Origin of the sequence: Synechococcus sp. CS-205, assembly GCF_025128255.1 — a bacterium.
Classification (GTDB): Bacteria; Cyanobacteriota; Cyanobacteriia; order PCC-6307; family Cyanobiaceae; genus Regnicoccus_A.
Map to the genome: position 1 here is coordinate 1 of NZ_JAHLZB010000016.1, position 41026 is coordinate 41026.

Below are 41026 nucleotides of genomic sequence, written 5' to 3' on the forward strand. Positions count from 1 at the left end.
CCTCAACCTGTTGCGGCTGGCTGGATTTCAGTCGATCAGGGCCGGCATGCAGGCGGTGATGCACGACATCACGGCGTTGCTGGAGATGGCAATGCGCCAACCCGACCCGAATCCGTGCTGAAACTTTGAATCAGCCCTGGGTAGGAGGGGCTCATTCAGGTCGTCGTGAAATCTGGCCAAGGCGAGCGGCGGTAGAACACCTGCCCCACCCGCTGGATATGGTCGATCAACTCGGGGGATTGCAGCGAAGCCTGCAGCGAAAGATCGAAGCGCCAGGGCAGCAGCAGATCGTCGAGGGCGTCACCCGCAAGGGTGAGGTCGATGTCGGAGCCGGGGCGATGGCGGCCGAGGGCGCGGGATCCGTAGAGGGTGGCCTGGATCTGCTGCACGGCGGCGGCAGGAAGTCCATGGGTGGCAGCAGCCGCAGAGCGTGTCATGGCTGGGCCTGTCATGGGGTCAGAGCAGGGAGGCAGTCCCCTGCCTGGCCTGTCTGGATTCGGCAGCAAGCTTGTCGATGACCCCCAGCGGCTATGAGCTGCGAATCGAGCGCGTTGGCGGCAATCCTCAGCAGGGATCGAGATCAAACTGTTCTGTCGCAGCTTGGTCGCCAGTGGGCCATGAGAATCCACCGAACAAATCAGACCTCACTGACCCATCCAGGATGATCCAATCCGCTGCGAGTTGGAATCGAGTTCAATCGTCGTCGTAACGGTAACGGCCGCGCCCACGTCGGTAGTTTTTTTCTGTTGCTGATAGCGCTGCCCGTAGGTGTCGTTGTACCAGCTGTCCCGTACGAAATAAACGGGCCTGTTGCAGGATCCGTAGCGCTGGCAATATTTTCCCCAGTTCTTGGCGTGGCCGGGCGGCACCCGCAGGTAGATCGGCTGAACAGTTCGACCCGAATCCCAGGCCCTGTAGCCGGGTTGAATGATCCGCGGCTGCGGGTAGAGCAGCTGGTTGAGACCGATGCCGTAGGGCTGAACGGGTCCGTAGTACCCGGGCTGGCCCAGCTGGATGGTGATTCCCACCTGGGCATCAGCGGGGACGGCACTCAGGCCTGCTGCCAGCCCTGCAGCACACAGAAGAGCTGGTCTGAGGCTGCGGCGCAGGCCTTTCATGGTTCCTGGGTGACTACGTCTTCAGATCCATGGTGGCAAGAAACCACGGCTGCATGAAGGGCAGGAGGCTTACCGGGTCCAAGGAGATGTGACCAGGTCTGACCGCCGTTGGAAACAGTGGACAACGCAGGCCCGCTGAGTCGAAGGTCCACCCTCTGAAGCTGAAATGGGGGTCGCGAGGATCGAACTCGCCTCAGGCGGATTATGAGCCCGCTGCATTCACCAGATTGCTAGACCCCCGGGCCAAATCCTGGCTTCACCAGAGACCGCGCACTGGCGCAGTCTGCACAGGGAAGGACGTGGGGAAGTCGTTCACCCCAGGCTGGGCGACCTGGACCGGCACCGTGGTGGGGGCCACCTGCAGGCTGGAGGAGAAGATCGAGGGCAGGTCGGCGTCGCGAAACGGCATCGGTGCGCTCTGCTCTTCCAGCAGGGCGGCCGTGGTGTTGCCGATGGCCGAGGAATCCCAGACGATGGCCTGCTCGGGGAAGCCGAACCCCATCACGCGGTTGCCCTGGGGACCGCCCATCGCGATGCCCAGGATGTCGGTGATCTGGTTGGTGAGGCTGACCCCGCGGGCAAAGGTGGAGCGCCAGGTGTAGGCACGCTGCTCAAACAGTTCGGCCGTGGTCTGAACCTCACCGCAGCGGGTGACCTCCACCGGGGCACTGGGCGGCCGGGTGCTGTTGCCGGTGCCGGCCAGGGGAGCCTCGAGGGTGGTGGTGCAGACCACAGGGCCGGCCTGCGCCGGCCTGGCGGGGAGCAGCCCCAGCAGCACCCCGGAGGCGAGGGCACCAGCCGCCAGGGCGGCCGGGTGAGCAATCGGGGAGGCGGCGGGAGTCATGGCTCGGGGCTGTTCACGGAGCAGTGGGCCGGCTGTATCCGGAAGGCAGACAGGGCCTGGAGGGCCGATGGCGCCCGGATGCTTGGCACATCCTGATCATCCCGCAAACTAGGTGGTTGGGTCGTGTTTTGCCAGGGACTTCGGCCGAGGCGCACCCGCCACCCCTGCTTCCTCCTCCGCTGCGATGCCACCGACCCCCAGCACCAGTCCCAGCACCGCGGGAGCGCGCGTAGCGGCCCTTCCCACCACGGCCGGGGAGAACCGGCAGCTGCTGCTCGAACTGCTGGCCACCAGGGCCTACCGCCACGGGGAGTTCACCCTGGCGTCCGGACGACGCAGCAACCACTACGTCAACTGCAAACCCGTGAGCCTGAGCGGCTTCGGGCTGGCCCTGCTGGCCACTGCTCTGCTGCAACACGTGGACGAGGGCGCCGCGGCCGTGGCCGGCCTCACCCTCGGCGCCGATCCCCTGGTCAGTGGCGTGGCGATGGCTGCGGCCCAGGCCGGCCTGCCCCTTGATGCCCTGATCGTGCGCAAGCAGGCCAAGGGGCACGGCACCGGCGCCTGGCTGGAGGGGCCCCTGCCCGCCACCGGATCCCGGATCACCGTGCTGGAAGACGTGGTGACCACAGGGGGCTCCTCCCTCAAGGCCGTGGAGCAGCTGCGCCAGGCCGGTTACCGGGTGGATCGGGTGGTCACGATCGTCGATCGCCAGGAAGGAGGGCACGAGGCGATGACGGCAGCCGGACTGGAGCTGCGCAGCCTGTACCTGCTCGAGGAGATCGCCGCCACGGCAGGGAATTTGCAAGGGTGAGCGCACCGCTTCCCCTGCCATGCCCCTGACCGCCACCCCCGTCTCAGCCCCCTGGGACTGGCAGCCGGCCACCCCCTGCCGCTGGGAGCAACCCGTCAGCCTGATCCGCCTCAAAGGCCCCGACACCCTGCGCTTCCTGCATGGCCAGAGCAGCCAGGACCTGGAGCGGGCACGGCCTGGTGAGTGCCTGGCCACCTGCTGCCTCACCCCCACCGGCCGGGTGCGTGGACTGGCTGACGTGCTCGTGGATGCCGGCGGAGCCTGGCTGGTGATCAGCGCCGGCGAAGGGGCCGCGATCCATCAGGCTCTCGACCGGGTGCTCTTTCCGGCCGATCAGGTGAGCCTGGGACCGGTGCAGACCGGAAGGCTGATCACTCTGGAGGGAGCAGAGCCCGCGGCAGAGTCCGCCGCGGGCTGGTGGCTGCCCGGAGGCCGACTGCTGCTCCCCGATGGGACTGCACTCCCGGCCGAGCTCGAGGCCGTCCCGGCCCTGGGAGCGATCGAGAGCGAGCGCTGGCGCCTGAGCCAGGGCCGGCCGGTGGCCCCCAATGAAGTCAGCGACGAGGTGAATCCGTTCGAGCTCGGACTGGCGGATCGGGTGAGCCTGAACAAGGGCTGCTACGTGGGCCAGGAAACCCTCGCCAAGCTGGCCACCTACGACGGCGTCAAGCAGCAGCTTCGGCGGTGGTTCACGGTGGGCCCGGCCGCGGGCCTGGCCGTGGGAACGGCGCTGCTCACCACCAGCGGTGAGCGGGCCGGCCGGATCACCTCCAGCCTGCGGCTGGGCGGGGAGGCCGAGGGCTCGAGCCTCTGGCTGGGACTGGCCCTGGTGCGGCGTCAGGCCCTGGCGGACCCCCAGCTGGTGACCGGCGAGGGGATCACCCTGGAGGTCTCGGTGCCCACCGGGGTGGTGGCGCCGCCGGTGGGGGCGGGAAGCGCGGCGTCCTGAGCGAGCAGCCAGCTGGCCACCGCCCAGGTGGCCCGTCCGTCGTCGTGGTTGTAGCGGAAGATCCGGCGCAGCCCATGCAGGCTGCCGCGGCCGGCCGGAGTGCCATCCCCGCGCCACTGGCGCCACCAGAGCAGGCAGCGGGCCCCATCCACCCCCTTCTGGCTCCAGGCGAAGCCCAACCAGCCGGCCACGGCCTTGAGGCCGTAGCTGTTCACCGGCAGCAGCCAGTGGCGCCGCAGCCGCTGGTGCAGATCCACCAGGCGTCGGCGCAGAGCCGCCAGCTCACGCTCGCTGGCCCCCTGGCGCTGGGCCAGGCGCACCAGGGCGATCGACTCGGTTTCGCCGTAGTGGAGCACGGGCCAGTCGGCCGGTGTGGCGGCCAGCAGCCGGCGCAGGCGCCGCCAGAGCCTGGCCTCGCCGTGCTCGTGCAGGGCCAGCAACGGGCGGTAGCTGCCGATGTCAGCCGTCTGCCAGTCGGGCCAGCGGCCGTCGGCACCCCGCTCGATGCGCAGGAAGCCGTGCAGGAAGTCGTCGCGGGCATCGGGGTCGGATTCGATGTCGTACACGAGCACCCCAGCGGCCGTGCGCAGCTCGGGCAGGGCCATGGCCGCCTGAGCGGGCTCCACGGGCAGCCGCAGAGGTTCCCCCCGCTGCTGCACGCGGGCCTGGGCCACCAGCCGCGCCGCCACCTCGCGGTGCTGCTCCCCATGCACCTCGAGCGCATCGGCCAGGGCCTCGGGATCGGCGCCGGCCAGGGCGCTGAGCTGGGGCAGGCCGAGCTCGATCAGCAACTCACGGCGCTTGGCGCCGATGCCGCTCACCTCGCTGAGGTGCCCCTGCAGGGCCGCTTCGCGGTCGCAGAAGCCGCGCCAGGAGCAGAGCACGCACTTCTTGCGGTCACTCACCAGCGGTGGTGGCTGGGGGCGCTCCAGATCCGCCGCCAGCTTGGGCAGCGCCTCCTGCAGCTGGCGCTGCAATCCCTCCCCCAGGGCCAGCCGCTCCCGCTCCAGGCGCCCGGAGCCTGCCGCCACCACCAGGCCATGGCTGACCGGTCCCTGCTGCCAACCCGCGAGCAGCTGACCCCACAGCCCCATCACCAGCCGGTGTTCGCGGGTGAGGCGACGGCCCTGACGGGCCATCACGGGCTGGTAGGCGTAGGCCCCCCAGCGGCTCTCCCCACTGGTGCGCCGCAACAGCGGTGGATGGCCCTCCAGCGCCAGGCCTGCGGGGCCGCTGCCCCGCAGGCGCACCCCCACCACCGCCGGTGCCCCGGCGGCGCAGGCGGCTGCACCGGCCTGGGGGCGCCGTTCCAGCAGGCTCACGAAACAGCGCTGCTGGTCGTCGAGCTGGAGGGCCCGGTGAGCATTCCAGAGCCTCTGGCCGGGATCTCCATAGCGGTCGAGCCAGGCCCGTCGCCGGCATCGCAACCAGCTGCGCAGCAACCGGTCGGTCAACAGCCGGTTGGAGGGTTCAGCGGGCATGGCGGCAGGCTACGGCGGGCGGTGGTCTGCCGCCAGGCCGGCACCTGCTCGAACCCAGGCAGGCCGTCCGGCTGCTACGAGCTACTCAATGCCGCTGCCCCCATGGCTTCTGCCCCCCTGCCCCTGGAGCCCAGTCCCATCCGTTTCGGCACCGATGGCTGGCGCGGCATCCTCGGCGTCGATGTGACCCTTGAACGGCTGCTGGTGGTGGCCGCGGCAGCGGCCCGTGAGCTGGAGCGTGCGGCCCCGGCACAGCTGAACAGCCGGGAGGTGGTGATCGGCTACGACCGCCGCTTCTTGGCACCGGAGCTGGCTGAGGCCATCGCCAGCGCCGTGCGCGGGGCCGATCTCGAGCCTGTGCTCACCGAGTCGGCCGTGCCCACGCCCGCCTGCAGCTGGGCCGTGGTGGAGCGGAGCGCTCTGGGGGCCCTGGTGATCACCGCCAGCCACAACCCGCCGGAGTGGATCGGCCTGAAGATCAAAGGGCACTTCGGCGGCTCTGTGGAGAAGGCCTTCACCGCCGCGGTGGAGAGGCGGCTGGAGGCGGGGGGCATCACCGTGCCGATCCCCGGCGACACGCCCCGATTCGATGGCTGGGGCGGTTACCTGGACGGTCTGCGTCAGCTGGTGGACACCAGCGCCCTGAGCCGGGGCCTGGAGGCGATGGGGCTGCGGGTGATCGTCGATCCCATGCACGGCTCCGCGGCCGGCGGGCTGCCGGCGCTGCTGGCAGCCGGTTCAGGCCCCAGCGCCCGGGATGGCTGCATCGAGGAGATCCGCTCCTGGCGCGATCCGCTCTTCGGCGGCCACCCGCCCGAACCCCTGGCGCCCTACCTGCAGGAGCTGATCGCAGCCGTCCGCGCCAGCGGCGAGGCCGGCCGGCCGGCGGTGGGCATCGTCTTCGACGGCGACGGCGACCGCATCGCCGCCATCGATGAACGCGGCCGCTACTGCAGCACCCAGCTGCTGATGCCCCTGCTGATCGATCACCTCGCCCGGGCGCGGGCCCTGCCGGGCGCCGTGATCAAGACCGTGAGCGGCTCCGACCTGATGCAGCTGGTGGCCGAGGGTCTGGGACGGTCGGTGATCGAGAAGCCCGTGGGCTTCAAGTACATCGCCAGCGAAATGATCGCCGGTGGGGTGCTGGTGGGTGGCGAGGAATCGGGCGGGGTGGGATTCGGCCTGCACCTGCCCGAGCGGGATGCCCTGTTCGCCGCCCTGCTGGTGCTGGAGGCCCTGGTGGAGGGCGGCCTGCCCCTGGGGGAGCGCCTCGATCGGCTGCAGGCCGCCCATGGCGGGGCCAGCGCCTACGACCGGCTCGACCTGCGCCTGAAGGACATGGCCAGTCGGGAGCGGCTGGAGCACCAGCTGGCGCAGGATCCCCCCGGCAGCGTGGCCGGCTGGCCGGTGCAGGAGGTGGTGAGCACCGACGGGGTGAAGCTGCGCCTCGGCGCCAGCCACTGGCTGATGCTGCGCTTCTCGGGCACCGAACCGCTGCTTCGTCTCTACAGCGAGGCTCCGAGCCGCGAGCGGGTGAGCGAGATCCTGGCGTGGGCTCGGCAGTTCGCTGAAGCGGCATGAGCATGCCCGGCCCACACCCCACGGCGAGGGTGCTGGTGATTGCCAGCGGCAACGCCGGCAAGCTGCGGGAATTCAAGGCCGCGCTGGCCTCGGCGGGCCCGGGACTGGAACTGGAGGTCCTGCCGCAGCCAAGGGGGCTTGAGGTGGACGAAACCGGCGACAGCTTCGCGGCCAACGCCCGCCTCAAGGCCGAAGCCGTGGCCAGGATCACCGGGCACTGGGCCCTGGCCGACGATTCCGGCCTCAGCGTGGACGCCCTCGGCGGGGCGCCCGGCATCCACTCCGCCCGCTACGCCCCCAGCGACCCTGAGCGAATTGCCCGCTTGCTGGAGGAGCTGGCAGGCGAAAGCAACCGGCGGGCCCGGTTCACAGCCGCCCTGGCTGTTGCCGACCCCGCAGGCCACACCGTGCTGGAGGTGGAGGGGGTCTGCGCGGGAGAGATCCTGAACGCCCCCCGCGGAGATGGTGGCTTCGGTTACGACCCGGTGTTCCTGGTGCCGGAAGCGGGCCTGAGCTTCGCCCAGATGCCCTCCGAACTCAAGGGGCGCCTGGGGCATCGCGGCCGGGCCCTGGAGGCCCTGCTGCCGCAGCTGCAGCGGCTGTTCACTGACCCCGGGAGCAGAGCCGAATGCTGAGGCGGGTCGTGGCGACAGCGGCGGAAAGCCTTCTCGCCCTGATGATGGTCCCCCCTTTGGCCCCCGCCATGGCCAGCGAGCTCCTCCCCTCCTGGCGCGACGGTGCCACCAGAGCCCGGATCCTGGACTTCATCGCCAGCGTCAGCCAGGAAGGAGGAGAGAACTATGTGCCCCCCGAGGAGCGCATCGCCGTCTTCGACAACGACGGCACGCTCTGGTCGGAGCAGCCGATGTACGTGCAGCTGGCCTTCGCGATCGAGCGGGCCCGCGCCATGGTGGCCCAGCAACCGGAGCTCGCCACCAATCCGATCATCGCCGCGGCGGCCGCGGCCGGTAACGGGGATGCCGTGCTCACCATGGGCATCAAGGGTCTGCTGGATCTGGTGGGACTCACCCATGCCGGCATGAGCACCGACGTGTTCCACGACCTGGTGCGCGAGTGGCTGAATGGCGCCTGCCACCCGACCCTGCAGCGGCCCTACACCGCCCTGGCCTACCAGCCGATGCTGGAGCTGCTGGACCACCTGCGTGCCAACGGCTTCCGCACCTACATCGTTTCGGCGGGTGGCGAGGCCTTCATGCGGGTGTTCGCCGAGGAGGTCTATGGAATTCCCCCGGAGCAGGTGATCGGCTCCAGCGTCGGCACCATCTACGCCATCCGCGGCGGCTTGCCGGTGATCCTGCGCCAGGGCGAGGTGCAGACGGTCGCCGATCGGGCCAAGAAACCGGTCCTGATCGAGCAGCTGATCGGCCGCAGGCCGATCGCCGCCTTCGGCAACTCCGACGGTGATTTCGAGATGCTGGAGTGGACCACCAGCCTGCCGGGGCCACGCCTGGGGGTGATTGTTCACCACGACGACCCGGAGCGGGAGGTGGCCTACGACCGCCAATCAGCCTTCGGCCATCTGGATCGGGCGTTGCGTGAAGCCCCGCGGCAGGGCTGGACGGTGGTGAGCATGCGCGACGACTGGGCCACGGTGTTCGCGGCCCCTTCAGCGTCAGCAGGATCCGACGGAGAGGCGGTCAACCGCTGTGCCGTGCCCCCCGGCCAGGACGGTGGGGCTGAGCCGGCGGGAGAGCGTGGCACTGGGGAGCTCCCCAAACAGCCGGCGGTAATCCCGGGCGAAGTGCCCCGGATTGAGGAAGCCCCAGGAGGCCGCCAGCCCTGAGATCGTGATCGCGCCAGGCACTGCCTCCATCAGCCCACGGCGGACGGCATGCAGGCGCCGCAGCTTGAAATAGGCCATCGGGCCCATGCCCAGGTGCTCCTTGAACCCAAGGATCAGGCTGCGCCGTCCGACATACACCTGACGGCAGAGGCCATCCAGGCTGACCGGTTCAAGGGGGTGCTCCTCCACCCACTGCTGCAGCTGCTTGACCAGTTCGATCCGCGCCGGCGGGCTGTCGGGCCCGCCCCGCTGCCTGAAGCCTTGCTCCAGTACGTCAACGAGCAGAGGCAACAGATCACCACCAGCTCCATCCAGTGCCGGCGGCGACACGGCCGGCACTGGGGGCGTCTCTGCCTGGAGGGGCAACAGCTTGAGCAACCGGCGCTGGAACTGCGCGCGGCTGTCGGCATCGATGGGCAGGCAATTGGAGCGGAAGGGCGCCGATTCCAGATCAAGGTCCCCCTGGCCGCTGCTCCAGCGCGTCAGGGTGCTGGGGGTCAGCATCACCACCGCCAGATCCATCTGCTCAGGAGTGGAGAGGTGGACCTCCGCCCGGGGGTCAAGACCGAACAGCAGATCAGGGCCGATGGTGGTGCCGTGGGCGCGCAGAGGGGCGCCGCCGACGGAGGGCAGAAGGTTCAGACAGACCAGGCGTTGATCCAGGGGCTTGGATCCGGCGAAGTGCAAACAACGGTTGGCCTGAAGGCGCAGCAAGCACAGTGGACCGAGCCGGCGGATGACGAGGTTGCCGCTGAGGCGGCCGTTGGAGAGCTGGAGCAGACGCAGATCCAGCCCCGCCTCCTGCAGCTGAGTTTCCAGTTGCTCAACAGCCTCGAACCTGTGGAGCGGAGCCATCGCCCCTTGCACTTTCCGAGTGGCCCCAGCCTGCCATGGGCGGCATGTTGTGGGTAAGTTCCTCCGTGTGCCGGAGCTGGAAACCCGTCCAGCGCCAGGCCCGCAGCCAACACAGGCCCCACCTCCCATGCCCAACGGAAAGCCCAACGTCCTGATCCTCTGGGGCGACGACATCGGCCAGAGCAACCTCAGCTGCTACAGCGATGGGCTGATGGGGTACCAGACCCCCAACATCGACCGGGTGGCCAAAGAGGGAGCCCGCTTCATCCACTACTACGCCGAGCAGAGCTGCACCGCCGGCCGGGCAGCGTTCATCTCCGGCCAGAGCGTGCTCCGCACCGGCCTCAGCAAGGTGGGTCTGCCCGGCGCCAAGGTGGGCTACCAGGACGAGGATCCCACCATCGCCGAGCTGCTCAAGCCCCAGGGCTACCGCACCGGTCAGTTCGGCAAGAACCACTTCGGGGATCGGGATGAATACCTGCCCACGATGCACGGCTTCGACGAATTCTTCGGCAACCTCTATCACCTCAATGCCGAAGAAGAGCCGGAGCTGCGCGACTATCCCCCCGAAGCTGATTATCCCAACTTACGCAAGAACTTCGGTCCCCGCGGCGTGTTGCACTGCTGGGCCAATGGCGACGGCACCCAGCGGATCGAGAACACCGGCCCGCTGACCAGGAAGCGGATGGAGACGGCCGATGATGAGTTCATGAAGGAGGCCAAGCGCTTCATCAGGGATGCGGTGGCCTCCGGCGAGCCCTTCTTCGTGTGGTTCAACACCACCCACATGCACTTCCGCACCCATGCCAGGCCGCAGGACATCGGCCAGTCGGGGCGTTGGCAGTCGGAGTATCACGACGTGATGATCTATCACGACAACTGCATCGGCCAGATGCTCGACCTGCTCGATGAGCTGGGCATCAGCGACGACACGATCGTGATGTACAGCACTGACAACGGCCCGCACATGAACAGCTGGCCCGATGCCGGCATGACCCCCTTCCGCAACGAGAAGAATTCCAACTGGGAAGGGGCCTACCGGGTGCCGTGCCTGGTGCGATGGCCCGGCCACATTGAAGCCGGCACCCTGCTGACCGGCATCGTCAGCCATCTCGACTGGCTGCCCACCATCCTGGCGGCCGCCGGCGAACCGGAGATCAAGCAGAAGTGCCTCGAGGGTTACCAGGCGGGCAGCAAGACCTTCAAGGTGCACCTGGATGGCTACAACATGCTCGACTACTGGACCGGGAAGACGGACAAGAGCCCACGGATCGACTTCTTCTACTTCTCCGACGACGGTGACCTCACCGCCCTGCGCTACGACAACTGGAAGTTCGTGTTTATGGAGCAACGCTGCGCCGGCACGCTTCGGATCTGGGCCGAACCCTTCACGGAGTTGCGGGTCCCCAAGATCTTCAATCTGCTCACTGATCCCTACGAGCGGGCCGACATTACATCCAACACCTACTATGACTGGCTGATGGATCATGTCTTCCTGCTGGTTCCAGCTCAGGCAAGGGTGGCTCAGGCCCTGGAGACCCTTAAAGCCTTCCCGCCCCGCCAGAAGGCAGCCAGCTTCACGGTGAGCGATGCGATCGAGAAGATGACGGCAACCCTCGGCAGTTCCTGAAGCCAGCCTCTCCAGCCCCCCCCTTGCCCCGGGGGGCTCCGATGACCGATCAGACAAGAGATGCATCAAACACAACCTGGTCATATTGCCAAAGCTTCTTGAAGAAGCTCAGGGCTCTCTTCTCGCTGATCGCAGTTGCACAACTCCCCACAATCTCAGCAAGATTGCGTTCTCCGTCGATGGCGGAGAGAAGCCTGTCTTGATCCTTGTCGACAGGAAGAATCAGGTCGGGGAAGGTGTGAGCACGGTTGATCAGCACGGCAACGGCACCGGCCGGCAGCCGCTCGCGGACCGTGACGGTCCAAGGAACCCGCATGGGGATGAGATGGTGCCAGTGGTGGCGTCGGCGCGAGGAAGGCTTGCTGTCGAAGGGATCCCAGGGAAGCTCCGCGCCGCCATCCTGCCGATAGGCGGTGAAATGGTGCTTGGTGATCGTGCCTCGCCACAGCTCCACGGCGGCATGCTGGGCAGGAGCGGGGAGCCGACCGAGGAGGGCGGCATGGGGCGTGGCAGCCAGGGCCCCACACTGCGGCAGATAGGGAGCCTGATCCACCCAGCGCCCGAAGCGAACACCACAACGATCAAGCCACGCCTGCACTTGCGGCACGGTGTAGGCATGATCCTGGGGATGGAGAAGGGCGTCGGCGAGGGCATCGGGATGCAGGAAGTCCTTGCTGGTGCTCATCACGCTTGCGAGCGGATGCTGCGGAGGAAGTGCCTGCAATGTTTCGCTGAGCTGCTGGAGTTCCTGATCGGAGCTGCCGATGCCCAGCAACCGGCAGTAGTCCTGAAGCATGTAGAGGCCTGATCGGCCGTAAAAGGCATAGACCATCAGCTGCATAGCCCCATGGGGCTTCAGAACATCTCGCAGCGCCTTCAATCCTTGCTCGGGATCACTCAAGTGATGCAGCACACCGGTGCAGATGATCTGATCAAAATTCTGATTCAGTTCGCCAACGCGCTCGATCGGCAGACGATGCAGTTCCAGGTTGGCGATGCCATGCGTCTTCTGAAGTTTCTGGGTATGGGACAGGCTGGCTTCGCTGATGTCTATTCCCACTACCCTGGCCTCCGGCTCCCTCAGGGCAATGGCTGCGGCCTGAGAGGTGCCGCATCCGGCGACAAGAATCATGCGGACGGCCTGGTAGGTGAGGCTGGGCCAGAGCGTGTGAAACATCACTCTGCGCCTCATCGGGTCGCGATAGAGCGACTCAAGGTGATGGAGGTCCTTCGGAGGAGCCGGATAAGGGTGGCGCTCGTAGAAGCCGCGAACGTCAGTCATCGACGGATCCTAGTGGTCTTTCAGGCGATCGTTCGCTCTACAACCTTGTTCAGGGCAAGGCAGGCCGAGGCCTTCCGATCCAAGCCACCGATCACGGCTGCTGACTCGTGCCACGGGGAGAATGCCTATTTCCCCAGGGCATCACTTATCACATCATGCACGCGCCAAGCCAATGGTTTGTCTTGTTCAGCCGTGATACGCATCAGGCTGCAGCCCCATGTGTCAGATGGCAGAGATGACGTAGCTTTTCGCCTCCAGCAGGACCACACTGAAACGACATCTTGTTGTTGCCTGTCTTCCCTGATGGCTCCAGCTGGCGCCGCCCTGCCTCCCCCGATCGGCCGAAGCAGCCGCCCCCCCGGCCGGCCGCCGAGCCGGGACATGGTCTGGGTTCCGGGGGGCAACTTTTCCATGGGCTCCGACCACCACTACCCCGAGGAGGCCCCGGCCCACCGGGTGGCAGTGGAGGGCTTCTGGATCGACCGCGCGCCGGTGACCAACGCCCAGTTCCGCAAGTTCGTGAAGGCCACCGGTCACATGACCCTGGCCGAGCGGCCGGCGGATCCGGCGGCCTATCCCGATGCCCTGCCGGAGCTGCTGGCTCCATCATCGATCGTGTTCGTACCTCCGCCCGGACCGATCGGCACCGGCGACCCCTACCGCTGGTGGCAGTACCTGCAGGGGGCCAACTGGCGCCACCCGGAAGGCCCGGGCAGCTCGATCAAGAGCCGCGACCACCATCCCGTGGTGCATGTGGCCCATGAGGATGCCCTGGCCTACGCCGCCTGGGCCGGCAAGGCCCTGCCCAGCGAAGCCGAGTGGGAGCGGGCCGCCCGGGGCGGAGTGGAGGGGGCTGAGTTCGCCTGGGGGGAGGAGCTCCATCCGGGCGGCCGGCCGATGGCCAACACCTTTCAGGGGGACTTCCCGCACCACAACAGCCTGCTCGATGGCTGGGAGCGCACCTCGCCGGTGGGCAGCTTTCCGCCCAACGGCTACGGCCTGCTCGACATGATCGGCAATGTCTGGGAGTGGACCGACGACTGGTACGCCGGCTACGGCGCCATGGTGGCGGCCCACAAGCAGGCCGGGGGCTGCTGCACGATCGAGTACCCCCGCGGTGCCTCGCGGCAGGAGAGCATCGACGCCAGCTCCCAGCACGGCACCATCCCGCGCAAGGTGGTGAAGGGCGGTTCGTTTCTGTGTGCCCCCAGTTACTGCCGCCGCTACCGCCCTGCCGCCCGGATGGCCCAGGGCATCGACACCTCCACCTGCCACATGGGCTTTCGTTGCATCGTGAGGAGCTGAACCGTGCCTGCTGTCCTCTTCACGGAGTTGCTCGAGCTGGTCGCCGGGGGTTTGCGGCTGCTGCTGGAAGGCGTCTCCGTTGTCTGTGTGGCCATCGGGTTCCTTGTCACCCTGCGTCAGAGTCTTCGCCTGCGTCGCAACGGCCAATCTCAGGGACGACCTTTCAACAGCACCCGGCTCACGTTCGGCAGCTGGCTGTCGATGGCGCTGGAATTCCAGCTGGCGGCCGACATCGTCGCCACCACCACGGCCCCTTCGAATGAGAATCTGATCAAGCTGGCGGTGGTGGCTGTGATTCGAACCTTTCTCAACGTCTTTCTCGGCCGCGAGGTGGAAGCCGAGCAGAAGCTGAAGGATGCCGAACGTGAGCGGACATCAGGCACTACAGCCACCTCATACTGATGGGAAATCTCAACAACGAACTGGCTAAAGAGCGCAATCGGGCCGCCGCCGAGCGCACGATGATGGCCTGGATCCGCACCTGCCTGTCACTGATCAGTTTCGGCTTCGGTCTCGACAAGATCATCGCCGCCATCAACCGCAGCCGCTTCGACGGCAGTGACCATGCCAGCATGAGCGTGCGTCTGGTGGCGATTGGCTTCGTTCTGATCGGAATTCTGGCCATGGCTGCAGCCACCCGGCAGCATCTGCGCACCCTCAAGCTGATTCGGCGCGACGACTTCGTCTATGTCGATCAGCGCTCGATCACCGTCTTCACGGCCATTGCCCTCACGATCATCGGCATAGCGGCCTTTGCCCTGCTGGTGACCGGTACCTCAGTCACCTAGCTCCCATGCCCCAGTCTGCAGCGCTGCTGGTCACGGCCACCATCGTGACGCTCATGTTCAGCCTTGGTCTGGGGCTGAAGGACTACCCGTTCGTGCTGCTGAGGGATCGCCCCGGCTTTCTCTGGCGCGTGGTGCTCGGCACCTGCCTGCTGGTGCCCCTGGCCGGGCTGCTGCTGGTGTTGCTGCCCTTGCAAGGGGTGCTGACACGGCCTGCCTGGGCAGCCATGGCCCTGATGCTGGTGTGTCCCAGCGCCCCGCTCATCCTGTTCCGGGTGCGCGGCAGTGGCGGCACCGCTGAGCTCGCGGCGCGGCTGCAGATCGCGGCGGCGCTGCTGGCCATCCTCACCATTCCCCTGATGGCGGTCGTGTTCAAGGCCAGCGTCGCCCTTAACGGGTGGGAGATCGACGGGTGGGAGATCCACCCGGCCCAGGTGGCGATGCAGGTGCTGCAGGTGCAGGTGCTGCCCGTGATCGCCGGCGTGCTTCTGGGGCAGTGGCAGCCGCAGCTGGCCCAGCGTTGCAGCCGTGCTCTCGGTGCCCTGGCCACCCTGCTGCTGCTGCTGATGCTGGTGGCGCTGCTGGTGATGAGCGGCAGGCAGCTGGTGCCCTTCCTCCAGCAGAACCTGCTGGCCCTGGCCGCGATGGCCGGCCTCAGCGCGCTCAGCGTGGCGGTCGGCTATGGCCTGGCCGGACGGGATCCGCTGGAGCGTCGAACGGTGGCGCTGGTGACGGGGATGCGCAACACGGGCCTGGCGGCTCAACTGGCCCTGACCTATCAACCAGGGATGCCTGAGCTGATTCCCGGCATCCTCTCTTATGTGTTGATCACCGTGATCGTCTCCACCCTGTTTCTGAAATGGCAAGAGCGGGAGATCACCGAAGTCGCGTGATCATTATTGACCATCAAGCAGGTCAACAACCAGACGCCAAGGGGTGCAGCGCTTCAAGGCAGGCTCCGGGCGATCAGACCGAACCGAAGGCCACCTGACAGACGGCGTTCAGCAGCTCGGCCTCGGAGGCATTGCCGGGTTGCTGGCCGTTGAGGGTGCCGGCCTTGCAGTCAGCCGTGATCTGGTAGTCGCCATCACCGGCTTTGACCAGGAAGGTCACTGAATCGTCGTTGGTGGGTTGGACTGATCCGTAGTACAGCTGGTAGTCGGTGTTCGGCACCACGATGTACTGTACTCCGTCTTGGTGGTCACGGCGTTATCGACGGACGAATTGATGATGGCGGCCGTCGCCAGCGTGGTGACGCCCCAGACCGCTGCACTCGCCCCCCACCAACCCCAGTTGGGCCGCGACCAACCTCCATACCAGCCGTGGTTCCAGGGACGGGCGTAGCCCCAGCCGGGCCGCGCCCAGCCCCCCCCGGTAGCGGTAACCACTGTTGTAGCGGCGCCAGTTGTTGTTCGCCCGGTTGTAGTTGTAGCCCCGGCTGCCGACACGGCGATCGAAATTTCGATTGACCGTTCGATTTCGATTCACATTTCGATTCACATTGCGGTTGACATTCCGGTTGACATTCCGGTTGACCGCTCGATTCCGATTCCGATTCACATTGCGGTTGATGTTGCCACTCCCGCTCCGGTAGGAGCGATTCAGCGAAGGTCCACCCCTCTGCCTCGACGTGTTGCTCCAGCCGCTTCGCGGTTTTCTCGAGCCGCGGTTGAGGCTGGAGCCTGAATTCCTGAAGCCACTTCTGCCCCTCGACGAGGATCCGCGGCTCCCTCCGCGACTCCGGCTTCCCCCACGACTCCGGCTCCCGCCGGAGCGCCTGCCGCCGCCCCTCTGGGCCAGCTGCTCGCTGGTGTCGAGGGCCGGGGGGACTGACTCCAAAGCCCCGTGGGAGGGGGTGGCCGGCAGGGCCATCACCGCGGCCAGCAGCACACCGAAAACTGAGAGGGGCCGTTTCATCAGTTCACCTCCTCACAGGCCTCGTCGTAGCAGCTGAGGTCGACCCGGCCATCCGCTCCGAATTTGACCCGAATCAGATCTCTCCCCTCGGTGGCCTCGGGCCGTTCCTCCACAACGCTGTTGAGATAATTGGCATTGACGACGCAGAGATCTCGGCCGTTGAAGCAGATGGTGTTGGTCGAGAACAAGGCACCCGCCGAGCTCAGATAGGTCCACGCCTTGCTCGCTGGATCCCAGAGGCTCATGCGGGTGGGGGTGCTGGTGATTTTGATGAGCTCCTCCTTCTCGCCGATCGTGTGGCGGTAGAGGGTGGCTCCCTCTTCATTGGTGGCCTCCACGCTGCAGGGCTGGGCCGGCCCACGCTTCAGGCTGCACTCCGTCTCGAGTTTGTAGAGCAGCTCCGAGCGAGCCGGTGCCGGAATTGCCGCCCAGCTCAGGAGCGTGGCCGCGGCCAGGGCAAGGGGAACAAAGGGTCCTGGAGATGGAACGTGGAGTTGCATGGCTGAAGAACTCCAAGTCAGTGAGGGGCTTTGTTGTCATCCTGACAACAGAACTGAAAGCGGGCAGCAAGCCGTTGCCTTTGACCACAGATCGATCGTCCGACTTCTCCAGTTCCATGGCCCGGTTTCCTGCCTCTCTTCTGCCCAGCGGCGACCGGCGAGGACTGGGGCAGGAGGATCTGGCGGCCGGACTGACCGCCGCCGCGGTGGTGCTGCCCAAGGCGATGGCCTACGCCACCATTGCCGGCCTCCCTGTGCAGGTGGGTCTGTACACAGCCCTGGTGCCGATGGCGGTGTACGCCCTGCTGGGCAGCTCCAGACCCCTGAGCGTGAGCACCACCACCACCCTGGCGATCCTGGTGGGCAGCGAGCTGAACCGGCTCTCGCCGTTGGATGATCCCAGCGCCCTGGTGGCGGCCAGCACCACCCTGGCCCTGCTGGTGGGCGCCATGCTCTGCGGCGCGGCTCTGCTGCGGCTCGGTTTCATCGCCAACTTCATCTCCGAATCGGTGCTGGTGGGCTTCAAGTCCGGCATCGGTCTGGTGATCGTGGTGGATCAGCTGCCCAAGCTGCTGGGGCTGCATGGGGAGAAGGAAGGCTTCTTTCGCGACCTCGCTGCGCTGCTGGTTGGGATCCCCAAGGCATCGCTGGCCACGGTGCTGCTCTCGGCGGCTCTGTTCGGCCTGCTCTTCGGCCTGAAACGTGGGCTGCCGTCGGTGCCGGCGCCGCTGGTGGTGGTGGCCGTGGCGATCGCCGGTTGTGCCCTGCTGGGCCTCGATCGCTTCGGCGTGGAGCTGGTGGGCGCCGTGCCCAGGGGGCTGCCTGCCCTGAGTTTGCCCCGACTGGATCTGCTCGGTGGTCTCTGGCCAGGGGCGGCCGGCATCGCCATGATGAGTTTCACTGAAAGCATCGCCGCCGCGCGGGCCTTCCGCGCCAGCGATGAACCTTCTCCGCAACCCGACCGGGAGCTTCTGGCTCTCGGGCTGGCCAACATCGGCGGCGGCTTCTTCGGGGCGATGGCGGCAGGCGGCGGCACCACCCAGACGGCGGTGAACCGCCAGGCCGGTGCCCACAGTCAGATGGCGGAGCTGGTCACGGCAGGAGCCGCACTGGCCACGCTGCTGCTGCTCGCCCCCTTGATCGCGCTGATGCCCCTGGCGGCCCTGGCGGTGGTGGTGATCGTCTATTCGTTCGAATTGATCGCCCCGGGCGAGTTTCTGGCCATCCGCCGTGTCCGCGACATCGAATTCCGCTGGGCGCTGGTGGCCTTCCTGGGGGTGGTGTTCCTGGGAACCCTCCAGGGCATCCTCGTGGCGGTGATCCTCTCCCTGCTGGCGCTGGTGCAGCAGGAGGTGAACCCTCCGGTGTATGCCATCGGCCGCAAGCGTGGCACCGATGTGTTCCGGCCGCTGTCCTCCCGGCATTCCCACGATGAAACCTGGCCGGGGCTGCTGCTGCTCCGGGCCGAGGGGCGCCTGTTCTTCGCGAACGCCCATGGCGTGCTCCTGAGGATGCGCGCCGAGGTGGATCGGCACCACCCGAGGGTGGTGGTGCTCGATGGCAGCGCTGTGATCGACATCGAGTACTCCGCCCTGAAAAAGATCATCGAGGCGGAGCGGCGTCTGGAGCGGGAGGGGATCTCCCTGTGGCTGGCGGGGCTGAACCCCACGGTGCTGGAGGTGATCCGCCGCTCGGAGCTGGGCGAGCGCCTGGGGAAGGAGCGGATGCACCGCAACATCGAGCGGGCGGTGGAGCACTACCTCGCCGAGAGGCTGGAGCCGGGGGCCAACCCTTGGCCGGTCGGCAACCCGGAGGTGCAGGTGCAGCGTTCAGACCTCGGTAGGTTGCCAGGACCTGGGGAGGACATCGGCCCATGACCCCGAAGCCAGCGGGCCAGCTCAGCCACGCCCGGCCTGATCGGCGGGGGTGGTTCTGGCGCGCTCTTCTGATCGTGGCCTTGCTGGTGGCCCTGCCCGCCGCGGCCCCATCCCTGGAGGCGCCCGAGATTCCCTCCGCTCAGGTGGAGGTGGACGGCAACGGCCTGTTTCAGGTGCGCACGTCGAAGGACTTCAGCGCCGAGCAACGGGTCGACGCGGCCAATGGGCTGCTCCAGCGCGCCGCCGAGACCCCCAGGGCGGCCGTGATTGAGGTGGTGGAACGCAACGAGCTGCCGGTGATCACCCTCAACGGCACCTCCCTGCTGACGGTGACCCGCCTGGACGCTCCGGAGGGGGTGAGCCTGGAGGAGCAGGCGGAAGCCTGGCGCCGTCGCCTGGAGGAGGCCCTCGAGCAAGCGCGGCTCCAGCGCAAGCCCACCTACATCCGCAGCATGCTGTTGCGCTCGCTGCTGCTGCTGCTGGGGGCCTTCCTGCTGCAGCGCCTGCTGGGGACCTTCTTCCGGCGGGCCTTTACGCAGGCCTGGCCGCAACCTGGCCCCGACGGCAACAAGAAGGAGAACCCCGGGGGCACGGGCCTCCTGCTCAGGGGACTGCTGCGAGTGCTGCAGGCAGCGCTCTGGATCAGCGTGGCCGGAACCGTGGCCGACCTGTTTCCGATCAGTCGGATGGGCTTGCAACGGCTGCGTGGCGCCCTCTCCGACAGCCTCGCCTCCCCCTTCCTGCCCCTGGGGGAGCGCAGCTATTCGGTGCTGGATGTGATCGTGCTGATCACCCTGTTCCTGGCCCTGGCCAATGGGCTGGGAATGCTGCGACGGATGCTGCGCACCCGCATTCTTCAGTACACCGGGATCGGCAAGGGCAACCAGGAAGCGATCGCCTTCGTGCTGCAGTACGCCCTGCTGTTCGTCGGCTCGCTGGTGCTGCTTCAGCTCTGGGGGCTCAACCTGAGCTCCCTGGCCCTGTTCGCCAGTGTGTTCGGCGTGGCCCTGGGCCTTGGACTGCAGGGAATCACCAAGAATTTCATCAGTGGCCTGATCATCATCTTCGAACGGCCGATTCAGGTGGGTGATTTCGTGGAGATCGGCGAGCTTCAGGGCACCGTTCAGAAGATCAGCCTGCGCAGCACCGAGGTGGTGACCCTGGATCGGATCTCGATCATCGTGCCGAACTCGGAATTCCTTGAATCCCAGGTGGTGAACTGGAGCCATGGCAGTCCCACCTCCCGCCTGATCCTGCCCGTGGGGGTGGCCTACGGCTCAGACTGCAACGCGGTGCGTAATGCCCTGGTGGAAGCGTGCAAAGGCTATTCCGGCATTCTCCAGGAGCCCAAACCAAGTGTGTTCTTCACCGGTTTCGGCGACAGCTCCCTCGACTTCTCCCTGCTGGTCTGGATCAACCAACCCATGCGCCAGTACGAGATCATCAGCGATCTCAACTACCGGATCGAAGCCCTTCTCCGCCGCCGAGAGATCACGATCCCCTTCCCCCAGCGGGATCTGCATCTGGGCGGCGAGAGTCTGCAACTTGCCCTGCCGCCTGAGCTCAGTGCGGGGCTCCAGGCCCTGCTGGCCGGCCGCGCCGGTGAATCCCCGGTCGCGCCACCGGATCAGGGAGTGCCGTAGGTGGGCGGCAGCGTGCTGGCCCGACCACTGCGGATCGCGTGATATCCCGGCGAGAGAATCTCCACCTGCGCCGCTGCGAACTGATCCTGCAGGGCCGCCAATAGATCCGAGAGGGTCTGGCGATAGCTGTCCACATCCCTGACGAAAGCATTCAGCTCATAACTGATGTGGAAATCGTTGAGGGAGGTCTGGAGCACAGAGGGACTGACCTCGTCGGTGATGCCCTCGACGCTGTCGGCGGCGGCGAGCATCAGCTCATGAACCCGACGCCAGGGCACGTCGTAGCCGATGGTGACGGTGGTGGCAATGGCCACGGGCCTGGAGATCTCCCGGCGGGAGAAGCTGAAATTGAGAATGGAGGCCGAGATCACCGTGGCATTGGGAATGCTCACGAGTTCGTTGCGGGGTGTCTTGATCAGAGTCACCAGCAGGGCTCGGTCCTGCACCACACCGATGGTGCCGTTGATCTCCACCCGATCTCCCTTGCGAAAGGCCCGGGTGTAGATCAGCATCAGCCCGCTGATGATGTTGGTGGCGATGGCACTGGAGCCGAGAGCCGCCAGTGCACCCAGCAGCAGGCCGGCCCCCTGGAAGGCCTTGCTGCTGGAGCCCGGAATGTAGGGGTAGGCCAGCACCACACTGGCCAGGACGATCAGGATCGTGGCCAGTCGCGCCGTGGGCATGGCCCACTCCTGGTAGAACCCAGGAATACGGACCCGCCCGCGATCGAGGGCCTTGAACCAGGCGTTGCTGCACCGTCCGACCCCCGTGGCGATCACGATGATCACCAGGATCGAGAACAGATTCGGGATGGTGGCCAGGACCCCGGCCAGCAGGTTTCCCACCAGCTCCAGAATCTGGCCGCGCAACCCTTCGGCGATTCCCTGAGTGGGCGGGAAGAATCCCAGCAACAGTGGGATCAGCAGGTAGCTGACCAGCAGCAACAGCCCCCAGTGGATCAGCCGCAGCAGCGCCTGCAGCACCGAGCGGATCTGAGCTGGATCCAGCAGCTGGCCAATGCGTCGTTGCACACGCAGGAACAACCCCGATTCCTGCTCGTCGATCCAGCCCTGGATGCGCCCACGCAACAGCGTCTGCAGGTGCAACCAGAGCACGTAGACCCCAAGCACCAGCAGGGCCAAGGCCGTGCCCCGCAACCAGGAGTCCTGGGTGTGGCTCCGGCGGTAGTCGCTCAGCGCCCGGCGAAGGCTGTCGCGATAGCGCGTCGCCAGCTCCTGGCGCTTGAGCCCGAAGCAGGCACTGCCGCGATCATCCACCGCCATCGAGGCGGCGAAGGTGGATCCACGCTTGACGCCGATCAGCGTGTAAGGAGGTTCCTCCTTCAACACGATCTGCTCGGGCTGAACAGTGAAGTCGGAGGTCCATTGCGCCAGGGTCCTGCTGCCGCGGGCGGCGAAGGCCGAGAGCTGCTGGGCACCCGGGGCCGAGCGAATCTCCAGCACGTTCTTGCCGTCCAGACGGATCCACGCCGAGGGATTGGCGCAGTACTGCGGAACGCTCTCCGGCGTGGGGAGCTGGGCTGGCGAGGCGATCGCCGGCGTGAAGACGAAACCAAGGCCCAGCAGCACACCCAGCAGCAGGGTCAACACCCGGTGACGGGTCCTGGCACGCCCCATGGCCATCGTGCCCATAAAGCCAAGAATCATGGCAGCCCCATGAATCCGGGAACGCCTCTCAGCGCCCTGACGCCTCACGCCCGTCACGGAGCCGAACCTCCAGCGGGGGCGCCTCCACCAGCTGCACCGTGGTGGAGGCGATGCTGACCCGGCCGCCACTGGCCTGAAACGCATCCAGGATGGCGGTGTAAAGCAGGTCCTTGGTGAGGCGCCGGCGCTTGCAATCCACGATGTAGCGCACCGTGTAGGCCAGCCAGTTGTCAGTCACCACCAGGCTGATGGCCGGCTCGAGGCTGGCGGGTTCAATCAGATAGCGCCGGATCAGCTGGTTCCAGGCCTGGCTTGAGGCCAACATCAACTCATCGGTGTAGAGATCATTCACCACCTTCTCGAGAATCGCTCGGGCCTGGTGATGATCGCTGCCGTGCTTGACCGGCACCTTGATTTCGTCCCAGAGGAAGGGAAAGTCGCCGGAGTAGTTGAAGACAGGCTCCTTGAACACGAAGCTGTTGGCGATCCGCACCACCCGGCCGCTGTAGAGATCGGAATCCACCCATTCACCCAGCTCCATCATGGTTGTCCTGAGAATGCCGATGTCGATCACATCACCCTTGATTCCGCCGAGCTGGACACGATCGCCTGGCTTGTAGAAGCCACCGAAGGATATGGCGATCCAGCCGGCAATGCTGCCGATCACCTCCTGGAGCGCGAAGGCGATGCCGGCGCTGGCCACGCCGATCGCCACGGTCAAGCCCACAAGGCGATCGCGGTAGACGATCGACACCAGCAGGATCCCCGCCAGATAGCCCCCGAAGGTGATCAGCTTGCGGCCGTAGTAGCGGCTGTCCGAATCCCTGAGGTTGCGGGTGATGACGTGCTGGGCCAGCCGCACGGCCAGGACGATCAGCAACAGGCCCAGCAGGGCCACGATCAGCTGGGGCAGCACCACTTGCACGGGACGCCGATGCGGTGAAGGTCTCCAGCCTCGCCCCTGCTCAGGCCGGCGCGGCTCCCCGGGGCAAGAAGCAACAGTGCTGAGCCGAAATAGCGCTTACAGTTGCCGCCCCTGATCGGCTCGTCGCCATCGCACCGCCCCATTCCCAACCGGGACTGATCGCTCCGTGCCGCCGAACCTGGGGCTCATGACACCAGAGCGCTGGCTTCTGACCAGGCCCTCCGTGCCGAGGGAGGCGCGTGCCGTGCCGCGTCAGCGCATGCGACGCCTGCTGATGGAGTTCCGCGAGGACGCCCGGTTGGATCAGGTGTTCATCGTGCTCACCCTCGGCTCCGCCCTGATCTCCAGCCTCGGCCTGCTGGCCAACAGTGCCGCCGTGGTGATCGGGGCCATGATCATCGCCCCCTGGATCACGCCGCTGCGGGCCACCTCCTTCGGCATCCTGCGGGGGCGTCTGCCGATGGTGGCGCAGGGGCTGGTGACCCTGTTCGTGGGGGCGCTGATCACAGTCAGCCTGTCGTTGTTGCTGGGCAAACTCGCTGGCCTGCCGGATTTCGGCAACGAGGTGCTCTCGCGCACCAGCCCCAATCTGCTTGACCTGGGCATCGCCCTGGTGGCCGGTGGGATCGCTGCCTACGCCAAGCTGCGCAGCGAGGCGGTCTCGTCGCTCGCCGGAACGGCCATTGCCGTGGCCCTGGTGCCGCCGGTGTGCGTGATGGGTCTTCTGCTCTCCGCCAACCAGTGGAGCCTGGCCCTGGGAGCCGGCCTGCTCTACCTCACCAACCTGCTGGGCATCCTGAGCGGTTGCCTGGTGGTGCTGGCCAAATCCGGGCCGGGGCTGCGGCACCACATACGCCGCAGCCGGCTCAGCCTGATCAGCCTCTCCCTGACGGCGGTGCTGGTGGTTCCCCTGACCAGCAGCTTTCTCGATCTGGTCCAACGGGGCCGGCAACAGACCCTGCAACGCCAGTTGCAGGACACGATCCAGAACCTGCTGGTCCGCGAGACCGTGACCCTGGGCCAGGAGGCCCAGCTCGATGGGATGACCATCGACTGGGACCAGAATCCGCCCCTGATCCGGGTGGTGGTGCGGGCCAGCCGGCCGGATGTGCCCAGCCCGAAGCAGGTGGCGGAAGTGCAGAAACTGATCAACGAACGCCAGGATCTGCGCTTTCGCCTGGTGGTGGAGCGCTCGGCGGTGGAAGTGGTGGGACCGGAAACCGCGCCCAATCCCGAACCCCCCGAAGGTGTGTTGCCACTGCCCCCACAGCAAGCCACCCCCCCTGATCCACCCACACCCGTACCCCCACAGCCCGCGGGATCGGCAGGTGCGGGAACAGCACCTGTGGCGCCGCAGCCGCCGCCCGAGTAGCCAGCCGCCCCCCCATCAGGCGGCACCGATGTTCTGAGCTCAGCCAGGATTGAGGCTGGAGCGCAGTTGATCCAGCCGGCGGGCATTGACGCCCAGGTCGGAATCGCCCAGGCGGGATTCCGAGCGGGCCTGGAGGCTGGACCCGGAGGGATCCACGGCCAGTTCCAGATCATCGACAAAGCCGAACAGCTGACTCTCGGCGGTGGCATGGAGGTAGCTGAGCTCGGGGGAGCCAGAGCTGGCTTCGATCTCCATCCCCGGAATGGCCTCCAGCTCCAGCGCCAGCTGCTGAAGGGCAGCTTTTGGATCGGCCAGCGGCCAGTCCTGGCGGGCGCAGTGGGCGGGGCTGGCGCAGGGCCGCAGCAGTCCGTCGCGCAGGCCCAGATCCGCGGGAGGCACGCCGCTGAAATGCAGCAGGGAGGCCTGAGCGGTGCCGGGGTGGCCCAGCAGGAACACCCAGAGCAAAAGCTGTGCTCCCAGCAGCGTCAGCAGCTTGTTCAATCCGGAAAACAGTCTCATCAGGCGGCCGTCCAGCTGCCGTGCAGGCCGTGGGGCAGGGCGAGGGGCATGGGCAGCAACGCCTGCTCGGAGAGGTCAGCAGCGTTGAGGATCACCAGGTCGCTGGCGCACCGCGCCCCGTTCCAGACCACACAGAGGATCCAGCCATCGTCTTCGGCGGGTTGCTCGCTCGCGGCCTCGGGCCGGGGGCGCGGCACCATCACGGGTTCGCTCACGAAGCCCCGGGGAGCGGCGCTCCAGATCCGGCGCTCCCCGCTGATCAGATCGAGCTTCTCGATCGCCTGCAGGGGGGCATTGCCCCGCTCCTGCTCGGTGACAGCCATCCAGGCGTAGCGGGCCTCCAGGCCCACCCGCCGGGGGTTGACCATGGCGAATTCACAGCAGCGTTCCTCCAGCAGCTCCGTGCTCACCTCACCGCTGGCCAGGTCGATGCGGCAACGCTTGAGCTGGCCGATGGGCAGGGTGTCGAAATCGACGGCGCGGAAATCAACGTCAGGACCGATCGAGGGGAAATCGTCGTAGAAAATCGAATCCACCACCAACTGGCCGGCCACGCCGGCGCCGGGATCCTCGAAGGCATTGAGGTGGTGGAATACGAAGCCTTCGGGGGCACGCACCTGCAGAGGCTCCCCCTCGCCCGAGCGAGGGATCAGCCAGAACTGGCCGCTCTCGCCAGGCTTTGAACTCAGGCACTGGGCAGCCCCCTTCCAGCCGAGCACGAACCCCAGCGGGTTGAAGCTCATGGCGTTCTGCAGGAACACCGCCCAGTTCGGGGTGATGGCGAAGTCATGCAGGAAGGCGAAACCGTTGAAGCTGCGCTTCTGATCCGCCACCAGGTCCCCTGCAGCCGCATCGGGGTCGGCGCCGAACTCCATCAGGCGGATGGTGCTGCGCGGGCCGGCCTTGACCCCGAAGGTGACCATGCGCTGCTGGCCGTGGTGGCCGGGATCGAAGCGGGGATGGGCACTGAAGGCCTCACCATCGGCCAGCACGCCCCCGAGGAGCTCGACCCCCTCCGTTTCGAGAGTGGTGGGATCGAGGCTGTGGGGGGAGCTGGCCTCCCAGAGGGCCAGCAGTTTCTCTCCCAGCCGCACCACGTGGGTGTTGGCGATGTTCTTCAGGCGCAGGTCGAAGGCGTTGGCCAATGGCCCCCCAGGCTTCTGGCTGCCGAACACGCCCCTGTAGAGCACCTTGCCGGCCTCCTCCTCCGCCAGCCAGCCCTCGGTCCGCACGAAGCGGTTGGAGAGATGAGCCTCTCCGCCCGCAAAGCGCACGGCGGTGATCATGCCGTCGCCATCAAAGGGATGGTGCACCCAGCGGCCGCCACGCTCCAGCCGGCCGGGCCCATTGCGGTACAGGCTGCCGCTCAGCTCGCTCGGGATGGTGCCGCTGCTGGCGGTGAGGGGAACGGCCGTGAGTTCCGTGCCCACATTGCGGAAGGCGCTGGCCCAGTCGCCGCGGTCGTAGCCGGGGGCCTGGGCCGGCGTGGAGCCAGCGGCCGCGGGGTTGCCGGGCTCGGGTCGACTGGGGGCGATGGTCATCGATCACTCACGCGGGAATGCCTCCATCATCACGTAACGGAGTGTGACGACGCGATTCGCCGCCCGCAGCCACCCAGACTTCAACCAAGGGCGCCGGCCCGCTCCAGTACGCCCTTGCTGCTGGGCACCTCGCCGGCGCGGCGCGGATCGATCTCCACGGCCTGGCGCAGGGCCCGGGCGAAGGCCTTGAAGCAGGCCTCCACGATGTGGTGGGAGTTGAGGCCGTCGAGCTGGCGGATGTGCAGGGTGAGGCCCGAGTTGTTCACCACCGCCACGAAGAATTCGCGCACCAGCTCGGTGTCGTAGGTGCCGATGCGCTGGCCCGGGATCACCAGGCCGTAGCTGAGGTGGGGGCGGCCGGAGCAATCCAGCACCACCTGCACCAGCGCCTCATCAAGGGGCGCGGTGAAGTGCCCGAAGCGATGGATGCCCTTGCGGCTGCCCAGGGCCTGGGCCAGGGCCTGACCCACGGCGATGCCCACGTCCTCGTTGGTGTGGTGGTCGTCGATGTGGGTGTCGCCCTCGGCGCTGATCTCGAGATCCAGCAGGCCGTGGCTGGCGAGCTGATGGAGCATGTGATCGAGGAAGGGCACACCGGTGCTGACCCGGCAGCGGCCGCGGCCATCGAGACCCAGCCGCACCCGCACGTCGGTTTCACCGGTGACGCGGTGGATGCTGCCGCTGCGGCCGCCGGGGCCGCCGTGATCGAGGTCCAGGGGAGAGGACACGGGGCGTTGGCGCGGGACTGTACCAATCATGCCGAAGTCGGACGTCGGTATCGGGTCACAATCAGTGGCTCCGATCGCCCGCCGCGTGAACGACTCTCCCCAGGCGGTGCTCTCCGAGCTGCGCGCCGGCCATCGGCGCTTCCTGGACGGGGAGTCGCTCCATCCCCACAGCAGCCGCGAACGCATGCTCGAGGTGGAGACGGGGCAGCATCCCACCGCGGCGGTGCTGGGCTGCGCCGATTCCCGGGTGCCGGTGGAGCTGCTGTTCGACACGGGCTTCGGCGATCTGTTCGTGGTGCGCAACGCCGGCACCCTCTCCACCACAGCGGCGATCGCCTCGCTGGAATACGCCGTGGCCCATCTGGGCGTACCCGTGATCGTGGTGCTCGGCCATGAGCGCTGCGGCGCCGTGGAGGCGGCCCTGAACCCTGCGCTGACGCTCACCCCAAGCCTGGCCCAGCTGGTGGGTCAGCTGCGCATGGAGCTGATCAATCTCGGCGGCCACCAAGACCTGGATCAGGCCTCCCGCCACCACACCCTCAATGCCGCCCGCAACCTGGTGGATTCCAGCGTGCTGCTCACCGACCTGATGCGGGCCGGCCGCCTCAGCGTGGAAGCAGCTTTCTACAACCTGCACACCACCACGATCGACTGGATGGGGGCGGTGATGCCGATGCACTTGGAGGCCCTGATCACATCCCCGTGATGCAGTAGCCGGCATCCACGTAGATCACCTGGCCGGTGATGCCTGACGCCAGCGGGCTGGCCAGGAAGGCGGCGGTGGCGCCCACCTCGTCTTGCGTGACGGTGCGCTTGAGCGGAGCCTTCTCCTCCACGTTGTGGATCATCTCGAGGATGCCGCCGATGGCGGAGCTTGCCAGGGTGCGGATCGGCCCGGCGCTGATGGCATTCACCCGCACCTGATTGTGGGGGCCCAGCTCGGCGGCCAGGTAGCGCACCGAGGCCTCCAGGGCCGCCTTGGCCACGCCCATCACGTTGTAGTTGGGGATCGCCCGCTCGGCGCCCAGGTAGCTGAGGGTGATCACGCTGGCCCCCTCGCTGAACAGGGGCTTGGCGTGACGGCAGAGGGGGGCCAGGGAGTAGGCACTCACCTCCAGAGCCCGGGCGAAACCCTCGGGGCTGATGTCGGAGTAGTTGCCGATCAGTTCATCCTTGCCGGCGAAGGCGAGGCAGTGCACGAGCACATCGATCGAGCCCCACTGCTGCTTCACCTGCTCGAACACCGCTTCGATCTGGGCCGGGTCCTGCACGTTGAGCGGCTCGAACAGGCTGGGGTTCAGGGGCGCGGTGAGCTCGCGCACCTTGGCCTCGAAGCGACCCTTCTCATCCGGCAGGTAGGTGACCCCCAGCTCGCAGCCGGCCGCCGCCAGCTGCTGGGCGATGCCCCAGGCGATCGAGCGGTTGTTGGCGATGCCCGTGACGAGGGCCTTCTTGCCGCGCAGATCGAGGAGCATGGGAGAGGTGCCGAGTGCCGGCCGAGGACAGTGGGGGGATTCTCCTCCACCGCATCCGGCGGCACCAGGCCGCGCCCCACAGCCACTGATGACGCCCAGCGCTCCCGTTTCAGAATCCACGCCGCCCCTGCAGCCCGGCAGTGGCGATCTGCCGCGCACCTTCAGCGACCGCGACGCCCTGGTGCGAGAGCTGGCGGCACGCTTTCCCTGGGCCGAAGGCGGCGCCAGCCCGATCCGTGGGGGCTCCCAGCCGGCCCGGGCAGCCCTGGAGGCCATGGATCCTGTGCGCTACGCCGCCAGCCGCAACCACCTGGACGGAGCCGTGAGCGGTCTCTCCCCCTACATCCGCCACGGGGTGGTGACCCTGGCGCAGGTGCGCGACACGGTGCAGCGACGAATGACCAGGGGGCCAGGGCCGGTGAGCGAGAAGCTGCTGCAGGAGCTGGCCTGGCGCGACTACTGGCAGCGGCTCCGGCGCCGGCTGGGGGATCGCATCTGGGACAACCTGGAGCCCCTCAAGACCGGCCACCCGGAGGAGGCCTACGCCCGAGACCTGCCGGACGACATCCGCAAGGGCCGCAGCGGCCTGGCCTGCATCGACGCCTTCGCGCGCCAGCTGATCGACACCGGCTGGCTGCACAACCACGTCCGGATGTGGCTGGCCGCCTACGTGGTGCACTGGCGCCGGGTGCGCTGGCAGGCTGGGGCCCGCTGGTTCCTGCGCCACCTGCTCGACGGTGATCCCGCCAGCAACAACCTGAGCTGGCAGTGGGTGGCCAGCAGCTTCAGCAGCAAGCCCTACCTGTTCAACCGCGCCAACCTGGAGCGCTTCGGCGCCGGGCGCCATTGTCCGGGCTGCCCGGCCGCGGCGGGCTGCCCGTTTGAGGCCAGCTACGAGGAGCTGCAGACCCGGCTGTTCGCTGGGCCGGCCAGCGGAGAGACAACCTGAGCATGGAACGCCCGGTGCTGTGGATCCACGCCGAGGCCCTGGGGCCCGCCAATCCCGCCCTGCTGGCCCACCCGGACCGGCCGGCGCTGTTCGTGTTCGACGATGACCTGCTGGGGGGCGCCGCCGGGCCGATCAGCCTCAAGCGGATCGTGTTCCTCTACGAGTGTCTGCTGGAGCTGCCGGTCACGATCCGCCGGGGCGACGGAGCCGAGCAGGTGTTGGCCTTCGCCGCCAGGCACCGGGCCGATGGGGTGGTGACCAGCGCCTGGGTGGACCCGCAGCTGGGTGCCATCGCCGCCACGGTGGCCGCCACCCTGCCCCTGAATGTGCTGGAGCCCGAGCCCTTCGTGGACCTGCCGGAGCCGGTGGATCTGCGCCGCTTCAGCCGCTACTGGCGATCGGCCGGGCCCCGGCTGCGGCCCGATCACCCCACGCCTTGACCGCGCTGATGGATCCCAGCGACCCGGTGCAGGCTGCGCCACGCCAACTGGAGGATCCCCGGCTGCCGGCCACGGTGTGGGTGGCGGGACTGGGATGGCTCACCCCCTCACGGCGCACGGAGCTGCTGGCGCTGCTCTCCAGCGAGGAGCGCCAGCGGCTGCGCAGCTGGCGTCAGCCAGGGGACCGGGACCGTTTCCTGCTGGGACGGGGTCTGCTGCGGCAGCGGCTGGGAGAAGCCCTGGGGCTGGAGCCCGCGCGGCTGCGCTTTTGCCTGGGCCCCCAGGGCAAGCCCGCCCTGGACGAGCGGGGCAACCAGGGCGCCACGCAGTTCAACCTGGCCCACTCGGGTGCCCTGGTGCTGCTGGCGCTGCACCCACAGCGGCCCGTGGGGGTGGATGTGGAGCGGCAGCGGCCCGTCCCCAACTGGGAGGCGATCGCCCGACGCCATCTGCCCAGCGGTGGCTGTGAAGCCCTGCTGGCGCTTCCCCCCGAGGAGCAGCCAGGCGGCTTTCTGCAGCAGTGGTGCCGGCTGGAGGCGGTGCTGAAGGCCACGGGACACGGCCTGGCCGCCGCCGGATCCCCTCCACCACCAGGCCTTGAGCTGCACGATCTGCACCTGCCGAAGGGTTACGCCGGCAGCCTTGCCCTGCTCTAAGCCCTGAGTTCAGGGGTTTCCGGCGTCCGCCTCCGGCTCTGTGGGGTCCTCCTGCCCGGGGTCCTGCTCCTGCTCTCGGATCGTCTCGGGATCGGTGAGCAGGTCCTCCTCCTCCAGCATCGGCAGCTTCTCCACCTTCACCTGAGATGGATTCAGGGGCGGCGCAACCCACTCCCAGGTGCTGCGCGGAGCCCGGCTCTGGCAGAGCGCCTCCAGTTCCCTGCGCAGGGCCTGGCGCACGTCGCGGCGGGCCACGGCGGCAAAGAACTCCTCGCGGCTGGCCAGGCCCGAGCTGAAGGGGTGACTGCCATTGCCGTTGAACAGCCTCGCTGGATCCGGCAACCAGCGCGGGCTGCAGACACCCTTGCGGCGGGTGTCGGTCTCGAGCCAGATGTGCAGCCCGTAGCCGTCGGGCTGGCTGACCACCGCCAGGCCGTCGTGGGGCTGCTGCCGCTGCAGGGGAAAGAGGCGCCAGCTGGGGCGGTGGTGGGCGGGGACACAGCCGGCCACCGCGGCCAACGCCACCAGGGCGGCGAGCGCGACCAGGGGCGGTGCCGGGCGATGGGGGGGCCGGGCCAAGGGATGGTCGCAAGTGGGGGGATCCTGCCCCGGGCGCGCCGCAGCCATGGACGCGACAATCACTCCAGCGACGGTCGATCCATGGCACTGACTCCCTCGACGATGCTGCCGCTGGCCCATCCCCTGCCCTCGTTCACGCTGCGGAACCTGGACGGGGACATGGTGAGCAGCTCAGGGCTGCCGCCGCGGCCGGTGCTGGTGCTGTTCCTCTGCGCCCACTGCCCCTTCGTCAAGCACATCGAGGCGGAACTGAGCCGGATCGATCGCGACTACGGCGAGCGGGTCACGATCCTGGCCATCGCCAGCAACAGCCTGATCACCCACCCCCAGGACGGAGCGGAACAGCTGGCGGAGCAGCGTCGCCGCTGCGGCTGGGGTTTCCCCTACCTGCTCGACCCTGACCAGAGCGTGGCGCGGGCTTTCAGGGCGGCCTGCACCCCGGACCTGTTTCTGTTCGATGCCGAGCGGCGCCTGGTGTACCGGGGGCAGCTCGATGCCAGCCGTCCAGGCAACGACCTGCCCCTGGATGGCGCCGACCTGCGTGAGGCCCTCGAAGCCCTGCTGGCGGGGCGGCCGCCGAACACCGATCAGAAGCCTGCAATCGGTTGCAACATCAAGTGGCACCCGGGGCTGGAGCCGGCCTGGGCCTGACCCTGGGAGGGGCTTAAGGTTGCTTTCATGCAGGTGCCCCCCTTCGATCTCACCGAGCAGCTTCATCAACTGGGTGAGGCCCTCGAAGACGCCGTTCTGCAGGTGTTGCGCAGTGGGCAATACATCGGGGGCGCCACGATTGCACGCTTCGAGCAACAGTTCGCCCAGGCCGTGGGCGCTCCCCACGCCATCGGCTGCAACAGCGGCACCGACGCCCTGGTGCTGGCCCTGAGGGGCCTGGGCATCGGCGAGGGCGATGAGGTGATCACCAGCTCCTTCAGCTTCTTCGCCACCGCCGAAGCGATCAGCGCCGTGGGCGCCACGCCCGTGTTCGTGGATGTGGACGACGCCACCTACCTGATCGATCTCGAGCTGATCGAGGCCGCCATCACCCCGGCCACCAGGGCGGTGATGCCGGTGCATCTGTTCGGGCGGCCGGTGGACATGGAGCGCCTGGGGGCACTCGCCGCCGCCCACGACCTGCTGGTGATCGAAGACTGTGCCCAGGCCACCGGCGCCAGCTGGGCCGGGCGGCCTGTGGGCAGCTGGGGTGATGCGGGCTGCTTCAGCTTCTTCCCCACCAAGAACCTGGGGGGCGCCGGGGACGGCGGTGCGGTCACCTGCCGGGATCCGGCACTGGCCGCCCGCATCCGCGAGCTGGCGGTGCATGGCATGCCGCGCCGCTACCTGCACACATCGCTGGGATACAACAGCCGCCTCGACGCGCTGCAGGCTGCTGTGCTGAGCGTGAAGCTGCCCCACCTGCCGGAGTGGGTGGAGCGGCGGCGCCATCTGGCTGACACCTACCGGCGCGAGCTGGCTGACCTTCAGGGGCTGGTCCTGCCGGAACCGGGCCCCAGCGGCCACAGCTGGAACCAGTTCGTGGTGCGCATCCCCCGCTGCCCAGCAGCCGAGGCGGGCTGTGGCGGCAGCTGCGTGCCCTCCGGCGACAGCGCCGCCTACGGACTGCCCGAAAGCTGCTGCCGCGACTGGCTGAAGCAGGCCCTGGCCGAGGCCGGCGTGAACACGATCATCTACTACCCGATCCCGATCCACCGTCAACCGGCCTACGAAGAGCTGGGCTACGGGCCCGGCAGCCTGCCGATCACCGAGCGGCTCACGGCCGAGGTGCTCAGCCTGCCGATCTTCCCGGAACTCAGCTCCGCCCAGCAGGCCACCGTGACCGCGGTGATGCGGCAACTGGTGGCTCAGCCCCTCAGCCTGGCCTCCTGAGCCGGAGCCGCCAAGGCGGCATGGAGCGCCTTGAAACGGGCCTGCTGCGTCTTGTGGTTCACGATCGGCCCCGGGTACCCCCTGCGCTCCATGGGAGGGATCTCCCCACGGATCAGATCGGCGCTGGCCACATGGGAGAGCTCAGGCAACCAGCGGCGGATGTAGGTGGCTTCGGGATCGAAGCGGGCCGCCTGGGTGTAGGGGTTGAAGATGCGCAGGGGTTTGGGATCCATGCCGCTGCTGGCACTCCACTGCCAGCCGCCGTTGTTGGCCGCCAGATCACCGTCGACCAGCTGGCCCATGAACTGGCGTTCGCCCCAGCGCCAGTCCACGATCAGATCCTTCACCAGGAAGGAGGCCACGATCATCCGGCAGCGGTTGTGCATCCAGCCTGAGGCGTTGAGCTGGCGCATGGCGGCATCCACGATCGGCACGCCGGTGAGACCCTCACACCAGGCCACGAATCGAGCCTCATCGTTCTCCCAGGGGAAGTGGCGCCACTGGGGGCGGTAGGGACCTTCGGCCAGTTCCGGGAAATGGAAGAGGGCCTGCTGGTAGAACTCGCGCCAGGCCAGCTCCTGCTCCCAGACCGTGATCGCCTGGTGCTCCTCCTCGCTGCGGGCCCGTGGGCGCTGCTCCTGGGCGGCGGCCCAGGCCTGGCGCGGGCTGAGGGTGCCGAACCTGAGCGCCGCGCTCAGGCCCGAGGTGCCCGGCTCCGCCGGCAGGTTGCGGCCTGGCTCATAACTCAGCAGGGGCCCATCGGCGAAGGCCGCCAGCTGGGCGGCAGCGGCCGCCTCACCCGGACGGCAGGGGCAGAGATCGGCGCCCGCGAAGGGGCTGGGCGCCGGCTCCAACCAGCTCAGCCGGTCCCAGAGCCGGCGGCGCTCGGCGGGCATCGCAGCAGGATCGAGATCGATCAGGCCCGATGGGGCGGGAACGGGGGCCGTGCTCTCGGGACCAGCCTGCTCGATCCGCCGGCGCCAGGCCCGGAAGTAGGGGCCGTAGACCCGGTAGGGGTCCCCGGCGCCGGTGGCCAGGGTCTCTGGGGGCACCAGCAACTGATCCCAGTCGGCCAGCAGCTTGCAACCGCTGGCGCGCAGGGCCTCAGCGACACGACGATCGCGGGCGCGGGCCCAGGGCTCCACATCACGGTTCCAGGCCACCACTTCAGCGCCGCTGGCCTCCGCCAGCTGTGGCAGCACCTCAGCCGGATCACCGCGCAACAGGAGCAGGCGGGAGCCGGTCTCGCGCCAGCGGCGCTGCAGCTCCAGCAGGCTCTCGCTCTGGAACCAGAGACGGGACGCGGAACGGTCGGGGGCCTCCAGCTGGGCTGGATCGACGATGAACACGCCGGTGACGGCGGCGGTGGCGCGGGCGGCGGCGGCCAGGCCCAGGTTGTCGGCCAGGCGCAGATCGCGGCGGTGCCAGAACAACCAGCGGGGCGAGCTCATGCGAGGCCGAGCAGCTGGCGGGCCCGGAACCAGGCGGTGACGCTCTTGCCATCAAGGGCTTCATCACCGCTGGCCAGGGCCGAATCAAGGGAGGCGGGCTCAAGCAGCAGCACCTGCAGATCCTCGTCGTCATCGCCGGCGGGCCGCTCGCTGAGGGGCGAGAGATCCCGGGCCAGGAAAAGATGGATCACCTCATCGGAATAGCCGGGGCAGGGCAGCATCAGGCCCAGGGAATCCCAGCGGCTGGCGCTGTAGCCCGCCTCCTCCCCCAGCTCCCGCTGCATCGACTCCAGGGGGTCTTCGCCGTCTTCCAGGGTGCCGGCGGGGAACTCGAGGATGCGGCGTTCCACGGCGAAGCGGTACTGGCGCAGCAGCACCACCCGCCCGTCAGCCAGCACCGGCACAGCCAGGGAGGCCCCGGGATGGCGAATGATCCCGTAGGTACCCTCCACCCCCATCGGCAGCAGCACCCGGTTGAGCTCGAAGCGAAGTTTGCGGGCTTCAAGTGCCGCCGTGGTTTCCAGGTGGGTGGAGGGCTCGGGGGGCGGCAGGGGAGCCATGGAGGGAGGTGGAGCAGCCACACCAGTGTGACCGCCGGCCAGGCGCGATCAGCCCCCCTCGGGCCAGCCGTCCTGAGCCGGCAGCAACAACGGGGGCGGTTCGGCTCCGGAGCGGCTGAGCAGTTCGGCCAACAGGGAGGCGGCGGTCTCGAGACCGCCGGGAAGCACCAGCTGCGGTTCGATCGCCGCCAGGGGGCCGATCACAAAAGCACGCTGGCGCAGACGTGGGTGGGGCAGCTCCAGCTGGGGGCCGTGGCGGCGGGCCCCGGCGCACCAGAGGAGATCGAGATCGAGGCTGCGGGGTCCCCAGTGCTCCAGGCGCTGGCGGCCGAAGCACGCCTCCAGCCCCTGGAGCCGCTCCAGCAACCCCAGGGGATCGGGCCAGGGCTCAAGGCCAGCCTTCACCCCTGTCTCCACCGGCTCCGGGCGAACGGCCAGAAGAACGGCATTGATGAACGAGGGCTGATCAGGCGGCCCGCCCACCGGCGCCGTGCGAAACAGCGGCGACCAGCGCAGCAGCAGCGGGAAACCGGCCCAGTCGAGCAGCTGCTGGCTCAGCAATGGCCGCACCGCGGCAAGGGTGCGGGTGGGATGGCCGAGGTTCGCCCCGAGGGCTATGGCGAGACCTGACGCCACGGCCATGGTCGTCCCAGGCCGTGGCGGGGGCGGAGAGCTACGGCAGAAAGCCAAGATCCTCGAACCGGGGCACGAGCCAGGAGGGGATGCCGTCGTGGGCCCAGACCCAGAAGTCGCCGCGGCCCAGGTACACCGAATGGCCGGAGCGATACGCCTGGGCCAGAGTGGCCAGATCAAGCTGCTGCAGCGCGTCTTCCCGGCTCACGCGCCTGCTGCGGGCTGCAAGGGAGACCCTGGGGGCCATGGTGCGGTGCTGGTGAAGGGTTTGCCAGCGTATCGGCGGTCAGAACGTTGTGCCCAGGCGCAGGCCTTGCCCGCCTGGAAGCGACACACAACCGGTTCAGCGGGAGCAGGAAGGCTCGCACCAGACCAGAGGCGCTCAGGCGCTCAGGGACAGCGAACCCGCTGGTAGGGGTCCGCCAGGCCTGGCGCCCGGGTCGTGAGCTGCTGGCGGTCGGCGGAGAGCGTGAACTGGTGCAGGTCCAGCCAGGTGCTGCCCTCGCCGCTGAGCTCGCTGATCAAAGCCAGCTGATCAGGCTCCCGGGTCACGATCGCCAGCACGGGGCCGGCGCTCTCGTAGAAGCTGATCTGATCAGCCCCGATCCGCAGCCAGGATTCATCCGTGGCCGGGGCGGTGCAGTGGCGGGCTTCAGCCATCCAGATGCCCCTGAAACGCTCCGGGATGGTGGAGAGGCGCTCCGCCGCCAGGGCTGGTGGCATGGCGGCGAAGCCGAGCATCAGCAGAACGGCACGGGCGAGAACAGGCATCAGCCAGGCTCACAGATCCGTTCTCATTCAACCGGAATCTGGAGCGGCTCCGCGCTGCGGCCATCTGCTTGAAGCCGGGGGCCAAGGAGAGGCCACCAAGGCATTCAGGATGATCCAACCCAGAAGACTGCATCACTTGCTGATCATCTTCTTCGGACTCTTCGCAACTCCAGAACTGCCCAAACCACCAACAACCCCGTTCATGCAACTGCAGGGTTGAGATACGGCGAATAGTTTTACAGCCCTGGCATGGCATACTTCATGAAGCAACCCCGTGCTCCTGTGATGAACGACAACGGCTCGTCGAAGTCTGCATGGGCAGGTGTTCTGGTCGTCCTGGCCGTTCTTGGTGGCCTGGCACTGCTGGGCTGGCTCTCGATCGTGATGCTCGATCTCAAGCACCTGAACACCTCCGGATTCACCCTGCCCTGAGCTGTCGCAGTTGTGACTGAACAGCCAGCACCATGAGGACAATCCCGGAGACTGACCCCTTGCATGCTGCCTGGCAGATGTGCGATAGCCTTTGGAGGCCAGCCACTGGTCGATCTGATGCTGCATCGAGGGATCGCCGCAACCGTTCTCCAGCTCAGCGCCGACAAAGAATCGACAGCGGTTTATGCCGCAGATCCAGGCCGAATCATCGCCTGGGGTGAACTCTTCTCTCAATTTCCCCGGGTTCCCGACGTGATTGACGAGGGAGCCACCGAACCGCTTCCGGGCTACGGCGCCATCACGGATGAGGAAGCCGAGCGGGTGGCCTCGGCCCTTGGTCGATCGGCGCATGCCCGACTCCATGACGCCGTGATGAGGCCAGGCGCTACACCCGTGAACCCGGGGCGTCTGCTGATGCTGCTTGGCACGGCCGAGGCCAGCTACGACGCCCGCCTCCATGACCTGAGGGAAACGGCCAGGGCTGGAGATCTTCCTGCGGCCACGGCGATCTTCCTTGAACTCGTCCACGACGTTGAGAAGCTTGATCCTGTTCTTGAAGGCGCAGGACTCCTGCCGGTGGCTGATCGACGGATGGGGAATCTGGGCCTGCGTTGCTCTGACCTCGCTCGGCGTCACGCCATGCTTCTGGCCGGCACGGTGCTGGTGATGCGACGCCTGTCGACCGGCCCCGGTGAGGCCGGCATGAGGCGGATCGCCGGCAACCGCACGACCCTGCGGCGCTACGACACTGCGCAGTGGCAGGGTGGCCTGCCCCTGAGTGCCCTTCCAGAGGGTGAAGACCAGGTGGTGGTTGGAGAAATTGCCGAAATGGGCTGGGTGGATCGGCCCCTGATTCCCTATTCCTTTCTGCGGTTGACCGACGGATCGGAATTACGGATTCACCGCAGGGATATCAAGCAGAGCGGAACCGTGCCCGGAGCCCTCGTCTGGATCCGAGGCAAGGTGGAGCTCGACGACAATGGCGAGAAGGTCCTTGTGGCCCACTTTGAAGGACCGGGAAGCCACGCCGATACTGTCTGGGAAGACTGGCTGGCCGATGAGGCTCGGCACGCCTATGATCTTTACCCTCGCGTGATCGATGGGAACTGGGAGTTTCCATCGATCGGAGTGCAGTACTCAGCGGGTGATCTGATTTCCAGACTTCAGGAGGCCTAGGCAGATGTTGACCCCCGAGGAGCTTCAGGCCGAGCTTGATGGGATTCCTGACCCCCCTGATGTGTCCGACCTTCTGGATGGATCAGGCGTTGTTGAGACTTTCAACAATGTCCCCTGCGACCAGATCGACTGTGAGTACGTGGCTGGCCTGCTGGACCAGGTGCAAACCTGGCTTGATGATGCCAAGGACCGAATGACTGAGCTGGACGACTACACGACCCGCGATGATCTTGAGCGCATCCGAAACGAAGCGCAGCTGGGCCAGCGTGATGGGGAACAAGCTGGAGACGACGAAGCCGCTTCCGCCTACCAGGCCATCGTCGATGCAGCCAACGACAAGCTCCAACTTGCCAATGATCGCTACAATGAATTGGCGCCCCAACGCAGCGTCGAAGCTGAGACCAAGGGACTCCTGCAGTCCACGCATACCCATTGCTGCGTTGAATCGCGTTGGTACCACAACTACATCAATTAGTTTTCGGATGCCATTGCCCTGAGCGTCAGTTCTGAATCAATGGCCCATGCGTTTCTTCACCAATCTCCGCCCTCAGACCGCTGAGATCTACGCCGACAGCGGTTACGCCTCTTCGGCCTGGCTGCTCTCCAGTCACCGAACAACTCCACAGACCCTCGAGCTGGCCGCAGGCGTGCGCCAAAGCGGCGCTGACCTGATGGCCGACAATGGCACCAAACCACTGATCGATCTCGTCATCGACGAGTTCGCAGAAACCGCCGGATCGATCCTCTCCACCTACCGATCCATCCGCAAGGAGAGCGGCGAACCATCAATGAGCAGCATGCCAGAGGCTGTGCGCCTACCGGCAAAGATGTTCGCTCTGGAGGTGGCTCGCTTCATCGACACCTTGCATCAGGGTCGTGACTGGGCCGCCGTGATCGATGAGCAGATGGCGATGGATCCCACCCATCTGATCGCCCCAGAGGATTTCTGCATTGGTTGCCTGATGGGCCTGGGCATCGATCGAACGATGACCGGTTGGTCGATCGACAAGTTCAGGCAGCGCAATCGCATCAGCCTGAATGGCTGGAAGGCGATGACCTGCGATCCCCGTGCACAGGATCGGCACGTCTATGTGACCCTGGCGGCGGCTGATTACTTCACAGCCAAGGCGGCTGGACGGATGGCCGCTGAGGAGGGTGCCAGCAATGTGGCGGTGGGTTTTGCCGGACTGAACAACCTCCAGACCGGCACGCAGTGGACGTCTCTGGAAGCACGCCGGAAGTTCTCTCAACCCACAGCTACGCGCTATGTGAAGTTGGCGGAGATTCTGTTCGGCATCCGTGATGGCTTTCGCAACGCTGGCGTTCGGTTGCAGCGTTTTCACGGCCTCGGCCTGGGCTCGCGGGCGCAGTACTGCGCTTTGCCGGCGATCCTTGATCCCCACACGGAAATCTCGGTTGATGCCACCAGCCCCCTGCACGATGCCGTGAGAGGGCGGGTGCTCTATGAGGCCCCCGCCCAGGGAAGGAGTCGGCGGGTCGACTGGATCGCTCAGCAGGTGGTCGAGGGTGAGAACAATCCCATCGATGGGTTTTTCCCGAGGCGTGCCCGTGATCGCCATGGTCATGACCCTGCAAGCGCCCGTCGCTGGTGGCTCGAGGCGGGCCGTCCGGAGATCGAGCTCGCTGATCTGTTGCCCGATCAGCACCTGGCGGGCTCCCTGGGCTGGCTGGCCAGCGGCCCGGGTTCCTCAACGACGGCGGTGACCAGTGACTGGATCGGGCACAACCACGCCGTGTGCGATGAACTGGCAGGACTGGTTCCCGCTGAGCAGCGCAGCAGCTGGGCGGTTGACCAGATCCAACGACTGATCTCCACCCAGGGATTCACGCTGAGGCGTGCGGCTCAGACCTGGCTTGAGCTGCTGACGTTCCACTCGCCCCCCCTGCCCGGCCACGACCCACCCCAGCAGGACAACAGTTGATCAAGGAAGCGGCCCCACCTCAGATCAACTCCTCGTGGGTGATCGTGCCGGTGCCATCACGATCATGCTGGGCGATGAAGGCTCTGATCCCTTCCGGACTGGATCTGCCGTCCAGCAACTGAAGGATCAGACCGATCTCCTCATGGCTGAGGTAGCCATTGGCATCGCTGTCAACCAACGCGAACAGCTCGCGATGATTCGCCATCAGGTCGAAGGTGGGCTGTCTCAGGGCCCACTCGGCAAAGCCGCTGAAACTCAGGCGTCCCTGCTCCTGCACCAGCGATCGCAGGTCTGCTGCGCCTTCCTCATCAATCACACCGGCCATGTTGGCCAGGGCCCGATCCACCTGCCTGCAAGAGATCAAGCCCTGCTCACCTCCTTCAAACTACCGGTAAAGACGGCGCAGATCTTCACTCTGAAGATCGGGTCGAAGCAAGCTGCACTCGTCCTGACTCGCCACGAACCACCCGAAGGACAATGCTCCTCAGGCTACCTCGATGTCTGCGTGTCTATGGCCATCATGACAACAGAGTGAACGCCCTGTCCTCCAGCGAGATCGCCTGCCGAACGCTGCCAACCGCCATCTGGGCGTTGCTGATTCGCTGATCTTCCGTGAAGGTGTCGGGGGTGTCTGTCCTGCTCAGAACTTACGAAGTTCCCTGCGCATCTTGAGGGGATGATGATCAGACTGCCGCAGGTTGAAGATCAGGATCGAACTGGCGACCAGCAACAGAGTGATCGCCGCCACGACCCTCCAGGAGATGGCCGGCCGGCCCCCAGGAGGGGTGTGGCCGGGTCTGATCGGCGCACCCCGGCGCCATCGTGACGGCCTTCTGAACTTCCCCATCGATGGATCCTGTGGGTCCGGCCTGCTGGTCAGTCTGTGGGGTCTTTAGGGCCAGTAGAGGGGGCTACGGCGGGACTGTTGTCCCTGGGCTAG

At 67.1% G+C, this 41026-nt stretch carries 44 protein-coding genes, 1 tRNA gene and 1 pseudogene; 23 read left to right on the forward strand and 23 right to left on the reverse strand.

Annotated elements, in window-relative coordinates:
- Nucleotides 1-155: 155 nt before the first annotated feature.
- The 4 genes from KQ297_RS03760 to KQ297_RS03775 all read right to left on the reverse strand — a co-directional run bounded on the left by KQ297_RS03760 (nt 156) and on the right by KQ297_RS03775 (nt 1962).
- Nucleotides 156-437, reverse strand: coding sequence for a nucleotidyltransferase domain-containing protein (locus KQ297_RS03760; protein ID WP_259738242.1), 282 nt, complete (start codon nt 435-437; stop codon nt 156-158).
- Nucleotides 438-644: 207 nt separating this feature from the next.
- Nucleotides 645-1118 (reverse strand): hypothetical protein, encoded by a 474-nt coding sequence (locus tag KQ297_RS03765; RefSeq protein WP_259738243.1) that lies wholly within the window; start codon nt 1116-1118, stop codon nt 645-647.
- Between the two features lie 167 nt (nt 1119-1285).
- Nucleotides 1286-1358, reverse strand: a tRNA-Ile gene (locus KQ297_RS03770).
- A gap of 16 nt (nt 1359-1374) precedes the next feature.
- Nucleotides 1375-1962 carry an occludin/ELL family protein gene (locus KQ297_RS03775; protein ID WP_259738244.1) on the reverse strand — a complete coding sequence of 196 codons (588 nt, stop codon included), beginning with the start codon at nt 1960-1962 and terminating at the stop codon, nt 1375-1377.
- A 184-nt stretch (nt 1963-2146) separates the two neighbouring features.
- Here KQ297_RS03775 and pyrE point away from each other — a divergent pair, with 184 nt between their 5' ends.
- Together pyrE and KQ297_RS03785 are read left to right on the forward strand one after the other, a co-directional pair.
- Nucleotides 2147-2776, forward strand: coding sequence for an orotate phosphoribosyltransferase (gene pyrE / locus KQ297_RS03780; protein WP_259738245.1), 630 nt, complete (start codon nt 2147-2149; stop codon nt 2774-2776).
- A gap of 19 nt (nt 2777-2795) precedes the next feature.
- Nucleotides 2796-3725 (forward strand): folate-binding protein YgfZ, encoded by a 930-nt coding sequence (locus KQ297_RS03785; protein WP_259738246.1) that lies wholly within the window; start codon nt 2796-2798, stop codon nt 3723-3725.
- Here KQ297_RS03785 and KQ297_RS03790 read toward each other — a convergent pair.
- Complete coding sequence (locus KQ297_RS03790) at nt 3614-5206, reverse strand: TM0106 family RecB-like putative nuclease (RefSeq protein ID WP_259738247.1); 1593 nt, start codon at nt 5204-5206, stop codon at nt 3614-3616. The genes KQ297_RS03785 and KQ297_RS03790 overlap by 112 nt on opposite strands.
- A 102-nt stretch (nt 5207-5308) precedes the next feature.
- On the opposite strand from KQ297_RS03790, the gene KQ297_RS03795 reads away from it, so the two are divergent.
- From KQ297_RS03795 to KQ297_RS03805, 3 genes are all read left to right on the forward strand, one after another.
- Nucleotides 5309-6787: a phosphoglucomutase/phosphomannomutase family protein gene (locus KQ297_RS03795; RefSeq protein WP_259738248.1), complete on the forward strand. Its 1479-nt coding sequence runs from the start codon at nt 5309-5311 to the stop codon at nt 6785-6787.
- On the forward strand, nt 6784-7422 hold the full coding sequence (gene rdgB, locus KQ297_RS03800; RefSeq protein WP_259738249.1) for an RdgB/HAM1 family non-canonical purine NTP pyrophosphatase: 639 nt from the start codon (nt 6784-6786) through the stop codon (nt 7420-7422). The genes KQ297_RS03795 and rdgB overlap by 4 nt, the downstream gene beginning before the upstream one ends.
- A gap of 68 nt (nt 7423-7490) precedes the next feature.
- Nucleotides 7491-8591: an HAD family phosphatase gene (locus KQ297_RS03805; protein WP_259738250.1), complete on the forward strand. Its 1101-nt coding sequence runs from the start codon at nt 7491-7493 to the stop codon at nt 8589-8591.
- On the opposite strand, the pseudogene KQ297_RS12750 reads toward KQ297_RS03805, so the two are convergent.
- Nucleotides 8556-9620 (reverse strand): annotated as a pseudogene (locus KQ297_RS12750) (hypothetical protein); the annotation flags it as partial. The gene KQ297_RS03805 and the pseudogene KQ297_RS12750 sit on opposite strands and share 36 nt — an antisense overlap.
- Between KQ297_RS12750 and KQ297_RS03815 the strand changes: the two are divergent.
- Nucleotides 9574-11076, forward strand: coding sequence for an arylsulfatase (locus KQ297_RS03815; protein WP_259738251.1), 1503 nt, complete (start codon nt 9574-9576; stop codon nt 11074-11076). The pseudogene KQ297_RS12750 and the gene KQ297_RS03815 sit on opposite strands and share 47 nt — an antisense overlap.
- Nucleotides 11077-11125: 49 nt before the next feature.
- Here the strand turns inward: KQ297_RS03815 and KQ297_RS03820 are convergent, their stop codons facing one another.
- Nucleotides 11126-12358, reverse strand: a complete 1233-nt coding sequence (locus KQ297_RS03820) for a class I SAM-dependent methyltransferase (RefSeq protein WP_259738252.1) — start codon at nt 12356-12358, stop codon at nt 11126-11128.
- Between the two features lie 303 nt (nt 12359-12661).
- Here KQ297_RS03820 and KQ297_RS03825 point away from each other — a divergent pair, with 303 nt between their 5' ends.
- Genes KQ297_RS03825 through KQ297_RS03840 form a run of 4 tightly spaced genes read left to right on the forward strand, consistent with a single transcriptional unit; the run spans nt 12662 to nt 15341 of the window.
- Nucleotides 12662-13663, forward strand: a complete 1002-nt coding sequence (locus KQ297_RS03825) for a formylglycine-generating enzyme family protein (protein ID WP_399251137.1) — start codon at nt 12662-12664, stop codon at nt 13661-13663.
- Between the two features lie 3 nt (nt 13664-13666).
- Nucleotides 13667-14065: a DUF1622 domain-containing protein gene (locus KQ297_RS03830; RefSeq protein ID WP_259738253.1), complete on the forward strand. Its 399-nt coding sequence runs from the start codon at nt 13667-13669 to the stop codon at nt 14063-14065.
- On the forward strand, nt 14065-14451 hold the full coding sequence (locus KQ297_RS03835; RefSeq protein WP_259738254.1) for a YidH family protein: 387 nt from the start codon (nt 14065-14067) through the stop codon (nt 14449-14451). The genes KQ297_RS03830 and KQ297_RS03835 overlap by 1 nt, the downstream gene beginning before the upstream one ends.
- 5 nt (nt 14452-14456) lie before the next feature.
- Nucleotides 14457-15341, forward strand: coding sequence for a sodium dependent transporter (locus KQ297_RS03840; protein ID WP_259738255.1), 885 nt, complete (start codon nt 14457-14459; stop codon nt 15339-15341).
- Nucleotides 15342-15414: 73 nt separating this feature from the next.
- Here the strand turns inward: KQ297_RS03840 and KQ297_RS03845 are convergent, their stop codons facing one another.
- From KQ297_RS03845 to KQ297_RS03855, 3 genes are all read right to left on the reverse strand, one after another.
- Nucleotides 15415-15624, reverse strand: a complete 210-nt coding sequence (locus KQ297_RS03845) for a hypothetical protein (protein ID WP_259738256.1) — start codon at nt 15622-15624, stop codon at nt 15415-15417.
- 33 nt (nt 15625-15657) lie between these two features.
- On the reverse strand, nt 15658-15936 hold the full coding sequence (locus tag KQ297_RS03850; protein WP_259738257.1) for a hypothetical protein: 279 nt from the start codon (nt 15934-15936) through the stop codon (nt 15658-15660).
- Between the two features lie 428 nt (nt 15937-16364).
- Nucleotides 16365-16865: a hypothetical protein gene (locus tag KQ297_RS03855; protein WP_259738258.1), complete on the reverse strand. Its 501-nt coding sequence runs from the start codon at nt 16863-16865 to the stop codon at nt 16365-16367.
- A 116-nt stretch (nt 16866-16981) separates the two neighbouring features.
- Between KQ297_RS03855 and KQ297_RS03860 the strand changes: the two genes are divergently transcribed.
- Both KQ297_RS03860 and KQ297_RS03865 read left to right on the forward strand, forming a co-directional pair.
- The gene (locus KQ297_RS03860) at nt 16982-18742 is read left to right on the forward strand and encodes a SulP family inorganic anion transporter (RefSeq protein ID WP_259738259.1); all 1761 of its coding nucleotides are present in this window, start codon (nt 16982-16984) and stop codon (nt 18740-18742) included.
- Entirely contained in the window at nt 18739-20385 is a 1647-nt protein-coding gene (locus KQ297_RS03865) for a mechanosensitive ion channel family protein (protein ID WP_259738260.1), read from the forward strand. Before KQ297_RS03860 ends, KQ297_RS03865 begins: the two co-directional genes overlap by 4 nt.
- On the opposite strand, the gene KQ297_RS03870 is transcribed toward KQ297_RS03865, so the two are convergent.
- Nucleotides 20370-22052, reverse strand: coding sequence for a mechanosensitive ion channel family protein (locus KQ297_RS03870; RefSeq protein WP_259738261.1), 1683 nt, complete (start codon nt 22050-22052; stop codon nt 20370-20372). The genes KQ297_RS03865 and KQ297_RS03870 overlap by 16 nt on opposite strands.
- Nucleotides 22053-22080: 28 nt before the next feature.
- Entirely contained in the window at nt 22081-22971 is an 891-nt protein-coding gene (locus KQ297_RS03875; protein ID WP_259738262.1) for a mechanosensitive ion channel family protein, read from the reverse strand.
- 250 nt (nt 22972-23221) lie between these two features.
- Between KQ297_RS03875 and KQ297_RS03880 the strand changes: the two genes are divergently transcribed.
- Nucleotides 23222-24349, forward strand: coding sequence for a DUF389 domain-containing protein (locus tag KQ297_RS03880; protein ID WP_311133980.1), 1128 nt, complete (start codon nt 23222-23224; stop codon nt 24347-24349).
- Nucleotides 24350-24388: 39 nt separating this feature from the next.
- Here the strand turns inward: KQ297_RS03880 and KQ297_RS03885 are convergent, their stop codons facing one another.
- The 3 genes from KQ297_RS03885 to hisB all read right to left on the reverse strand — a co-directional run bounded on the left by KQ297_RS03885 (nt 24389) and on the right by hisB (nt 27137).
- A complete protein-coding gene (locus KQ297_RS03885; RefSeq protein WP_259738263.1) occupies nt 24389-24868 on the reverse strand; it encodes a DUF1499 domain-containing protein in 480 nt (159 codons plus the stop codon).
- Nucleotides 24868-26409 carry a carotenoid oxygenase family protein gene (locus KQ297_RS03890; RefSeq protein WP_259738264.1) on the reverse strand — a complete coding sequence of 514 codons (1542 nt, stop codon included), beginning with the start codon at nt 26407-26409 and terminating at the stop codon, nt 24868-24870. Before KQ297_RS03890 ends, KQ297_RS03885 begins: the two co-directional genes overlap by 1 nt.
- A gap of 80 nt (nt 26410-26489) precedes the next feature.
- On the reverse strand, nt 26490-27137 hold the full coding sequence (hisB, locus tag KQ297_RS03895; RefSeq protein ID WP_259738265.1) for an imidazoleglycerol-phosphate dehydratase HisB: 648 nt from the start codon (nt 27135-27137) through the stop codon (nt 26490-26492).
- 85 nt (nt 27138-27222) lie between these two features.
- On the opposite strand from hisB, the gene KQ297_RS03900 reads away from it, so the two are divergent.
- A complete protein-coding gene (locus KQ297_RS03900; RefSeq protein ID WP_259738266.1) occupies nt 27223-27843 on the forward strand; it encodes a carbonic anhydrase in 621 nt (206 codons plus the stop codon).
- Here KQ297_RS03900 and fabI read toward each other — a convergent pair.
- On the reverse strand, nt 27830-28612 hold the full coding sequence (gene fabI, locus KQ297_RS03905) for an enoyl-ACP reductase FabI (RefSeq protein ID WP_259738267.1): 783 nt from the start codon (nt 28610-28612) through the stop codon (nt 27830-27832). The two genes, KQ297_RS03900 and fabI, sit on opposite strands and share 14 nt — an antisense overlap.
- Nucleotides 28613-28700: 88 nt before the next feature.
- On the opposite strand from fabI, the gene KQ297_RS03910 reads away from it, so the two are divergent.
- Genes KQ297_RS03910 through KQ297_RS12755 form a run of 3 tightly spaced genes read left to right on the forward strand, consistent with a single transcriptional unit; the run spans nt 28701 to nt 30657 of the window.
- The gene (locus KQ297_RS03910) at nt 28701-29561 is read left to right on the forward strand and encodes an FAD-binding domain-containing protein (RefSeq protein WP_259738268.1); all 861 of its coding nucleotides are present in this window, start codon (nt 28701-28703) and stop codon (nt 29559-29561) included.
- 2 nt (nt 29562-29563) lie between these two features.
- The gene (locus tag KQ297_RS03915; protein ID WP_259738269.1) at nt 29564-30001 is read left to right on the forward strand and encodes a hypothetical protein; all 438 of its coding nucleotides are present in this window, start codon (nt 29564-29566) and stop codon (nt 29999-30001) included.
- A gap of 8 nt (nt 30002-30009) precedes the next feature.
- A complete protein-coding gene (locus tag KQ297_RS12755) occupies nt 30010-30657 on the forward strand; it encodes a 4'-phosphopantetheinyl transferase superfamily protein (protein ID WP_311133981.1) in 648 nt (215 codons plus the stop codon).
- A gap of 9 nt (nt 30658-30666) precedes the next feature.
- Here KQ297_RS12755 and KQ297_RS03925 read toward each other — a convergent pair whose 3' ends face one another.
- A complete protein-coding gene (locus KQ297_RS03925) occupies nt 30667-31284 on the reverse strand; it encodes a hypothetical protein (protein ID WP_259738270.1) in 618 nt (205 codons plus the stop codon).
- Nucleotides 31285-31317: 33 nt separating this feature from the next.
- On the opposite strand from KQ297_RS03925, the gene KQ297_RS03930 reads away from it, so the two are divergent.
- A complete protein-coding gene (locus tag KQ297_RS03930; RefSeq protein ID WP_185464343.1) occupies nt 31318-31887 on the forward strand; it encodes a thioredoxin family protein in 570 nt (189 codons plus the stop codon).
- A 27-nt stretch (nt 31888-31914) separates the two neighbouring features.
- The gene (locus KQ297_RS03935; protein WP_259738271.1) at nt 31915-33120 is read left to right on the forward strand and encodes a DegT/DnrJ/EryC1/StrS aminotransferase family protein; all 1206 of its coding nucleotides are present in this window, start codon (nt 31915-31917) and stop codon (nt 33118-33120) included.
- Here the strand turns inward: KQ297_RS03935 and KQ297_RS03940 are convergent.
- From KQ297_RS03940 to KQ297_RS03960, 5 genes are all read right to left on the reverse strand, one after another.
- Nucleotides 33096-34571, reverse strand: a complete 1476-nt coding sequence (locus KQ297_RS03940) for a deoxyribodipyrimidine photo-lyase (RefSeq protein WP_259738272.1) — start codon at nt 34569-34571, stop codon at nt 33096-33098. The genes KQ297_RS03935 and KQ297_RS03940 overlap by 25 nt on opposite strands.
- On the reverse strand, nt 34568-35131 hold the full coding sequence (locus KQ297_RS03945; protein WP_259738273.1) for an NUDIX domain-containing protein: 564 nt from the start codon (nt 35129-35131) through the stop codon (nt 34568-34570). Before KQ297_RS03945 ends, KQ297_RS03940 begins: the two co-directional genes overlap by 4 nt.
- Before the next feature lie 48 nt (nt 35132-35179).
- Nucleotides 35180-35773, reverse strand: a complete 594-nt coding sequence (gene folK / locus KQ297_RS03950; protein WP_259738274.1) for a 2-amino-4-hydroxy-6-hydroxymethyldihydropteridine diphosphokinase — start codon at nt 35771-35773, stop codon at nt 35180-35182.
- Nucleotides 35774-35804: 31 nt separating this feature from the next.
- Complete coding sequence (locus KQ297_RS03955; protein ID WP_259738275.1) at nt 35805-36011, reverse strand: hypothetical protein; 207 nt, start codon at nt 36009-36011, stop codon at nt 35805-35807.
- 143 nt (nt 36012-36154) lie between these two features.
- A complete protein-coding gene (locus tag KQ297_RS03960) occupies nt 36155-36535 on the reverse strand; it encodes a hypothetical protein (RefSeq protein ID WP_259738276.1) in 381 nt (126 codons plus the stop codon).
- Nucleotides 36536-36796: 261 nt separating this feature from the next.
- Here KQ297_RS03960 and KQ297_RS03965 point away from each other — a divergent pair, with 261 nt between their 5' ends.
- The 4 genes from KQ297_RS03965 (at nt 36797) to KQ297_RS03980 (ending at nt 40086) form a co-directional block, all read left to right on the forward strand.
- Complete coding sequence (locus KQ297_RS03965) at nt 36797-36967, forward strand: hypothetical protein (RefSeq protein WP_259738277.1); 171 nt, start codon at nt 36797-36799, stop codon at nt 36965-36967.
- A gap of 117 nt (nt 36968-37084) precedes the next feature.
- Entirely contained in the window at nt 37085-38143 is a 1059-nt protein-coding gene (locus tag KQ297_RS03970; RefSeq protein ID WP_259738278.1) for a hypothetical protein, read from the forward strand.
- 4 nt (nt 38144-38147) lie between these two features.
- Nucleotides 38148-38618 (forward strand): hypothetical protein, encoded by a 471-nt coding sequence (locus KQ297_RS03975; protein WP_259738279.1) that lies wholly within the window; start codon nt 38148-38150, stop codon nt 38616-38618.
- Nucleotides 38619-38664: 46 nt separating this feature from the next.
- Nucleotides 38665-40086 carry a hypothetical protein gene (locus KQ297_RS03980; RefSeq protein WP_259738280.1) on the forward strand — a complete coding sequence of 474 codons (1422 nt, stop codon included), beginning with the start codon at nt 38665-38667 and terminating at the stop codon, nt 40084-40086.
- A gap of 19 nt (nt 40087-40105) precedes the next feature.
- On the opposite strand, the gene KQ297_RS03985 is transcribed toward KQ297_RS03980, so the two are convergent.
- A complete protein-coding gene (locus tag KQ297_RS03985; protein ID WP_259738281.1) occupies nt 40106-40450 on the reverse strand; it encodes an EF-hand domain-containing protein in 345 nt (114 codons plus the stop codon).
- Nucleotides 40451-41026 lie beyond the last annotated feature (576 nt).

Bases quoted from the DNA above. Each gene is read 5' to 3' on its own strand.
- pyrE (WP_259738245.1), top strand. From the start codon at position 2,147: ATGCCACCGACCCCCAGCACCAGTCCCAGCACCGCGGGAGCGCGCGTA.
- rdgB (WP_259738249.1), top strand. From the start codon at position 6,784: ATGAGCATGCCCGGCCCACACCCCACGGCGAGGGTGCTGGTGATTGCC.
- KQ297_RS03960 (WP_259738276.1), bottom strand. From the start codon at position 36,535: ATGCCTGTTCTCGCCCGTGCCGTTCTGCTGATGCTCGGCTTCGCCGCC.
- KQ297_RS03915 (WP_259738269.1), top strand. From the start codon at position 29,564: ATGGAACGCCCGGTGCTGTGGATCCACGCCGAGGCCCTGGGGCCCGCC.
- KQ297_RS03955 (WP_259738275.1), bottom strand. From the start codon at position 36,011: ATGGCCCCCAGGGTCTCCCTTGCAGCCCGCAGCAGGCGCGTGAGCCGG.
- KQ297_RS03790 (WP_259738247.1), bottom strand. From the start codon at position 5,206: ATGCCCGCTGAACCCTCCAACCGGCTGTTGACCGACCGGTTGCTGCGC.
- KQ297_RS03945 (WP_259738273.1), bottom strand. From the start codon at position 35,131: ATGGCTCCCCTGCCGCCCCCCGAGCCCTCCACCCACCTGGAAACCACG.
- KQ297_RS03930 (WP_185464343.1), top strand. From the start codon at position 31,318: ATGGCACTGACTCCCTCGACGATGCTGCCGCTGGCCCATCCCCTGCCC.
- KQ297_RS03860 (WP_259738259.1), top strand. From the start codon at position 16,982: ATGGCCCGGTTTCCTGCCTCTCTTCTGCCCAGCGGCGACCGGCGAGGA.
- KQ297_RS03885 (WP_259738263.1), bottom strand. From the start codon at position 24,868: ATGAGACTGTTTTCCGGATTGAACAAGCTGCTGACGCTGCTGGGAGCA.
- KQ297_RS03820 (WP_259738252.1), bottom strand. From the start codon at position 12,358: ATGACTGACGTTCGCGGCTTCTACGAGCGCCACCCTTATCCGGCTCCT.
- KQ297_RS03865 (WP_259738260.1), top strand. From the start codon at position 18,739: ATGACCCCGAAGCCAGCGGGCCAGCTCAGCCACGCCCGGCCTGATCGG.
- KQ297_RS03795 (WP_259738248.1), top strand. From the start codon at position 5,309: ATGGCTTCTGCCCCCCTGCCCCTGGAGCCCAGTCCCATCCGTTTCGGC.
- KQ297_RS12755 (WP_311133981.1), top strand. From the start codon at position 30,010: ATGGATCCCAGCGACCCGGTGCAGGCTGCGCCACGCCAACTGGAGGAT.
- KQ297_RS03965 (WP_259738277.1), top strand. From the start codon at position 36,797: ATGAAGCAACCCCGTGCTCCTGTGATGAACGACAACGGCTCGTCGAAG.
- KQ297_RS03870 (WP_259738261.1), bottom strand. From the start codon at position 22,052: ATGATTCTTGGCTTTATGGGCACGATGGCCATGGGGCGTGCCAGGACC.
- fabI (WP_259738267.1), bottom strand. From the start codon at position 28,612: ATGCTCCTCGATCTGCGCGGCAAGAAGGCCCTCGTCACGGGCATCGCC.
- KQ297_RS03805 (WP_259738250.1), top strand. From the start codon at position 7,491: ATGGCCAGCGAGCTCCTCCCCTCCTGGCGCGACGGTGCCACCAGAGCC.
- KQ297_RS03825 (WP_399251137.1), top strand. From the start codon at position 12,662: ATGGCTCCAGCTGGCGCCGCCCTGCCTCCCCCGATCGGCCGAAGCAGC.
- KQ297_RS03855 (WP_259738258.1), bottom strand. From the start codon at position 16,865: ATGCAACTCCACGTTCCATCTCCAGGACCCTTTGTTCCCCTTGCCCTG.
- KQ297_RS03765 (WP_259738243.1), bottom strand. From the start codon at position 1,118: ATGAAAGGCCTGCGCCGCAGCCTCAGACCAGCTCTTCTGTGTGCTGCA.
- KQ297_RS03980 (WP_259738280.1), top strand. From the start codon at position 38,665: ATGCGTTTCTTCACCAATCTCCGCCCTCAGACCGCTGAGATCTACGCC.
- KQ297_RS03940 (WP_259738272.1), bottom strand. From the start codon at position 34,571: ATGAGCTCGCCCCGCTGGTTGTTCTGGCACCGCCGCGATCTGCGCCTG.
- KQ297_RS03835 (WP_259738254.1), top strand. From the start codon at position 14,065: ATGGGAAATCTCAACAACGAACTGGCTAAAGAGCGCAATCGGGCCGCC.
- KQ297_RS03925 (WP_259738270.1), bottom strand. From the start codon at position 31,284: ATGGCTGCGGCGCGCCCGGGGCAGGATCCCCCCACTTGCGACCATCCC.
- KQ297_RS03910 (WP_259738268.1), top strand. From the start codon at position 28,701: ATGACGCCCAGCGCTCCCGTTTCAGAATCCACGCCGCCCCTGCAGCCC.
- KQ297_RS03840 (WP_259738255.1), top strand. From the start codon at position 14,457: ATGCCCCAGTCTGCAGCGCTGCTGGTCACGGCCACCATCGTGACGCTC.
- KQ297_RS03815 (WP_259738251.1), top strand. From the start codon at position 9,574: ATGCCCAACGGAAAGCCCAACGTCCTGATCCTCTGGGGCGACGACATC.
- KQ297_RS03775 (WP_259738244.1), bottom strand. From the start codon at position 1,962: ATGACTCCCGCCGCCTCCCCGATTGCTCACCCGGCCGCCCTGGCGGCT.
- KQ297_RS03935 (WP_259738271.1), top strand. From the start codon at position 31,915: ATGCAGGTGCCCCCCTTCGATCTCACCGAGCAGCTTCATCAACTGGGT.
- KQ297_RS03760 (WP_259738242.1), bottom strand. From the start codon at position 437: ATGACACGCTCTGCGGCTGCTGCCACCCATGGACTTCCTGCCGCCGCC.
- folK (WP_259738274.1), bottom strand. From the start codon at position 35,773: ATGGCCGTGGCGTCAGGTCTCGCCATAGCCCTCGGGGCGAACCTCGGC.
- KQ297_RS03975 (WP_259738279.1), top strand. From the start codon at position 38,148: ATGTTGACCCCCGAGGAGCTTCAGGCCGAGCTTGATGGGATTCCTGAC.
- KQ297_RS03785 (WP_259738246.1), top strand. From the start codon at position 2,796: ATGCCCCTGACCGCCACCCCCGTCTCAGCCCCCTGGGACTGGCAGCCG.
- KQ297_RS03890 (WP_259738264.1), bottom strand. From the start codon at position 26,409: ATGACCATCGCCCCCAGTCGACCCGAGCCCGGCAACCCCGCGGCCGCT.
- KQ297_RS03970 (WP_259738278.1), top strand. From the start codon at position 37,085: ATGCTGCATCGAGGGATCGCCGCAACCGTTCTCCAGCTCAGCGCCGAC.